Origin of the sequence: Pseudomonas sp. SIMBA_068 (genome assembly GCF_046534705.1) — a bacterium.
Classification (GTDB): domain Bacteria; phylum Pseudomonadota; class Gammaproteobacteria; order Pseudomonadales; family Pseudomonadaceae; genus Aquipseudomonas; species Aquipseudomonas putida.
In genome coordinates this window covers 167,626-225,296 of sequence record NZ_JAWRYI010000003.1, presented here as the reverse complement: position 1 = coordinate 225,296, position 57,671 = coordinate 167,626, and the positions used below count along the sequence as shown (strand labels likewise).

The 57,671-nt window shown below is 65.4% G+C and carries 29 protein-coding genes and 2 pseudogenes (1 of these 31 running past the window's edge); 20 read left to right on the top strand and 11 right to left on the bottom strand.

The window, feature by feature from the left end; genetic code table 11:
* Positions 1-8, bottom strand: the beginning of a protein-coding gene (gene hmpA, locus SB756_RS10080; protein WP_341797600.1) for an NO-inducible flavohemoprotein. The gene continues 1,171 nt to the left of window position 1, outside the view; only the first 8 of its 1,179 coding nucleotides appear in the window; the start codon lies at positions 6-8; its stop codon lies off the left edge, out of view.
* Positions 9-162: 154 nt separating this feature from the next.
* Between hmpA and norR the strand changes: the two genes are divergently transcribed.
* The 15 genes from norR to SB756_RS10005 all read left to right on the top strand — a co-directional run bounded on the left by norR (position 163) and on the right by SB756_RS10005 (position 40,529).
* Positions 163-1,719, top strand: a complete 1,557-nt coding sequence (norR, locus tag SB756_RS10075) for a nitric oxide reductase transcriptional regulator NorR (protein WP_410910773.1) — start codon at positions 163-165, stop codon at positions 1,717-1,719.
* 190 nt (positions 1,720-1,909) lie between these two features.
* Positions 1,910-23,167 carry a BapA/Bap/LapF family large adhesin gene (locus tag SB756_RS10070; RefSeq protein ID WP_410910772.1) on the top strand — a complete coding sequence of 7,086 codons (21,258 nt, stop codon included), beginning with the start codon at positions 1,910-1,912 and terminating at the stop codon, positions 23,165-23,167.
* A gap of 63 nt (positions 23,168-23,230) precedes the next feature.
* Positions 23,231-24,667 (top strand): TolC family outer membrane protein, encoded by a 1,437-nt coding sequence (locus tag SB756_RS10065; protein ID WP_341797597.1) that lies wholly within the window; start codon positions 23,231-23,233, stop codon positions 24,665-24,667.
* The gene (locus SB756_RS10060; RefSeq protein ID WP_016484934.1) at positions 24,664-26,832 is read left to right on the top strand and encodes a type I secretion system permease/ATPase; all 2,169 of its coding nucleotides are present in this window, start codon (positions 24,664-24,666) and stop codon (positions 26,830-26,832) included. Before SB756_RS10065 ends, SB756_RS10060 begins: the two co-directional genes overlap by 4 nt.
* Positions 26,829-28,013 carry an HlyD family type I secretion periplasmic adaptor subunit gene (locus tag SB756_RS10055; protein WP_410910771.1) on the top strand — a complete coding sequence of 395 codons (1,185 nt, stop codon included), beginning with the start codon at positions 26,829-26,831 and terminating at the stop codon, positions 28,011-28,013. The genes SB756_RS10060 and SB756_RS10055 overlap by 4 nt, the downstream gene beginning before the upstream one ends.
* Positions 28,014-28,219: 206 nt before the next feature.
* On the top strand, positions 28,220-29,119 hold the full coding sequence (locus SB756_RS10050) for a chemotaxis protein (RefSeq protein ID WP_016501438.1): 900 nt from the start codon (positions 28,220-28,222) through the stop codon (positions 29,117-29,119).
* 88 nt (positions 29,120-29,207) lie between these two features.
* Positions 29,208-29,519, top strand: a complete 312-nt coding sequence (locus SB756_RS10045) for a hypothetical protein (protein WP_016501439.1) — start codon at positions 29,208-29,210, stop codon at positions 29,517-29,519.
* Positions 29,516-30,250, top strand: coding sequence for a YkgJ family cysteine cluster protein (locus SB756_RS10040; RefSeq protein ID WP_410910770.1), 735 nt, complete (start codon positions 29,516-29,518; stop codon positions 30,248-30,250). The genes SB756_RS10045 and SB756_RS10040 overlap by 4 nt, the downstream gene beginning before the upstream one ends.
* Before the next feature lie 198 nt (positions 30,251-30,448).
* Positions 30,449-31,612: an efflux RND transporter periplasmic adaptor subunit gene (locus tag SB756_RS10035; RefSeq protein WP_410910769.1), complete on the top strand. Its 1,164-nt coding sequence runs from the start codon at positions 30,449-30,451 to the stop codon at positions 31,610-31,612.
* Complete coding sequence (locus tag SB756_RS10030) at positions 31,609-34,701, top strand: multidrug efflux RND transporter permease subunit (protein ID WP_410910768.1); 3,093 nt, start codon at positions 31,609-31,611, stop codon at positions 34,699-34,701. The genes SB756_RS10035 and SB756_RS10030 overlap by 4 nt, the downstream gene beginning before the upstream one ends.
* 9 nt (positions 34,702-34,710) lie before the next feature.
* Entirely contained in the window at positions 34,711-35,385 is a 675-nt protein-coding gene (locus SB756_RS10025; protein WP_012270545.1) for a heavy metal response regulator transcription factor, read from the top strand.
* Positions 35,360-36,763, top strand: a complete 1,404-nt coding sequence (locus tag SB756_RS10020) for a heavy metal sensor histidine kinase (RefSeq protein ID WP_410910767.1) — start codon at positions 35,360-35,362, stop codon at positions 36,761-36,763. Before SB756_RS10025 ends, SB756_RS10020 begins: the two co-directional genes overlap by 26 nt.
* Before the next feature lie 287 nt (positions 36,764-37,050).
* Positions 37,051-37,275, top strand: a complete 225-nt coding sequence (locus SB756_RS10015; protein WP_341797591.1) for a hypothetical protein — start codon at positions 37,051-37,053, stop codon at positions 37,273-37,275.
* 205 nt (positions 37,276-37,480) lie between these two features.
* On the top strand, positions 37,481-38,815 hold the full coding sequence (locus SB756_RS10010; protein ID WP_019470383.1) for an OprD family porin: 1,335 nt from the start codon (positions 37,481-37,483) through the stop codon (positions 38,813-38,815).
* 223 nt (positions 38,816-39,038) lie between these two features.
* The gene (locus SB756_RS10005; RefSeq protein WP_410910766.1) at positions 39,039-40,529 is read left to right on the top strand and encodes a sensor domain-containing diguanylate cyclase; all 1,491 of its coding nucleotides are present in this window, start codon (positions 39,039-39,041) and stop codon (positions 40,527-40,529) included.
* On the opposite strand, the gene SB756_RS10000 is transcribed toward SB756_RS10005, so the two are convergent.
* The gene (locus SB756_RS10000) at positions 40,526-41,002 is read right to left on the bottom strand and encodes a ferritin-like domain-containing protein (protein ID WP_138737424.1); all 477 of its coding nucleotides are present in this window, start codon (positions 41,000-41,002) and stop codon (positions 40,526-40,528) included. The two genes, SB756_RS10005 and SB756_RS10000, sit on opposite strands and share 4 nt — an antisense overlap.
* A gap of 200 nt (positions 41,003-41,202) precedes the next feature.
* Between SB756_RS10000 and SB756_RS09995 the strand changes: the two genes are divergently transcribed.
* Entirely contained in the window at positions 41,203-41,424 is a 222-nt protein-coding gene (locus SB756_RS09995; RefSeq protein WP_049277254.1) for a DUF3820 family protein, read from the top strand.
* 60 nt (positions 41,425-41,484) lie between these two features.
* Here the strand turns inward: SB756_RS09995 and SB756_RS09990 are convergent, their stop codons facing one another.
* Genes SB756_RS09990 through ptsP form a run of 3 tightly spaced genes read right to left on the bottom strand, consistent with a single transcriptional unit; the run spans position 41,485 to position 47,021 of the window.
* The gene (locus SB756_RS09990) at positions 41,485-43,224 is read right to left on the bottom strand and encodes a PTS fructose-like transporter subunit IIB (protein WP_410910765.1); all 1,740 of its coding nucleotides are present in this window, start codon (positions 43,222-43,224) and stop codon (positions 41,485-41,487) included.
* Complete coding sequence (gene pfkB / locus SB756_RS09985) at positions 43,221-44,168, bottom strand: 1-phosphofructokinase (RefSeq protein WP_174370510.1); 948 nt, start codon at positions 44,166-44,168, stop codon at positions 43,221-43,223. Before pfkB ends, SB756_RS09990 begins: the two co-directional genes overlap by 4 nt.
* Complete coding sequence (ptsP, locus tag SB756_RS09980; RefSeq protein WP_410910764.1) at positions 44,169-47,021, bottom strand: phosphoenolpyruvate--protein phosphotransferase; 2,853 nt, start codon at positions 47,019-47,021, stop codon at positions 44,169-44,171. It abuts the gene before it with no gap.
* 284 nt (positions 47,022-47,305) lie between these two features.
* Between ptsP and cra the strand changes: the two genes are divergently transcribed.
* Together cra and SB756_RS09970 are read left to right on the top strand one after the other, a co-directional pair.
* Positions 47,306-48,301, top strand: coding sequence for a catabolite repressor/activator (gene cra, locus SB756_RS09975; RefSeq protein WP_410910763.1), 996 nt, complete (start codon positions 47,306-47,308; stop codon positions 48,299-48,301).
* A gap of 2 nt (positions 48,302-48,303) precedes the next feature.
* Positions 48,304-49,092 carry a TatD family hydrolase gene (locus SB756_RS09970; protein WP_410910762.1) on the top strand — a complete coding sequence of 263 codons (789 nt, stop codon included), beginning with the start codon at positions 48,304-48,306 and terminating at the stop codon, positions 49,090-49,092.
* Between the two features lie 79 nt (positions 49,093-49,171).
* Here the strand turns inward: SB756_RS09970 and ampE are convergent, their stop codons facing one another.
* The 3 genes from ampE to SB756_RS09955 form a co-directional block, all read right to left on the bottom strand.
* Positions 49,172-50,002 (bottom strand): regulatory signaling modulator protein AmpE, encoded by an 831-nt coding sequence (ampE, locus tag SB756_RS09965; RefSeq protein WP_234227514.1) that lies wholly within the window; start codon positions 50,000-50,002, stop codon positions 49,172-49,174.
* A complete protein-coding gene (ampD, locus tag SB756_RS09960) occupies positions 49,999-50,571 on the bottom strand; it encodes a 1,6-anhydro-N-acetylmuramyl-L-alanine amidase AmpD (protein ID WP_341797584.1) in 573 nt (190 codons plus the stop codon). The genes ampE and ampD overlap by 4 nt, the downstream gene beginning before the upstream one ends.
* 88 nt (positions 50,572-50,659) lie before the next feature.
* The gene (locus SB756_RS09955) at positions 50,660-52,816 is read right to left on the bottom strand and encodes a DUF1631 domain-containing protein (protein ID WP_410910761.1); all 2,157 of its coding nucleotides are present in this window, start codon (positions 52,814-52,816) and stop codon (positions 50,660-50,662) included.
* Positions 52,817-53,058: 242 nt separating this feature from the next.
* Between SB756_RS09955 and nadC the strand changes: the two genes are divergently transcribed.
* Positions 53,059-53,907 (top strand): carboxylating nicotinate-nucleotide diphosphorylase, encoded by an 849-nt coding sequence (gene nadC, locus SB756_RS09950; protein WP_016501457.1) that lies wholly within the window; start codon positions 53,059-53,061, stop codon positions 53,905-53,907.
* Between the two features lie 59 nt (positions 53,908-53,966).
* On the opposite strand, the gene trxB is transcribed toward nadC, so the two are convergent.
* On the bottom strand, positions 53,967-54,929 hold the full coding sequence (gene trxB / locus SB756_RS09945) for a thioredoxin-disulfide reductase (protein ID WP_410910760.1): 963 nt from the start codon (positions 54,927-54,929) through the stop codon (positions 53,967-53,969).
* A gap of 330 nt (positions 54,930-55,259) precedes the next feature.
* Here trxB and cysZ point away from each other — a divergent pair, with 330 nt between their 5' ends.
* A complete protein-coding gene (gene cysZ, locus SB756_RS09940; protein WP_016501458.1) occupies positions 55,260-55,988 on the top strand; it encodes a sulfate transporter CysZ in 729 nt (242 codons plus the stop codon).
* Between the two features lie 190 nt (positions 55,989-56,178).
* Here cysZ and SB756_RS09935 read toward each other — a convergent pair.
* Positions 56,179-56,592 (bottom strand): annotated as a pseudogene (locus SB756_RS09935) (methyl-accepting chemotaxis protein); the annotation flags it as partial.
* 174 nt (positions 56,593-56,766) lie between these two features.
* Positions 56,767-57,366 (bottom strand): annotated as a pseudogene (locus SB756_RS09930) (PAS domain-containing protein); the annotation flags it as partial.
* Positions 57,367-57,671 lie beyond the last annotated feature (305 nt).

The following is a 57,671-nucleotide window of genomic DNA, read 5'->3' as shown; positions in this document are numbered from 1 at the left end:
TTGAGCATTGCGACAACTCCTGAGCCTGTGGCTTCAAATGACTGCTCTAGCCATTTCAGAAATCGTGCCAACTTTTATCGCCAGCAAAATCAGGGGTTTGACGCAGGTCATGTCAAAACGACCCACCCCGGCGTATAGTCATATCGACCCACTGGAGTCTTTATGACCACAAAGCCATTGCTCACCGCCTTGCTGCCCCTGGTCAGCGACCTGTCCCGCGATTTGCCCGATCAGGAGCGCTACCGGCGCCTACTGCAGGCCATGCGCGGCCTGCTGCCGTGCGATGCCGCCGCGCTGCTGCGCCTGGATGGTGAATGGCTGGTACCGCTGGCTGTGGATGGCCTGAGCCCCGACACCCTCGGCCGGCGCTTCCGGGTCAGCGAGCATCCACGGTTCCAGATCTTGCTCAGCCGCTCGGAACCCACCCGTTTTGCCAGCGACTCCGAACTGCCCGACCCCTACGATGGCCTGGTCAATGCCCCGGACGTCGACCTTGAAGTGCACGACTGCATGGGTTGCCCGTTGATGGTCGATGAACGCCCTTGGGGCCTGGTCACCCTCGACGCCCTCACCCCCGGGCAGTTCCAGAGCCTGGAACTGGATGCCCTGCAGGCCTTCGCCAGCCTGGCCGCCGCCACCGTTACCGTGGCCGAGCGCATCGAGCACCTGGCCCTGCGCGCCGAGGACGAACACCACCGCGCCGAGATCTACCGCCAGGCCAGCGGCCAGGATAAAGAACTGATTGGCCAGAGCCCGGCGCACAAGCGCCTGGTAGAGGAAATCCGCCTGGTCGGTGGCAGCGACCTGACCGTGCTGATCACCGGCGAAACCGGCGTCGGCAAGGAACTGGTGGCCCTTGCCCTGCACCAGGCCAGCAGCCGCGCAGACAAGCCGCTGGTCAGCCTGAACTGCGCCGCCCTGCCCGACACGCTGGTAGAAAGCGAACTGTTCGGCCATGTACGCGGTGCCTTTACCGGTGCGCACGGCGAGCGCCGCGGCAAGTTCGAACTGGCCAACGGCGGCACGCTGTTCCTCGACGAAGTAGGTGAATTGCCACTCACCGTACAGGCCAAGCTGCTGCGTGTGCTGCAAAGCGGCCAGTTGCAACGCCTGGGCTCGGACCGCGAGCACCGCGTGGACGTGCGCCTGATTGCCGCCACCAACCGTGACCTGGCAGCAGAAGTGCGCAACGGCAACTTCCGCGCCGACTTCTATCACCGCCTCAGCGTGTACCCGCTGCACGTGCCGCCCTTGCGCGAACGTGGTCGAGATGTACTGCTGTTGGCTGGCTACTTCCTCGAACAGAACCGTTCGCGCCTAGGCCTGAACAGCCTTCGACTGAGCCACGACGCCCAGGCCGCGCTGCTGGCCTACGACTGGCCAGGCAACGTGCGCGAACTGGAACACCTGATCGGCCGCTCGGCCCTCAAGGCACTGGGCCAACACCCCGATCGGCCACGCATCCTCACACTCGCAGCCATCGACCTGGACCTGCGCGTGTCTTCGGCAACACCGGGGCCCCTACTCTCCCCCACAACCCCGCTCCAGGTGGCAGCATTACCTGAAGGCGGCCTGCGCGAAGCGGTCGACCTCTACCAACGCCAGGTGATCGAAGCCTGCCTGCAACGCCACCAGGACAACTGGGCGGCAGCCGCGCGCGAGCTGGGCCTGGACCGCGCAAACTTGAGCCGATTGGCCCGCCGGCTGGGGCTCCGCTGAGGATCACCTACAAAAGGATTAACCCAGAAAGCCTCTGGTTGCTTCCTGCCCGACTGCTATATCTCCCTAACCACCCAAATCTCGACTGCCTGGTCGAGGCTGCGCGTAACACCCCGGCAAGGGCTCTGTTATGGCGGTTGTGGCCCGAACGTTTCGGGCCGGGGGATCCGGATACCAGCAGGGAGCATCCATGGACAACATCGTCATCGCCGACAAGCAATCCGAAGTCGCCACTCAGAGCGCCTGGGGCAATATCAATCTCAAAGCACCAGGCGTCGTGCAGATGCCGGTATCTCCCGACAAAGTAGCCACCGTTACCCAACGCGGGCAGGACCTGATCATCACCCTGAAGTCGGGTGAGAAAGTCACCGTCGGCAACTTCTTCGCGGTGGACCAGGCCGGGGTCGGCAGCGACATCGTCTTCGTCGGCGAAGACGGCACACTGTGGCACGCCCAGTACGACGCGGCAGCGTTCACCGGCTTTACCTTCGAAGACGTAGCCTCGCTGGACGAACTGGTCGCGGGTATCGGCACCGCCGGTAACGCCATGCCGACCTGGGCGATTGCCGGGCTCAGCCTGCTCGGTGTCGGTGGCGCAGCAGCTGCAGCCGACAGCGGCGGTGGCGGAAGCAGCGGTGGCGGCTCGGACCCCGATACCACTGCCCCGGCCACGCCCATCGACCTGCTGGTGTCGCCGGATGGCCTGCGCCTGACCGGCCGGGGTGAAGCGGGCAGCACGGTGAATATCCGTGATGCCGCCGGCAACCTGATCGGCAGCGGCACCGTGGGTGCCGACGGCAGCTTCAACGTGACGTTGAACCCACCACAGATCAACAGCGAGAACCTTGAAGTCACCTTGACCGATGGTGCCGGTAATGTCTCGGCACCAGGCACCGTCACCGCCCCGGATGCAACCGCGCCACTGGCACCGACCGACCTCGCCATCGATGAACAGGGCACCACCCTTACCGGGCGTGCCGAACCTGGCTCGACAGTTTCCGTACGCGGCGCTGGCGGCGTGTTGCTGGGCACTGCCGTAGCCGGTGCGGATGGCCAGTTCAGCATCACCCTGCAACCGCCACAAACCGACGGCCAGGCCCTGGAAGTCAGCGCCGCGGACGCAGCCGGCAATACTTCGCCAGCTGCGAGCATCACGGCACCGGACGTCGACAACCCTGACACCACCGCCCCAGACCAACCAACCGAGCTGGCCCTGGCGAACGGTGTAACCCTCACCGGTCGCGGCGAGCCCGGCGCCACCGTGCAGGTGCGCGATGCTGCCGGCAACCTCATCGGCAGCGGCCTGGTCAACGCTGACGGTACCTTCAGCCTCGCCCTCTCGCCTGCCCAGGCCAACGGCGAAGCCCTGGACATTCGCCAGGTCGATGCCGCGGGCAATAGCTCGATACCACTGGAATTCACCGCCCCGGACATCACCCCGCCTGATGCCGTCACCGACATTCTGGTCGGCCCGGGAGGCACGGCCCTGAGCGGGCGTGGCGAACCTGGCGCCACCGTAGAAGTGCGCGATGCCGACGGTAACGTGATCGGCTCTGGCGTGGTGAGTGCCAACGGTACCTTCCTGATCGACCTCAATCCAGCCGCGCAACCAGGCGAGCAACTGAGCTTGGTACAGACAGACCCAAGCGGCAACGCCTCGGTGGCCCTGGAGTACGACGTACCGCTGACCACTGCACCAGTCAGCCCGAGTAACCTGGCCATCGACGCCGACGGCACCACCCTCACCGGTTCCGCCCCGGCGGGTACTCGCGTGGAGGTGCATGACGCCAACGGCACCCTGATCGGCAGCGCCATCGCCAATGCCGACGGCACCTTCAGCATCGAACTGAACCCGGCCCAGGCCAACGGCGAACTGCTGGACGTGGTTGCCATCGATGACAGTGGCGTTTCTTCGTTGCCGGCGCAGGTCACCGCACCAGACATCACCGCGCCTGCCGCCCCGACCGAACTGGCTGTCAGCGCGGATGGCACCGTGCTCACTGGCCGTGCCGAACCGGGCAGCACCGTGCGCATCGTTGCTGCCGACGGCAGCGAACTGGGCACGGCCGTGGTCGGTCCGACCGGCGTGTTCAGCATCAACCTCAACCCACCGCAGCTGGACGGCGAAGTCCTCCAAGCCACTGCGACCGATGCCGCTGGCAATACGTCCGTGGCCAGCTCGGTCACTGCACCGGACATCGACGGTGGCGATACCACACCGCCTGAAGCCCCGACTGACCTGGTAATCGGCCTGGCCGGCAGCCAACTGAGCGGCCGCGGCGAAGCCGGCACCACCGTGCAAGTGCGTGACGCCGAAGGCAACATCCTCGCGACCGGTACCGTTGGCGCCGATGGCACCTTCGTCATTGCCCTGACTCCTGCCGTGAACGACGGCAGTACCCTGCAAGTCACCCTGACCGATGCTGCTGGCAATGTGTCGCAGCCGGGCTCGGTCACCTCTACCGACCTGCTGCCGCCTGCTCAACCGACTGACCTGGCCTTGGCCGACGGCGTGACCTTCACCGGTCGCGGCGAACCGGGTGCCACCGTGCAAGTGCGTGATGCCGCCGGCACCCTTATCGGCACTGGCATCGTTGGCGCCGATGGCCTGTTCAGCTTGACCCTGAACCCTGGGCAGGCCAACGGCGAAGCCCTGGATGTGCGCGTGGTGGATGCCGCCGGCAACAGCTCGGCGCCGCTGCAATTCGATGCACCGGACATCACCCCGCCTGGCGCAGTAAGCAATATCGTGGTCGGCGCTGATGGCCTGGCCCTGAGTGGCCGTGGCGAGCCGGGTGCAACGGTCGAAGTGCGCGATGCCAACGGCACCGTGATCGGCACTGGCATAGTCGGTGCCAACGGCACCTTCCTGATCGACATCGACCCGGCGGTGCAGCCGGGCGAACAGCTGACCCTGGTGCAGACCGACCCGAGCGGCAACGCTTCCGTGGCAGTCGAGTACGACGTACCGCTGACCACCGCGCCAGACAGCCCGAGCAACCTGGCGATCGATGCCGACGGCACCACCCTCACCGGTTCCGCGCCTGCCGGTAGCCGCGTAGAGGTACACGATGCCAACGGCACCCTGATCGGCAGCGCCATCGCCAATGCCGACGACACCTTCAGCATCGAACTGAACCCGGCCCAAGCCAACGGCGAACTGCTGGATGTGGTCGCCATCGATGACAGCGGCGTTTCTTCGCTGCCGACGCAGGTCACCGCGCCGGACATCACCGCGCCTGCCGCCCCGACTGATCTGGCTGTCAGCGCGGATGGTAGCGTCATCACCGGCCGTGCCGAGCCCGGCAGCACCGTGCGCATCGTTGCCGCCGACGGCAGCGAACTGGGCACCGCCGTGGTCGGCCCGACCGGTGTATTTAGCATCAGCCTTGCTCCGCCACAGGTAGACGGTGAAGTCCTGCAGGCCACCGCGACCGATGCCGCCGGCAACACATCGCCCACCAGCGAGGTTACCGCGCCGGACATCGACGGTGTCGATACCACGCCACCGGCAGCCCCGACTGACCTGGTAGTCGGCCTGGCCGGTAGCCAGCTGAGCGGGCGCGGCGAGCCTGGCACCACCGTGCAGGTACGCGATGCGGCAGGTACTGTGCTGGCCACCGGCACTGTTGGCGCCGATGGCAGCTTCGCAGTTACCTTGGCCCCTGCCGTTACCGACGGCAGCGCCCTGCAAGTGACCCTGACCGATGCCGCTGGCAACGTCTCGCCACCCGGTTCGGTCACCTCGCCGGACCTGCAGGCCCCTGCCCAGCCCACCGAGCTGGCTTTGGCTGACGGCGTGACCTTTACCGGTCGCGGCGAACCCGGTGCCACCGTGCAGGTACGTGATGCCGCCGGCACCCTTATTGGCACTGGCATCGTTGGCATCGACGGCCTGTTCAACGTTACCCTTGCACCCGCTCAAGCCAACGGCGAAGCCCTGGATGTGCGCCTGGTGGATGCCACCGGCAACACCTCTGCCCCACTGCAGTTCGATGCACCGGACATCACCCCGCCTGAGGCGGTCAGCAACATCGTGGTCGGCAACGGCGGCCTGGCCCTGAGTGGTCGCGGCGAAGCCGGCGCCACTGTCGAAGTGCGCGATGCCAACGGCACCGTGATCGGCACTGGCGTTGTCGGTGACAACGGCACCTTCCTGATCGACCTTAGTCCAGCTGCACAGCCGGGCGAACAGCTGAGCCTGGTGCAGACCGATCCGAGCGGCAACGCTTCCGTTGCCCTTGAATACGATGTACCGCTGACCACTGCACCAGTCAGCCCGAGCAACCTGGCCGTCGACGCCGACGGCACCACCCTCACCGGTTCTGCCCCGGCGGGTACTCGCGTGGAGGTGCATGACGCCAACGGCACGCTGATCGGCAGCGCCATCGCCAATGCCGACGGCACCTTCAGCATCGAGCTGAACCCAGCCCAAGCCAACGGCGAACTGCTGGATGTGGTCGCCATCGATGACAGCGGCGTTTCTTCGCTGCCGACGCAGGTCACCGCACCGGACATCACCGCGCCCGCCGCTCCGACTGACCTGGCTGTCAGCGCGGATGGTAGCGTCATCACCGGCCGTGCCGAGCCCGGCAGCACCGTGCGCATCGTTGCCGCCGACGGCAGCGAACTGGGCACTGCCGTGGTCGGCCCGACCGGCGTGTTCAGCATCAACCTTGCTCCGCCACAGGTAGACGGTGAAGTACTCCAAGCTACCGCCACCGATGCCGCTGGTAATACCTCCGTGGCCAGTTCGGTAACCGCGCCGGACATCGACGGCGTCGACACCACGCCGCCTGAAGCACCGACTGACCTGGTAATCGGCCTGGCCGGCAGCCAACTGAGCGGCCGTGGCGAAGCCGGCACCACCGTGCAGGTGCGTGACGCAGCAGGCAATATCATCGGTACGGGTGTAGTCGGCGCCGATGGCCTGTTCAGCCTGACCCTGAACCCTGCGCAGGCCAACGGCGAAGCACTGGATGTACGCCTGGTGGACGCGGCCGGCAACAGTTCGATACCACTGGAATTCACCGCCCCGGACATCACCCCGCCCGATGCGGTCAGCAACATCGTGGTTGGCAACGGCGGTCTGGCCCTGAGTGGTCGCGGTGAAGCCGGTGCCACTGTCGAAGTGCGCGATGCCAACGGCACCGTGATCGGCACTGGCGTAGTCGCTGCCAACGGCACCTTCCTGATCGACCTCAGTCCAGCTGCACAGCCGGGCGAACAGCTGAGCCTGGTGCAGACTGACCCAAGCGGCAACGCTTCCGTTGCCCTTGAATACGATGTACCACTGACCACTGCACCGGTCAGCCCGAGCAACCTGGCCGTCGATGCCGACGGCACCACCCTCAGCGGTTCCGCGCCTGCCGGTACTCGCGTGGAGGTGCATGACGCCAATGGCACACTGATCGGCAGCGCCATCGCCAATGCCGATGGCACCTTCAGCCTCGAGCTCAATCCTGCCCAAGCCAACGGCGAACTGCTGGATGTGGTCGCCATCGATGACAGCGGCGTGTCCTCGCTGCCGGCGCAAATCACCGCGCCAGACATCACCGCCCCGGCCAGCCCGACCGAACTGGCCGTCAGCGCTGACGGCACCGTCCTCACTGGCCGTGCCGAACCGGGCAGCACCGTGCGCATCGTTGCCGCCGACGGCAGCGAACTGGGCACTGCCGTGGTCGGCCCGACCGGCGTGTTCAGCATCAACCTCAACCCGCCACAAGTCGATGGTGAAGTGCTGCAAGCCACGGCAACAGATGCCGCCGGCAACACATCGCCCACCAGCGCGGTTACCGCGCCGGACATCGACGGTGTCGATACCACGCCACCGGCAGCCCCGACTGACCTGGTAGTCGGCCTGGCCGGCAGCCAGCTGAGCGGGCGTGGCGAGCCTGGCTCCACCGTACAGGTACGCGATGCGGCAGGTACCGTGCTGGCCACCGGCACCGTCGGCGCCGATGGCAGCTTCGCAGTTACCCTGACCCCTGCCGTTACCGATGGCAGCGCCTTGCAAGTAATCCTGACCGATGCTGCTGGCAACGTCTCGCAACCCGGCTCGGTCACCTCGCCGGACCTGCAGGCCCCTGCCCAGCCCACCGAGCTGGCCCTGGCTGACGGCGTGACCTTCACCGGTCGCGGCGAACCCGGTACCACCGTGCAAGTACGTGATGCCGCCGGCACCCTTATTGGCACTGGCATCGTTGGCACCGACGGCCTGTTCAACGTTACCCTTACACCCGCTCAAGCCAACGGCGAAGCCCTGGATGTGCGCCTGGTGGATGCCACCGGCAACACCTCTGCCCCACTGCAGTTCGATGCACCGGACATCACCCCGCCTGAGGCGGTCAGCAACATCGTGGTCGGCAACGGCGGCCTGGCCCTGAGTGGTCGCGGCGAAGCCGGCGCCACTGTCGAAGTGCGCGATGCCAACGGCACCGTGATCGGCACCGGTGTGGTCGCCGACAACGGCACCTTCCTGATCAACCTCGACCCAGCGGTGCAGCCGGGCGAGCAACTGAGCCTGGTGCAGACCGACCCAAGCGGCAACGCCTCCGAAGCGCTGCCGTTCGAAGTGCCGGTAGCCACCGCCCCGGAAAGCCCCAGCGAGCTGGTGTTCGCCGAAGACGGCAGCAGCATCAGCGGCACGGCACCTGCCGGCACCCGCGTGGAAGTGCATGATGCCAACGGCACGCTGATTGGCAGTGTCGTGGCGGGCCCGGATGGCAGCTTCACCGTGGTCCTCGACCCGGCCCAGGCCAATGGCGAACTGCTGGACGTGGTGGCCATCGACGATGCTGGCGTAGCGTCCCTGCCAACACAGATCACCGCACCGGACATCACCGCACCTGCCGCCCCGAGCGAACTGGCCGTCAACGCTGACGGTACAGTAGTCACCGGCCGTGCCGAACCCGGCAGCACCGTGCGTGTGCTGGCCGCCGATGGCACCACCGTGCTGGGTAGCGTGGTAGTGGGCGCCACGGGCAGCTTCAGCATCACCCTGGACCCGGCACAGGTCGACGGCGAAGTGCTGCAAGTCACCGCCACCGATGCGGCAGGCAACACCTCGACCGCTGGCTCGGTCACCGCGCCAGACATCGACGGGGGCGATACCACACCACCTGACGCACCCACCAACCTGGTGATCGGCCTCGCCGGCAGCCAGTTGAGCGGGCGTGGCGAAGCCGGCACCACCGTACAGGTACGCGATGCAGCAGGTACTGTGCTGGCCACCGGCACTGTCGCTGCCGATGGCAGCTTCGCAATTACCCTGACCCCTGCCGTTACCGACGGCAGCGCGCTGCAAGTCACCCTGACCGACGCCGCTGGCAACGTCTCGCAACCCGGCTCGGTCACCTCGCCAGACCTGCAAGCCCCGACACAGCCCACCGAGCTGGCCCTGGCTGACGGCGTGACCTTCACCGGTCGCGGCGAACCCGGTGCCACCGTGCAAGTCCGTAATGCCGCCGGCACCGTCGTCGGCACCGGCATCGTCGGTGCCGATGGCCTGTTCAGCATTACCCTTGCGCCCGCCCAGGCCAATGGCGAAGCCCTGGATGTGCGCCTGGTGGATGCCACCGGCAACACCTCTGCCCCACTGCAGTTCGATGCACCGGACATCACCCCGCCTGAGGCGGTCAGCAACATCGTGGTCGGCAACGGCGGCCTGGCCCTGAGTGGTCGCGGCGAAGCCGGCGCCACTGTCGAAGTGCGCGATGCCAACGGCACCGTGATCGGCACCGGTGTGGTCGGCGACAACGGCACCTTCCTGGTCAACCTCGACCCAGCGGTGCAGCCGGGCGAGCAACTGAGCCTGGTACAGACCGACCCAAGCGGCAACGCCTCCGAAGCGCTGCCGTTCGAAGTGCCGGTAGCCACCGCCCCGGAAAGCCCCAGCGAGCTGGTGTTTGCCGAAGACGGCAGCAGTATCAGCGGTACGGCACCCGCCGGCACCCGCGTGGAAGTGCACGATGCCAACGGCACACTGATTGGCAGTGTCGTGGCAGGCCCGGATGGTAGCTTCACCGTGGTCCTCGACCCGGCCCAGGCCAATGGCGAACTGCTGGATGTGGTGGCCATCGACGATGCTGGCGTAGCGTCCCTGCCAACGCAGGTCTCCGCACCGGACATCACGGCACCTGTCGCCCCGAGCGAACTGGCCGTCAACGCTGACGGTACAGTAGTCACCGGCCGTGCCGAACCCGGCAGCACCGTGCGTGTGCTGGCCGCCGATGGCACCACCGTGCTGGGTAGCGTGGTGGTTGGCGCCACCGGCAGCTTCAGCATCACCCTCGACCCGGCACAGGTCGACGGCGAAGTGCTGCAAGTCACCGCCACCGATGCAGCAGGCAACGCCTCGACCGCTGGCTCGGTCACCGCGCCAGACATCGACGGTGGCGATACAACGCCACCCGATGTACCGGCCAACCTGGTGATCGGCCTCGCCGGCAGCCAGTTGAGCGGGCGTGGGGAGGCCGGCACCACCGTACAGGTGCGTGACGCTGCGGGCACTGTTCTGGCAACCGGCACTGTCGGCCCGGATGGCACCTTCGCTGTAACCTTGTCCCCCGCCGTGAACGACGGCAGCACGTTGCAAGTCACCCTCACCGATGCTGCTGGCAACGTCTCGCAACCGGGCTCGGTCGCCTCGCCAGACCTGCAAGCCCCGACACAGCCGAGCGAACTGGCCCTGGCCGATGGCGTCACCTTTACCGGGCGCGGCGAACCTGGCGCCACGGTGCAGGTGCGCAATAGCGCCGGCACCGTGATTGGTACCGGCCTGGTCAACGCAGACGGCACCTTCAGCGTCACCCTGTTCCCCGCCCAGGCCAATGGCGAAGCCCTGGATGTGCGCCTGGTGGATACCGCCGGCAACAGCTCTGCACCGCTGCAGTTCGATGCACCGGACATCACCCCGCCTGCTGCTGTCAGCAATGTCGTGGTCGGTACCGGTGGCCTGGTGCTCAGCGGTCGCGGCGAAGCCGGTGCCACCGTGGAAGTGCGTGATGCCCTCGGCACTGTCATCGGCACTGCCACGGTAGGCGCCAACGGCACCTTCGTGGTCAATCTCGACCCGGCGGCCCAACCGGGTGCCGCACTGAGCCTGGTACAGACCGACCCGAGCGGCAATGCCTCCGAAGCCTTGCAGTTCGAGGTGCCCCTGACCCCTGCCCCGGCCAGCCCAAGCGACCTGGTAGTGGCCGCGAATGGCACCAGCATCACGGGTGCTGCACCGGCCGGCAGCCGCGTGGAAGTCCACGATGCCAACGGCACGCTGGTAGGCAGTGTGGTGGTGGGCGCCGAAGGTACCTTCACCGTCATCCTCAACCCGGCCCAGGCCAATGGTGAGCTGCTGGAGGTGGTAGCCATCGATGGCACGGGAGAATCGTCCCTGCCGGTGCAGATCAGTGCGCCGGATATCACCGCCCCGGCCGCCCCGAGCGAACTCGCGATAAATGCCAACGGTACCGTCGTCACCGGCCGTGCCGAATCGGGCAGCACCGTGCGTGTGCTGGCAGCCGATGGCACTACCGTGCTGGGTACGGCGGTAGTGGGCGCCACGGGCAGCTTCAGCATCACCCTCAGCCCCGCACAGGTGGACGGTGAAGTGCTGCAAGTCACCGCCACCGACGCCGCCGGCAATGCCTCCAGCGCCGGTAGTGTCACGGCCCCAGACATCGACGGTGTCGATACCACCCCACCCCAGGCCCCGACCAACCTGGTCGTCGGCCTTGCCGGTGGCCAGCTGAGCGGCCGTGGCGAAGCGGGCGCCAGCGTGCAAGTGCGCGATGCCCAGGGCAACGTGCTGGCTAACGGTACGGTCAACCCGGATGGCACCTTCCAGGTCACCCTGGCCCCGCCGGTCGCCGATGGCAGTACCCTGCAAGTGGTGCTGACCGATGCCGCCGGCAATGCCTCCACCCCTGGCACGGTGGCCACCCCAGACCTGCAAGCCCCCGCACAACCGACCGGCCTGGACCTGGCCGACGGCGTCACCTTGACCGGTAGTGGTGAGCCTGGCGCTACCGTGCAGGTACGCGACGCCTCGGGCAACGTGATTGGCACCGGCGTGGTCAACCCCAGCGGCAGCTTCAGCGTTACCCTGTCCCCTGCACAAGCCAATGGCGAGGTCCTCGACATCCGCCTGGTGGACGCCGCTGGTAATGTCTCGACCCCGTTGCAGTTCGATGCGCCGGATACCACGCCCCCTGCCGTAGTCGACAACATCGTGGTCGGTGCAGACGGTTTGACCCTGAGCGGTCGCGGCGAAGCCGGGGCGACCGTCGAAGTGCGCGACGTCAATGGCACCGTGATCGGCACTGGCACGGTGACCGCCAACGGCACCTTCCTGCTCGACCTGGACCCGGCCGCGCTGCCGGGCGAGCGCCTGAGCCTGGTGCAGACCGACGCCAGCGGCAATGCCTCCGAGGCCTTGACCTTCGACGTACCAATGGTGCCCACACCGGCCAGCCCGAGCGACCTGGTCGTCGCTGCGGATGGCACCAGCGTCAGCGGGTCCGCGCCGGTCGGCAGCCGCGTGGAAGTGCATGATGCCAACGGCGCCGTGGTCGGCAGCATCGTGGTTGGCGCCGACGGCACCTTCACCGTGGTGCTCAACCCGGCCCAGGCCAACGGCGAATTGCTGGACGTGGTCGCCATCGACAACAACGGCGCTTCGTCACTGCCGGTACAAGTGACCGCGCCCGACATCACCGCACCCGCCGCACCAAGCGAACTTGCAGTCAATGCCGATGGCAGCGTGGTGAGCGGGCGTGCCGAAGCCGGTAGCACCGTGCGCGTGCTGGCAGCCGACGGCACTACCGTACTGGGCAGCGTCGTAGTGGGTGCCAACGGTACATTCAGCATCGGCCTCACCCCGCCACAAGTGGCGGGCGAGCAGTTGCAGTTGACCGCCACCGATACCGCAGGCAACGCCTCCACTGCCGGCAACGTCACTGCACCGATCATTGATAACGGCGGTGATACCACCCCTCCAGCGCCAGCCACCCAACTGGCCATCAGCGATGATGGCCGCACGGTCTCCGGCCGTGGTGAAGCAGGCACCACCGTGGAAGTGCGCAACGATCAGGGCCAGGTGCTGGCAAGCGGCACCGTGCAACCGGATGGCAGCTTCAATGTGCAACTGCCAACCCCGGTGGTGGATGGCTCGTCACTGCAAGTGACCCTCACCGATGCCGCCGGCAACGTCTCTACACCTAGCCCACTGACGGCGCCGGACCAGGTAGCACCGCTGCAACCAGCCGACCTGGTGCTGAGCAATGGCGACAGCTTGGTCGGCACGGCAGAAGGGGGCGCCCGGGTGGAGGTGAAAGATGCCTCGGGCAACCTGATCGGCAGCGCCATTGCCGGGCCGGATGGCAGCTTCAGCCTGACCCTCGACCCGCCACAGGCCAATGGCGAAACCCTGTCCATCACTGTGACCGATGCGGCAGGCAACACTTCGGTGCCGCTGAGCTATGTGACGCCGGACATCACCGCACCGACAATCGTCACCGACGTGGTGGCAGGCGATGGCAGCCTGGCCGTGTCTGGCCGTGGTGAGCCCGGTGCCACGGTGGAAGTGCGTGATACCCAAGGTGCTGTGCTCGGTTCTGGCATCGTGGCGCCAAATGGCACCTTCGTGGTTGACCTGGACGCACCGCTGGCCGCAGGTGAGGAAATTGTGCTGGTGCAGACCGATGCCGCCGGCAATACCTCGGCAGGGGTCAGTGTGACGGTTGCCGATACACCGCTGCCCGAAAGCCCGAGCGGCGTGGTGGTGGCCAGTGACGGCTCCAGCGTTTCCGGTACTGCACCGGCAGGTACGCAGGTGCAAGTGCGTGACGCACAGGGCAATGTGCTGGGCAGCGTTGAGGCCGGCCAGGACGGCAGCTTCACCATCGGCCTGAGCCCGGCCCAGGCCAACGGCGAGACACTGGATGTGGTGGCAGTTGACGGCGCTGGCAACAGCTCGCTGCCTACCCAGATCACCGCCCCCGATATCACCCCGCCCAATGAAGCCAGCGAACTGCAACTGAGTGCCGATGGCGGCCTGCTCACCGGCCGCGGCGAAGCGGGCACCACCGTGCAGGTGATCAGTGCCGACGGCACTGTGCTGGGCAACGCCCAGGTTGGTGTCGACGGTGTGATCAGCGTGGTATTGAACCCACCGCAAACTGACGGCCAGGAACTGGACGTAGTGCTGCGCGACCCCGCGGGCAATACCTCGACCGCCACCATCGTGGCACCGGACACCGATGGCCCGCTGCAACCCTCGGGGCTCGCTATCGATACCGCGGGCATTCACCTTACCGGCCAAGGTCAGAGCGGCTCCATCGTCACCGTGCGTGACGCTGACGGCAACGTGCTGGGCACCGCGACCGTGGGCGGCGACGGCCGCTTCGACATCACCCTCGGCGCACCGCAGCGCAATGGCGAAAGCCTGACCGTCGAAGCCACCGACAGCCTGGGCAACAGCGCAGGGCCGGTGAACTTCACGGCGCCAGACTCTACCCCACCGCAAGTGGTCACCAGCCCGGCCATCGATGGCAACGGCACCACGGTCACCGGTAACGGCGAACCGGGCGCCACCGTCACCGTGCGCGGGCCGGACGGCAGCGTGCTCGGCAGCACCGTGGTCGGCACTGGCGGCGCATTCGAAATCACCCTCGACACGCCGCAGACCAACGGCCAGGCACTGACCGTGGAACAACGCGACCCGGCCGGCAACCTGTCAGCGGCGGTCGACTTGTCGGCGCCGGATACCCAGGCACCGGATATACCCACCGGCCTGGTCCTGGCTGGTGACGGCAGCAGCGTGAGCGGTAGCGGCGAGCCAGGTGCGCAGGTGACCGTGACCGGCACCGGCGGCGCCGTACTGGGCACCGCAACGGTCCAGCCGGACGGTACCTTCCAGGTGACAATCGACCCGCCACAGCTCAATGGCCAGACGCTGTCTGTCACTCAGGCCGACAATACTGGCAACGACTCGCTCGCTGGCACCGTCACTGCACCTGACCTCGAGGCACCGCTGCCGGCACAAGGCCTGGACCTTGACCCTACCGGAACAGTGCTCAGCGGGCAGGGTGAGGCTGGCAGCACCGTAGAGGTACGCAATGCTGCGGGCGACCTCCTAGGCACCATTGTGGTGGATACAGACGGCACGTTCGAAGTGACACTTGTCCCCGCCCAGACCAACGGTGAAGTATTGTCGGTGGTGCTGATCGATGGCGGCGGCAATGCCTCGCCGTCGGCCACCTTCACCGCTGACGACAGTACTGCGCCAACTGCGCCGGCCGACCTCACCATCACCCCAGGCGGCAACGCCATTCAGGGCTCCGGCGAGGCAGGCAGCACCGTTGAAGTACGCAACGCTGGCGGTGACCTGCTTGGCACCGTGGTAGTACCGGCAGGTGGCAACTTCACCGTGCCGCTGGCACCTGCACAGCTGGACGGCCAGCCCCTGCAGGTAACCCTGACCGATGCCGCGGGCAACGTTTCCGACAACACACCGATCAATGCACCGGACATCACCCCACCGGCCCTGCCGACCGGGGTTGAGGTCAGCGAGGATGGCACTACCGTCAGCGGCAACGCGCCGGGTGCAGAAACCGTGACCGTGCGTGACGGCGCTGGCGTAGAAACCACGGTTCCGGTGAATGCCGACGGCAGCTTCAGCGTGACGCTACCGACCACGCAGAACAACGGCGAAACCGTGACCGTGATCGTCACCGACCCGGCTGGCAACAGCTCGGCGCCGATTACCGTCACCGCACCAGACAACACCGATCCGGAACCCGCCACCGGCGTGACCGTGAGCCCGGATGGCAGTACCGTTGGCGGTACCGCCGAGCCGGGTAGCACCGTGGTCATCCGCGACCCGGTCACCGGCGACGACCTCGGCACCACAACTGCGGGCCCGGATGGCACCTTCGTGATACCGGTCAACCCGCCGTTGACCTCGGACGATCAAGTCAGCGTGGTGGTCATCGACCCTGCCGGCAATGAATCCGATGGCGTTACCCTGACCGGCCCGACCGGCACCGAGGTAGCAACGCCAGCAGGCTTGGCCATCAGTGCCGACGGCTTCGTGCTGACGGGTACCGGCACGGTCGGCTCGCTGATTACCGTGACTTCCGGCGGCACCACCTTGGGCACCGCGACAGTGGGCAGCGATGGCTCCTTCCGGGTGTTCTTCGGCAACGCCCAGCTCAACGCGCAAACCTTGCAGGTCAGCGCACGTATCGGCGCCGATGGCCAGCCATCGGTTCCGGCCACCGTAGTCGCCAACGACACCACCGCGCCCAACGCACCTACCGCAGACATCGACCGCACCGGCAGCACGCTGACCGGCCAGGGTGAAGTGGGCGCAACCGTGCGGGTCACCGACGCCCAGGGCACCCTGCTGGGCAGCGCCGTGGTTGGCAACAATGGCTTGTACAGCGTCAACCTCTCTCCGGCTGCGGCAAACGGCCAGAACCTGATCGTCACCCAGGCCGACGCCGCCGGTAACGTATCGTTGGCAGCCAGCGTGCAGGCACCCGACCTGCAAGCACCGCTGGCGGCCAGCAACCTCAGCCTGAACAGCGCGGCTACCGTGCTCAGCGGCCAGGGCGAAGCCGGCGCCACAGTGACCATTCGCGATGCCAGTGGCGCCATCCTGGCCACCGGCACCGTCAACCAGAGCGGCCAGTTCCAGGTCACCCTGCCCAGCGCGCAAACCACCGGCAGCCCGCTGCAGGTGACTCTCAGCGATGCTGCCGGCAACGTCTCCGGGCCGGCCAACCTCGCCACGCCAGACCGCACGCCACCCGCCGCCATCACCAACCCGGCCTTGAGCCAGGACGGCCGGCAGCTCTCCGGCAGCGGTGAGGTGGGCGCCACGGTACAGGTACGCAACGCTGCCGGTGCGGTGCTCGGCACCGCCACGGTGGGCGCCGACGGTCGCTTCACGGTGACCTTCGACACCCCGCAAGCCAACGGCCAGGCTATCGGCGTCACGCAAGTGGATGCCGCCGGCAACACGTCGCCAGCAGTCAATGTGACGACCCCGGACCTGACTCCACCCGCGCCGCTGACCAACGTGGCGTTGAACAACAACGGCCTGACCCTGACCGGCCTGGGCGAAGCCGGCGCCACAGTCACCGTACGCGGCCCGGATGGCACCATCATCGGCACCGGCCTGGTGGCGGCCAATGGCAGCTTTACCCTCACACTCAACAGTGCCCAGCTCAACGCCCAGCACCTGAGCGTTACGCAGACCGACGCGGGCAACAACACCTCCACCGCCGTGGCGGTCACCGCGCCGGACTTCACCCCGCCTGCGGTACCCACCGCACTCGCCCTGTCCGGTACCGGGCTGCAACTGACCGGTAACGCCGAAGCCGGCAGCACCGTGACCGTACGCGATGCTAGCGGCAACGTGCTGGGCACGGCGGTAGCCGGCAGCAACGGCACCTTCCAGGTCGCCCTGAACAGTGCCCAGACCAATGGCCAGACCCTGCAGGTGACCGCCACCGACGCAGCCGGCAACGTGTCGCCGACCGCGCCTTACACCGCAGCCGACACCACGCCGCCAGCCGCCGTGACCAACCTGGCGGTTTCCGCCAGTGGCGCCACCCTGACAGGTAATGGCGAAGCAGGCGCAACCGTGAGCGTGCGGGCACCTGACGGTACCGTGCTGGGCACCGCCACAGTGGCAGCCGACGGCCACTTCAGCGTGCCCCTGTCGCCGGCGGCGATCACGGGTGAAAGCCTGAACGTGGTCCAGGCCGATGCCGCGCAGAACGTCTCCCCTGGGCAAAGCGTCACTGCGCCGGGTGCTCTGGCACCGGCAACACCGGACAACCTGGTACTGGCCGGCGACGGCCTGTCGGTGACCGGCACGGCCGACGCGGGCAGCACAGTCAAGGTGTATGGCCCCAACGGCGTTTTGCTGGGCAGCGGCCCGGTCGCCAACGACGGTACCTTCACTGTCAACCTGGGCAGTGCACAGGCCAATGGTGAAGTGCTGCAGGTCAGCGCAACAGGCACCGATGGCACCGTATCGCTGCCTGCCACCTTGCAGGCACCGGACACCACGGCACCGCAACCACTGACCAACCTGGTGCTGTCCAACGACGGCCTGGTCCTCAGTGGCCGCGGCGAGGCAGGTGCCACCGTTACCGTGCTTGGCGAAGGCGGTATCGAGCTGGGTAGTGCCGTGGTCGATGCCAGCGGCAACTTCAGCGTCAACCTGGGCGCCGCACAGATCAACGGCGAACAGCTCAGCGCCAGCCAGTCCGATGTGGCCGGCAACGAGTCCAACAGCGTCAGCCTGATCGCCCCTGACCGCGTCGCCCCGGAGGCTGCCGGCAACCTGGCCTTCGCCGGGGGTGGCAGCCTGCTCGACGGTACCGGCGAAGCAGGTGCCGCCGTGCGGGTGCTCTCCGCCGATGGTTCGGTGCTGGGCAGTGCAACGGTGCGCGCCGACGGCACCTTCCAGGTCAACCTCGCATCGCCTCAGGCCAACGGCCAGCAAGTGCAAGTGGTACTGACCGACGCGGCTGGCAACCAGTCTGCCGCCAGCGCCATTACTGCACCCGACACCACGCCGCCAACGGCACCTGCCGAACTGGCCGTTTCCGGGGATGGCGTCACCCTCACCGGTCGCGGCGAAGCAGGCGCGCTGGTGACCGTGACCAACCCGGCCGGCGACGAAATCGGCAGCGCCACCGTCGATGCCAGCGGCCATTTCACCATCACCCTGAACCCGGCACTGGGTAACGCCGAGCTGCTCAGCTTCACCCAGGCCGATGCGGCCGGCAACGTGTCGGCAGTGGCAACCCTGCAAACCCCGGACTTCACCCCGCCAGCACCGCTCACCCAGGTGGTGATCAACGCCGACGGCAGTGTGGTCAGCGGCCAAGGCGAAGCCGGCGCGACGGTAATCGTGAGCAACGCCGCCGGTACCGTACTGGGCACAGGTACCGTGCTTGCCGACGGCAGCTTCCGCGTCGACCTGTCACCCGCACAAATAAACAACCAGCTGCTGTCGGTGCTGCAGGCCGACCCACCCGGCAATGTCAGCCTACCGGTCAGCGTACTGGCGCCGGACCTCACGCCACCTGCGGCGGCAACCGAGCTGCGGCTCAATGCGGCAGGCGACGAGCTGGGCGGGCTCGGCGAAGTGGGCGCCACCGTGCGCGTCTTCGTCGGTGCCACGCAGGTGGGTACCGGCACAGTGGGCGCCGACGGCACCTTCATCGTCGAGCTTGATGGTGCGCAGCTCAACGGCCAGGTGCTGCAGGTAACCCTGACCGATGCAGCCGGCAACATCTCGCCAATCAGTTCGGTCACGGCGGTGGACACCACGCCGCCGGCCACGGTGATCGCCACCATCAACGACAGCGGTACCCAGGTGATCGGTACTGCCGAAGCCGGCACGCGTGTCACCGTGATCAACAACAACGGCGACCTACTGGGCCAGGTGACGGTCGACCCGGATGGCACCTTTGTCCTCAACCTGAACAACCCGCAGATCAACGGCGAAGTCCTCACCGTCATCGCCCAGGACACCACCGGCAACCCGTCGGCGCCCCTGCAGGTGAACGCGCCAGACCTCACGGCGCCAGTGCAACCCGATAACCTGTTGCTCAACCCGGCAGGCACGTCGATGACCGGTACGGCAGAGGCCGGCACCACCATCACGGTGCGTGACCCGAACAACAACGTCGTAGGCACCGTAGAAGTGGGTGCAAACGGCCAGTTCACCGTGCCGATCAACCCGCCGCAGAACAACGGCCAGTTGCTCACAGTGGTGTCCACGGACGATGCGGGCAACGCCTCGGTGATTGTGCCCTATCAGACCAACGACACTTCACCTCCTGGGGTGGTCACCGACATGGCCATCAACAATACGTTCGATGTGCTGACCGGCAAGGGCGAGCCTGATGCCACCGTCACCATCAGCCGCGGCGGATCGGTGATCGGCACTGGCACGGTAGATGCCGCGGGTAACTTCCAGATAACGCTGGTGCCGGCGGCGGGCTCGCTGGCAACCTTGGCAGTGACGCAATCCGACGGCATCAATACCTCTGCGGTCGCGACGTACATCACACCACTGATCGCACCGCCAGTGCCCCCCACCAACGTGACCCTGGGCAGCGACGGCCTGACCTTGGCCGGTAATGCGCCGAGTGGCGTGGGCATTCGCGTCTACGATGCCGCAGGCAACCTGATCGGCACAGGCGGCGCTACCCTGAACGGCACCTTTACCCTGACGCTGAACACAGCCCAGCTCAACGGCGAGCATATTTCGGTGACTGCTGTGGCACTGGTGGGCGGCGAATCGCAGCCGACCTTCCTGCAAGCCGCCGACGTCACGCCACCGGCCAACCCGCTGGTGACCAGCCTGTCACTCAACGGCCTGGTGCTGACCGGCACCGGTGAAGCCGGTGCCACGGTAACCGTGCGCGACGCCAGCAACAACGTGCTCGGCACGGCGGTGGTAAATGGCGGTGGTGTGTTCACCGTCAACCTGAACGCCGCGCAGCTCAATGGCCAGGTGCTGGGCGTGAGCCAAGCCGATGCTGCGGGCAATGTGTCCGGCAGTACCAGCTACACCGCCACAGACGTGCAACCACCTGCAACACCGACCAACGTCACCATCAACGGCGCGGGCACGGTGCTCACAGGTAACGGTGAAGCGGGCGCCACCGTTACGGTCCAAGGCCCGAACGGCCAGGTCGGTACCGGAGTGGTGCAAGCCGACGGCACCTTCACCATCAACCTGACCGCACCACAGAACGACGGGCAACTGCTGGTGGTGCGCCAGGCCGATGCTGCCGGTAACCTGTCCGGTAGCACCAGCCTGACCGCGCCAGACACCACCCCGCCAGCCGCACCGCTGGCCACCATCAACGCCAACGGCACCTCGGTCAGCGGTTCTGGCCAGATCGGCAGCACGGTCACCGTCCGCAACAGCGCCGGCACCGTGCTTGGGACCGCGACGGTGGGCAGCAACGGCCTGTTCGTGGTCAGCCTGACTGCGGCGCAGATCGACAACCAGGCGCTCAGCGTCACCCTCACCGACAGCGCCGGCAACGTCTCCACTGGCACTGGGCTGACCGCACCAGACCTGACCCCGCCTGCGGCTGCTGGCAACCTGCTGATCAGTGCCGACGGCGGTACCCTGACCGGTACTGGCGAAGTGGGCGCCACCGTGACCGTACGCAGCGCCAGCGGTACCGTGCTGCAAACCACGACGGTGCAGCCGAACGGCACCTTCACCGTGACCCTGAGCCCGCCTCAGGACAACGGCCAGATCCTCTCGGTGACCCTCAGTGACCCGCGCGGCAACGTGTCGGGCAACGTCAACGTCACCGCACCGGATGTGGATGCCAACGCGCCGCTCATCGCGAGCGACAACCTGGCCACGGCCACGGTCAACCTGGCAGCGGTCAGTGCCACCAAGACCTACACCGACAGCTTCACCACGCTGCTGTCGGGCTTCTCCAAGACCTACACCTGGACGGTGGCGCCAGGCACCACGGCCGACCCGACCCTTACACTGACCACCAACAGCGTGCTGGCGCTGCTCAACAACACCAGCTTCACCCTGCAGGTAAAAGACGCCAGCGGCGCCTGGGTGACCATCGCCACCGGCAACACGCAGGGCCTGCTCGATCTGATCGTGCTGCCGATCGGCTTGCAGGTGGACATCGGCGTGCTGCAAGCCGGTGACTACCGGCTGACCGTGGGCAGTGGCGGCATCGGCCTGGTGACCAACGTGAGCACCACGCTGGACATCACCTCCACCAGCCTGACCCAGTTCACCGGCACCGGCACGGCCACCTCGGGCAACGTCATCACCGACGTGGGCACCGATGGCGCGGTGGATGCCCGTGGCCCGGACAGCGCCGCCGTGCTGCAAGTGCTGAAAAACGGCAGCTATGTCTCGGCCGGTACCTCGACCACGGTCCAGGGCCAGTACGGCACCCTGGTGATCAGTGCCGATGGCAGTTACACCTACACGCCTAACGGCAGCCCGAACAGTGTCGGCAAGGTGGACGTGTTCAGCTACCAGCTGGTGCACCCGAACGGCCTGTCCGATACCGCCAACCTGTACGTGCGCATCGACAGCCCGCAAGCCACGGAGGTCTGGAGCAACACCAACTACGCTGCACCGGCCACGGTGGTCGACGCAGTCAACGATGTCGGTACCAGCCACGTCACCCTGGCCAACCGCGTGGACACCAGCAGCAGTACGCTGGGCTCGCTGAGCCTGCCGGTGATCGGCACCCGCCAGGCCACCTACACCACCACGGTTGCCGCCGATACCACGGCCAACCTGCAGGTGGTGGTCAACTCCGCCAACCTGTTGAGCCTGCTCAACGGCACCACCATCGAGCTGCTCAAGCTCAACCCGGCCACCGGCCAGTATGTGCTGGTGCAGTCGGTACCGGGGGGTTCGCTGATCAGCCTGCTGGGTGGCGGCGCGGGGTATACCTTCCAGAACCAGGGGGCTGGCACCTACCACGTGCGTGTCACCGCCGGCGGCATCGGCCTGCTCAGTTCCATCACCACCAGCCTCAACGCCACCACCACGCACCTGACCGAGTTCGTGGTCAGCGGCGCGACGGCAGCCACCGGCAACCTGCTGAGTGACGACAACGTCGGTTCGGCACTGACCGTGCTGAGCGTGCTGACAGCGGCCAACACCTACACCATCCCGGGCTACAACGGGGTGAGCGTGGCCGGCACCTACGGCACGTTGCTGGTGCATGCCGACGGCAGCTACACCTACACCCTCAACCCGGGGCTTACCTCGGCGGTGGTCGGCCAGCACGACACCTTCACCTACGAGCTGACCCACCCGAACGGCACCACCGACACCGCCACGCTGACCGTCAACCTGGACAATGCTGCCGGCCTCACCACGACCACATCGCTGCTGACCGACACCGGCGACGAGGCAGTGGCGCTGGCCAGCCTGGCAGCCGCCACCGATGTGATCGCCGGCACCGACGGCAACGACCACCTTGATGGCAGCCAGGGTGGCCACATCACCCTGCAGGGTGGTGCGGGTGACGACACGCTGGTGGTGGTCGACCAGAACTTCGCCAGCGTCGAGGGCGGCACAGGTACCGACACCCTGCTGTGGGGCGGCGGCGATGCCAGCATCGACCTGGGCAACCTGGCCGGGCGCGTGCACGACATCGAAGTCATCGACCTCAACGACACCAGTTCGGTGGCGCTTACCCTCAACCTGGCAGACGTGGTGGCAATCACCGAAACCGGCACCGACACACTCATCATCAAAGGGGACGACAAAGACACGGTTCACATGACGGACAACTGGAACCTGGTCGGGAACCAAACTGCCGACGGCATCGACTATAACCAATACACGGCCCAGGAGGATCCAAGCCATCACTTGTGGGTACAGAACGGTATCCATGTGGTGTGAGGCCGCTGCAATCCCGCCGGGCAAATGCCCGGCGGCAAGGACGACCAGCAGTAAGGGAACTATGTGAAGCGAAGCAGTCCGCTGTCACCGCTGTTGCTGGGAGCCTTCGGGCTTCTGGCCCTGAACTTCCACCCGGTTGCCCAGGCAGCCGATGACATAGACCCTCAACTGCGCCAGGTCGGGCCATCGCTGTTACGCGATGCGCCCGATGCAGTGCCTGCCCGCCCCCCCACCGGCATGGCCCCGGTCGCCAGTGGCGAGCGGCTGCAGCTGACCGATGCGGTGCTGCAGGCAGCGCAATGGCACCCCAGCATCGCCGAGGCCATCGGCAACCTGTACAAGCAGGGCGAAGGCATCAACGTCGCCCGCGCGGGGTATTACCCGCAGATTTCCGGCGGTATCCGCACCGGTTATGACACCGGTTATGGCGGCGACCGCAACAGCCAGGCCCTGAACCTGTCGCTCAAGCAGATGCTCTACGACTTCGGCAAGGTCGACAGCGCCGTCAGCGCGGCCGAGGCGGCCGCCGCGCGCGCCCAGGCCAATATCCTGCTGGTGGTCGACGACCTGGCCCGCGACACCGCTTATGCCTGGATCGAAACCCGCCGCTACGAGCAACTGATGACCATTGCCCGCGACCAGATTCGCGGGGTCGGTGACATTGCCGGCATGGCCCGCCAGCGCAGCGACATGGGCGCCAGCACCCGCTCCGACGTGGTGCAGGCCGAGTCCCGGGTGGAAAGCGCCCGCGCCACGCTTGAGGAATACCAGTCGCAGTACGAGCGCTGGCGTTCGACCCTGGCGGCACTGATGGGGCGCATCACCCCACCGGCGCTGGCCGAGGATTCGCCAGCAGCGCTGAACCAAGCCTGCAAGCGGCCCTCGCAAGGCGATGACCGCCTGCCTGCTGTGCTCATGGCCCTGGCCCAGCGCGCCCAGGGCCAGGCCGAGCTGGCCCAGGCCAAGGCCGAGGCGTACCCGACCCTGTCGTTGCAACCGCAGGTCAACCACTACCTGGACAACGACTACAACCGCGACAACTCACGCATGGACCGCACCCAGGCAGGCATCTACCTGAACGTCGAGGTGCCTATCTATCAAGGGGGTGCCATCAGCGCCCGCAGCCGCGCAGCCGGCCACGCCCTGACCGCCGCCGACTCCGCCGAAGACGCGGCCCGCCTGCAAGCCCGTCGTGGCCTGGCCGAGGCCATGGCACAAACCTCCGGGCTAGGCCGCAGGCTGACTTCGCTGGAAGCGCGCCAGGTCAGCATCCAGGAAGCGCGCATGCTCTACGGCCGCCAGTACCTGGACCTGGGCACGCGGCCCCTGCTCGACCTGCTCAACGCCGAGCAGGAGATCTACCAGTCACGCTTCGAACTCGCAGGCACCCGCTCCGACCTGCTGCGCCTGGATGTCGACTGCCTGTACAACACCGGCGCCCTGCGCACGGCCTTTGGCCTTGAGGGGCGCAACCTGCAAGGGGTGGAGATCCAGCCATGACCGATTCGATCAATGTGACCCTGCCTGAACAGCCCACGGCCCCCGCGGCCGAAGCGCCTCATCGACCGGACCTTGGGCCTTGGCTGGAAGTGATGCTGCAGGTGGCGCACCACTACCGCCTGGACGTGTCGCCCCAGCGTATTCGCCTGGCCGCCGTCGAGGATGCCCGCCCGCTGGATGAAATCCTTCGCCACATGGCGCGCCAGGCCGGCCTGGCCCTGCGCTTCGTGCGCTTCGACGCCAAGGGCTTGAGACAGTGGCGTACACCGCTGGTACTGGAACTGGACGATGGCCAGCTGGCGGTGGTGGAGTCGGTCACCGAAGAGGACGACCTGGCGGTGGTGTTTGCCGGTGACCAGGGCCTGACCTCTCGCCTGCCCCGCGACAGCCTCAAGGGCCGCATCAACCGCGTTGCGCTGCTGCGCCCGGCACGGCCGCTGCGCGATGTGCGCACCGATGACTACACCGCACCCTACGACCGCCACTGGTTTGCCCGCATCGTGCTGCGCGACCTGCGCCCCTATGGGCAGGTGATGGTCGCCTCGCTGGTAGCCAACGTATTGGCCCTCGCGGGGGTTCTGTTCTCGATGCAGGTGTACGACCGGGTGATCCCGGCCGAGTCGCTGCCAACCCTGTACGTGCTGTTCGGGGGTGTAGTGCTGGCGCTGGTGTTCGACTTCAGCATGCGCCTGCTGCGGCTGAAGGTGACCGACCTGCTCGGCAAACGCGCCGACCTGCGGGTGAGCGACCTGGTCTACGGGCATGCCTTGCGCCTGCGCAACTCGGTGCGGCCGAAGTCCACCGGTTCGTTCATCTCGCAACTTCGCGAGCTGGAATCGATCCGCGACCTGATCACTTCCAGCACCGCCACGGCGCTGGCCGACCTGCCGTTCTTCCTGCTGTTCCTGTTCGTGTTCTGGCTGATCGGCGGCGTGCTGGTGTTCATCCCGCTGGTCGCTTTGCTGGCGATGGTGGTGCCTGGGGTGCTGGCGCAACGGCGCCTGGCGCGGCTGGCCAATGCCTCCATGCGCGAGTCGGCGCTGCGCAACGCGATGCTGGTAGAAAGCATCCAGGGCCTGGACGAGATCAAGGCACTGCAGGCCGAAGCACGCTTCGAGCGGCAGTGGAACCAGTACAACGCCGCCTGCGCCCACACCAACCTGCGCCTGCGCACCCTCACCAACGGCCTGGTGACCTGGACCCAGAACGTGCAGGGCGCGGTGTTTGCCGTGGTCATCGTGGTCGGCGCGCCGATGGTCATCGCCGGCGACCTTACTACCGGTAGCCTGGTGGCGGCGTCGATGCTGTCGTCACGGATGATGGCGCCACTGGCGCAACTGACCCATGTACTGACCCGCTGGCAGCAGGCCAAGGTGGCCCTGCAAGGGCTGGACAAGCTGATGCAGTCACCGGTCGACCACCCCGAAGGCGAAGCCCGCGTGCACTTGCCGGCGATTCGTGGCGAGTACCGCCTCCGCCAGGCCAACTTCCGCTACAGCGAGGAGTCCCCGCCAGTGCTGAACATCGGCCAGCTGGATATCCAGCCGGGCGAGCGCATTGCCGTTCTCGGGCGCAACGGCGCCGGCAAGTCGACCCTGCTGCAAGCCCTGGGAGGGGCCATGGACCTGGTGCAAGGCGAGGTCAGCCTGGACGGCATCGCCATGGGCCACCTCGACCCTGCCGACCTGCGCCGTGACGTGGGCCTGCTGCCACAGTACGCGCGTTTGTTCCACGGAACCCTGCGGGAAAACCTCACCCTCGGCGCCGGCCAGGCCAGTGACCAGGAGCTGGTGGCCGCGCTGGCTGCCACGGGCGCGCTGGACTTCGTCCGCCGCCTGCCCAAGGGCATGGACCACCTGATCCTGGAAGGCGGCCTGGGCTTGTCCGGCGGCCAGCGCCAGGCCCTGGTGCTGTCGCGCCTGCTGGTGCGCCAGCCGCAAGTGTTGCTGCTGGACGAGCCGACTGCGTCGCTGGACGACATGACCGAGCGCAAACTGCTGGATAACCTCGAACGCTTCTGCCAGGGCCGCACCCTGGTGATCGCCACCCACCGCCTGAGCGTGCTGCAACGGGTCGACCGCATCCTGGTGCTGGACGGCGGGCGCATCGTCATCGATGACACCCGCGATGCCGCGCTGGCCAAACTGCAAGGAGCCCAGGCATGAGCAACCATGAACTCCCGGCCTCCTACCTGGATGGGCAGGACGACCAGGCGGTGTTCCGCGCCGGCCGCATCATCACCATCTGTGCCTTGATGCTGGCCGCATTCCTGGCCTGGGCCGCCTGGTTCGAGGTGACCGAAGTGTCCACCGGCACCGGCAAGGTGATCCCCAGTTCGCGGGAGCAGGTGATCCAGTCGTTCGAGGGCGGCATCGTCGCGCAGATGAGCGTGGCCGAAGGCGACCTGGTCGAGCGCGGCCAGGTGCTGGCCCAGCTCGACCCGACCAAGACCGCCTCCAGTGTCGGCGAGAGCGAAGCCAAGTACCGCGCTGCCAAGGCCAGCCAGGCCCGCCTGCAGGCAGAGGTGACGGGCAAGCCGCTGACCTTCCCCGAAAGCCTGCGCGACTCGCCCGACCTGATCGACGCAGAAACCGCGCTGTACCAGACCCGCCGCCGCGGGCTGGAGCAGACCCTGGCGGGCATCCAGGACTCGCTGCAACTGGTGCGTAGCGAGCTGAAGATTACCGAGAACCTTGCAAAGATGGGCGCCTCAAGCCGGGTCGAAGTGATTCGCCTGAACCGCCAGCGTTCGGAACTGGAGCTCAAGGCCAACGAAGCCCGCTCCGACTACCTGGTACGTGCCCGGGAAGAGCTGGCCAAAGCCAGCGCCGAGGCCGACAGCCTGTCGGAAGTGGTCCGCGGGCGCAGTGACTCGCTTACCCGCCTGACCTTGCGCTCACCGGTGCGTGGCATCGTCAAGGACATCGAGGTCAACACCCTGGGCGGCGTGGTGCAGCCCGGTGGCCAGGTGATGAAGATCGTGCCGATGGACGAACGCCTGCTGATCGAAACCCGCATCGCGCCGCGCGATATCGCCTTCATTCACCCGGACCAGGCGGCCAAGGTCAAGATCAGTGCCTATGACTATTCGGTGTATGGCGGGCTGGAAGGCAAGGTGGTAGGTATTTCGCCGGACACCCTGCAGGATGAGGTGAAACCGGAAATCTACTACTACCGGGTGTTCATCCGCACCGAGCAGGACAGCTTGCAGAACAAGGCCGGCAAGCATTTTGCGATCGTGCCGGGGATGATTGCCACGGTGGATATCCGCACCGGTGAGAAGACCATCCTCGATTACCTGATCAAGCCGCTGAACCGGGCCAAGGAGGCACTGCGCGAACGGTAGTGGCTGTAGGAGCAGCCTTGTGCTGCGAAGAGGCCATCGCTGCCCAAGATGATCTTTTGCCTTGCCGGCCTCTTCGCAGCACAAGGCTGCTCCTACAGGGAAATGAGCGAGCCTGAGCGATTGGGCCATTGCCGGCAAAGCAAAGCTAAAGCCCGACCAAAACAGGCCGATAACCGGTTATCCCCTGTTCCCCACCGAAGGTCACCATGGCCACGCAAAATGCCCGCGCGGACTCGTTGTCCCTGCTGCTGTTCACCCTGCGCAGCGGCAAGTTGATGGCAATCAACCTGCTCAAGGTCAGCGAGATCATCCCCTGCCCGCCGCTGACCAAACTGCCGGAATCGCACCCCAACGTGAAAGGTGTGGCGACCCTGCGTGGCCATTCGCTGTCGGTTATCGACCTGTCGCGCGCCATTGGCGAACGGCCCCTGGAAGACCCGCAAGGCGGCTGCCTGATCGTCACTGAAATCAGCCGCTCACGCCAAGGCCTGCATGTGCAGGCGGTCAGCCGCATCGTGCATTGCCTGAGCACCGACATCAAACCGCCGCCCTTTGCTTCGGGCAACCGCTCGTACATCACCGGCGTGACGCGGGTCGACAACACCCTGGTGCAGGTGCTGGACATCGAAAAAGTCATCCACTCCATCGCCCCACCGCAGGCCGAACCAGCTCACGGCACCTTGAGCGAAGAAGACGCCAGCCTGCTGGCCGCCGCCAACATCCTGGTGGTGGACGACAGCCAGGTGGCCCTGCAGCAGTCTGTGCACACCCTGCGCAACCTGGGCATCGAATGCCACACCGCGCGCAGCGCCAAGGACGCCATCAACGTGTTGCTGGAGCTGCAAGGCACCGCGCAGGAGATCAACATCATCGTCTCCGACATCGAAATGAGCGAAATGGACGGCTATGCCTTCACCCGCACCCTGCGCGAAACCCCTGACTTCCAGCACCTGTACGTGCTGCTGCACACCTCGCTGGACAGCGCAATGAGCAGCGAGAAGGCAACCCAGGCCGGGGCCAACGCCATCCTCACCAAGTTCTCCTCGCCAGAGCTGACCGATTGTCTGGTGGTGGCCGCGCGTACCGTGGTGTTTGCCGAGCACTGATATATTAAGCGACAAACTCCCCGGCTTGCCGCCGGGGGTGAGTCGGGCATAATTCGCGCCCCTCGCAAGCAAATTGCCGGAATCGCGTATGAAGTTTTTCAGCTCTATCCTGATCACCTGCGCCCTCTTCAGCGGTATCGCCCAGGCCTCCAGCAGCCAGGCCTGGAACGAGCAGCGCCAACAGATGCTCAAGGCCTGCCTGGCCGCCAGCCAGTTCAAGGATGCCCACGCCCGCGGCAAGCCCGCCGAGTTCGATGACCAGGTTGGCATGAGCGCCCTGCTCGTCGAAGGCGTCTATCCGCAGAAGCACATGCAGCAACGCACCGGCACCGAGCTGTGCCTGTACGACCGCCAGCACCAGCGTGCCTTCATCAGCGAGTGGAGCCCGGAAGCCAAGTGACCGACAGCTTGCGATTCGGTTGTACCGGCTGCGGCAAGTGCTGCACCGGTCACCACGTGCCCCTGACGCTGGCCGAGGCCCGCCGGTGGGCAGATGATGCCGGTCAGGTGATAGTGCTGATCGAGGCCTTCGTGACTGATGGCCCCGGTATGCCGCCTGAGCAGCGCGAACATGTGCTGCGCCGCTCGTATCCCGTGGCTTGCGGCAACGGCGAGGCACGCGTGTCGGTGACCTTCGCCGCGTTCAACCCCGGCCGATGCCGCAACCTCGGCGACAACGACCTGTGCACCATCTACGACCAGCGACCGTTGGTCTGTCGCATCTACCCGGTGGAAATCAACCCGCACATTCCGCTGCGCCCGGCCAGCAAGGACTGCCCGCCGGAGGCCTGGCAGCAAGGGCCGGAACTGATTCACGGCACGCGACTGGTCGATGCGGAACTGGAAGCGCTGGTGCAAGCGTCACGGCAGGCCGACCGCGATGACATTGCCGCCAAGGTGGCGGTGTGCCAGGCGCTGGGCATGACCACCAGTGCGCTCAAGGGCAATGGCTTTACCGCCTACCTGCCGGACATGGGCGCGTTTGCCACGGCGCTGGCGCGCGAGCAGTGGGATGACGATGGGCAGTGGACCTTGCATGTGCAGGATGAAACGCTGGTCGCGAGCTTGCAGGGGCTTGGTTTGCGCACTACCAGTGAAACTCCGGTGTACTACGCCTTCATCGGCTTCTAGCCTGAGCGACTGCAGAAACTCATGCACGGTAACTGTGGGAGCGGGCGTGCCCGCTCCCACACTGGTCCCCGGTCGCATACCACCAGGTGAAACTGACAGCGCTGTCAGCCAGCCGTCACGCTGCCGACCCGGTTCGGGGGCTATAAGATTGAGTACAGACAACCGTTTCCCTCCCTTCTGGCCAAGGTGCCCGCACCGATGCGACGTCCGTCCCGCTCTGCCTTCCTCGCCGCCCTGGCGCTCCTGGCCCTGGTGGGAGCAGGCATCTGGTTCAGCCAGCGCCAACCCGCACCGGCTAATCGTGCGCAAACCGCCGTGCCGGTACGCGTGGTCAGCGTCGCCCAGCAGGACGTGCCGCGCTATGCCAGCGCCATCGGCTCGGTGCTGTCGCTGCACAGCGTCGAGGTCCGGCCACAAGTGGAGGGCATACTCACTCAAGTGCTGGTCAAGGAAGGCCAATGGGTCAAGCAAGGCGACCTGCTCGCCACCCTGGACGACCGCAGCATCCGCGCCAGCCTCGACCAGGCCCGTGCACAACTCGGCCAGAGCCAGGCACAGATCCAGGTGGCCGGCGTCGACCTCAAGCGCTACCGCCTGCTCAGCAGCGATGACGGCGTGTCCAAGCAAACCCTCGACCAGCAACAGGCGTTGGTCAACCAGCTGCAAGCCACGGTCAAGGGCAACCAGGCGGCCATCGCCAATGCCGAGGTGCAACTCTCCTACACCCAGATACGTTCACCGGTAACCGGGCGCGTCGGCATCCGCAACATCGACCCCGGCAACCTGGTCCGCACCAGCGACACCCAAGGGCTGTTCAGCGTGACCCAGATCGACCCGATCGCCGTGGAGTTCTCGCTGCCGCAACAGATGCTGCCGACCCTGCAAGGCCTGCTCAAGGCGCAAGCCCCTGCGCTGGTCGAGGCCTACATGGATGCCGATGGCGAGCGCAACCTGCTGGGCGCAGGCCACCTTGCGCTGATCGACAACCAGGTTTCGGCCAACACCGGCACGGTGCGGGTCAAGGCCGAGTTCGACAACAAGGACGGCCTGCTGTGGCCGGGGCAACTGGTCACCGTACGATTGCGCACGGCAATGGACGAAGACGCCCTGGTGGTACCGCCCCCCGTGGTGCAACGCAGCATCGATGGCCACTTCGTCTACCGCGTCGACGGCGACAAGGTCACCAGCGTGCCGGTCAAGGTGCTGTACCAGGACAGCACGCTGAACATCGTCGCCGGGGTCAAGGCCGGGGACCAGCTGGTGCTCGACGGCCAGTCGCGCCTCAAACCCGGCTCCAGGGTCGAGATCACCCCTGATGCCCCGGCGCCTGCCGAGTTGGCCGACCGCAGGAGCCAGCCATGAACACCCGCAATGGCGTCTCGGCCTGGTGCATCGACCACCCCATCGCCACCCTGCTGCTGACCTTCGCCCTGGTGCTGCTGGGCGCCATCGCCTTCCCGCGGTTGCCCGTGGCGCCGCTGCCCGAGGCCGATTTCCCGACCATCCAGGTCACCGCCCAGCTGCCCGGTGCCAGCCCGGAAACCATGGCCTCGTCGGTGGCCACGCCGCTGGAGGTGCAGTTCAGCGCCATCCCCGGCATGACCCAGATGACCAGCAGCAGCGCGCTGGGCTCGACTACGCTGATTCTGCAGTTCACCCTCGACAAGAACATCGACACCGCCGCCCAGGAAGTGCAGGCGGCGATCAACACCGCCACCGCCCGCCTGCCCCAGGACCTGCCCAGCCCGCCTACCTGGCGCAAGGTCAACCCGGCCGACAGCCCGGTGGTAATCCTCACCGTCAGCTCTGCACAGATGCCCGGCAACGAGCTCAGCGACTACGCCGAAACCCTCCTGGCCCGCCAGCTCAGCCAGATCGACGGGGTCGGCCTGATCAACATCACCGGCCAACTGCGCCCGGCCATCCGGGTGCAGGCACAACCCGAGAAACTCGCGGCCATCGGCCTGACCCTGGCCGACGTGCGCCAGGCCATCCAGCAGACCAGCCTGAACCTGGCCAAAGGCGCGCTGTACGGCGAGCACAGCGTGTCGACCATTGCCGCCAACGACCAGCTGTTTCACCCCGAAGACTATGCCCAGCTGATCGTCAGCTACCGCAACGGCGCCCCGGTGCACCTGAAGGACGTGGCCAAGGTGATCAACGGTGCCGAGAACGCGTATGTAAGGGCCTGGTCGGGCAATCAGCCGGGGCTTAACCTGGTGATCTTCCGCCAGCCCGGCGCCAATATCGTCGACACCGTGGACCGGGTGCTCGACGCCTTGCCGCGCTTGCAGGAAATGCTGCCGGCCTCGGTTGAAGTGTCGGTGCTGCAGGACCGCACCCAGACCATCCGCAGCTCGCTGCACGAGGTCGAGCTGACCCTGATGATCGCGGTGGCGCTGGTGATCGGGGTAATGGCGCTGTTCCTGCGTCAGTGGTCGGCCACCTTCATTGTCTCCAGCGTGCTCGGCGTCTCGCTGATCGCCACGTGCGCACTGATGTACGTGTTCGGTTTCAGCCTCAACAACCTGACGCTGGTGGCCATCGTCATTGCCGTCGGCTTCGTGGTCGATGACGCGATCGTCGTGGTGGAAAACATCCATCGCCACCTGGAAGCCGGCGACGATAGCCGCACCGCGGCGCTCAAAGGCGCCGGCGAGATCGGTTTCACCGTGGTGTCGATCAGTTTCTCGCTGATCGCCGCGTTCATTCCGCTGCTGTTCATGGGCGGTGTGGTGGGCCGGCTGTTCAAGGAGTTCGCCCTGACTGCCACGGCGACCATCATGATTTCGGTGGTGGTATCGCTGACCTTGGCCCCCACCCTTTCGGCGCTGTTCATGCGCCGACCACCCGGGGACCACCAGGGCGGTTTCGGCCAGCGCCTGCTGGGTTGGTACGAAAAAGGCCTGGATCGCGCGTTGGCCCACCGGCGGACCACACTCGGGGTATTCGGCATTACCCTGGCGCTGGCCGTGGCCGGCTACGTGGGCATCCCCAAAGGCTTCTTCCCGCTGCAGGACACCGGCTTCATTCTTGGCACCACCGAGGCAGCGGCGGATGTGTCCTACCCGTCGATGATCCTGAAGCACCTGGCGCTGGCGAAGATCATCGGTGACGACCCGGCAGTGCGCGCCTATTCGCACTCGGTGGGGGTGACCGGCAGCAACCAGACCATCGCCAACGGCCGTTTCTGGATCTCGCTCAAGCCCCGTGGCGAGCGCGACGTCTCGGCCAGCGAATGGATCGACCGGATTCGCCCGAAACTCGCCCAGGTGCCGGGCATCGTCCTGTACATGCGCGCCGGCCAGGACATCAACCTCAGCTCCGGCCCGTCACGCACCCAGTACCAGTACGTGCTCAAGAGCAACGACGGGGTCGCCCTCAACCTGTGGACCCAGCGCCTGACCGACCGCCTGCGGGAAAACCCGGCGCTGCGCGACCTGTCCAACGACCTGCAACTGGGCGCCAGCGTCACCCGCATCGATATCGACCGCCAGGCCGCGGCGCGTTTCGGCCTGACCACCACCGACGTCGACCAGGCCTTGTACGATGCCTTCGGCCAGCGCCAGATCAGCGAATTCCAGACCGAGACCAACCAGTACAAGGTCATCCTCGAACTGGACGCGCAACAGCGTGGCAAGGCTGAAAGCCTCAATTTCTTCTACCTGCGCTCGCCCCTGACCAACGAGATGGTGCCGCTGTCGGCCCTGGCGCATGTCGCCGCGCCAAGCACCGGGCCGCTGTCGATCAGCCACGACGGCCTGTTCCCGGCCGCCAACCTGTCGTTCAACCTGGCCCCCGGCGTGGCCTTGGGCGATGCGGTGCAGATCCTGGAGCGTGCGCAGCGCGAGCTGGGCATGCCCGACTCGATCACCGGCAATTTCCAGGGCGCCGCCCAGGCGTTCCAGAGCTCGCTGTCGAGCCAGCCCTACCTGATCCTTGCCGCGCTGGTGGCGGTGTACATCATCCTCGGCGTGCTCTACGAGAGCTTCGTCCACCCGCTGACCATCATCTCCACCCTGCCCTCCGCCGGCCTGGGCGCGATCATCCTGCTGTGGGCCAGCGGGCAGGACTTCAGCATCATGGGGCTGATCGGCGTGGTACTGCTGATCGGCATCGTCAAGAAGAACGGCATCCTGCTCATCGACTTCGCGCTCGAAGCCCAGCGCCATCACGGCATGACGCCCGAGCAGGCGATACGCCAGGCCTGCCTGGTGCGCTTCCGCCCGATCATCATGACTACCCTGGCCGCGCTGCTGGGCGCAGTGCCGCTGATGTTCGGCTTTGGCACCGGCGCCGAGCTGCGCCAGCCACTGGGCATCGCGGTGGTGGGTGGCCTGCTGGTGAGCCAGGCCCTGACGCTGTTCACCACCCCGGTCATATACTTGGCCCTGGAGCGCCTGTTCCACCGCCGCCAGGCCGCCCCTGCGGCAGCGCCAAGTGCCAGCTAGGACAAGACCATGCGTGTGCTGATCATCGAAGACGAAGAAAAAACCGCCGACTACCTGCATCGCGGCCTGAGCGAACAGGGCTTTACCGTGGACCTGGCACGGGACGGCATCGATGGCCTGCACCTGGCCCTGGAGGGCGACTACGCAGTGATCGTGCTGGATGTGATGCTGCCTGGCCTGGACGGCTATGGTGTGTTGCGCGCCTTGCGCGCGCGCAAACAGACGCCGGTGATCATGCTGACCGCCCGTGAGCGGGTCGAAGACCGCATTCATGGCCTGCGTGAAGGCGCCGACGACTACCTGGGCAAGCCGTTCTCGTTCCTCGAACTGGTCGCCCGCCTGCAAGCCCTGACCCGCCGCAGCAGCAGCCATGAACCGTTGCAGGTGCAAGTGGCAGACTTGTGGATCGACCTGATGGCACGCAAGGCCACACGCGCCGGCCAGCGTCTGGACCTGACTGCCAAGGAGTTCTCGCTGCTCAGCGTGCTGGCCCGGCGGCAGGGTGAAATCCTGTCGAAGACGGCGATTGCCGAGCTGGTCTGGGACATCAACTTCGACAGCGACGCCAACGTCGTGGAAGTGGCGATCAAACGCCTGCGCGCCAAGCTCGACGGGCCCTTCGACAACAAGCTGCTGCACACCATCCGAGGCATGGGCTATGTTCTGGAAAACCGTGCGGGGTAATTCCATCGCCCTGCGCCTGTCGGCGCTGTTCATTCTGGTGGCGCTGGGTGTATTCCTGCTGATCGGCTGGGCGCTGTATCGCCAGGTCGACCGCAGCCTCGACCTGCTGCCGCAAGCGGAGCTGGACGCGCGCTTCAGCGTGCTCGAATCCACCCTAAACCGCTTCGGCACGCCAGATCACTGGGCCAAGATCAACAACAAGCTTAACCTGCTCAGCGAAGAGGACAAGCGCATCCGCTTCTGGGTGGTCAGCAGCAACCCGGCCTACGACTACGGTCACCCCAGCGAGCTGGTGCGCGCCTTCGCCGAGGGGCCACAGGGCATGCGCGACCTGCACCTGCCTGACCGACCCTACCCGTACAAGGTGCTGGTCAGTGAACTACCGGCGCTGGGCGAACGACCGGCACTGCGCTTTCTGATCGGCATCGACACCGAAACCTTCTGGCAGGCCCAGCACAGCTTGCTGGTGGCGATTGTCGGGCTGGCAGTACTCGGCGTGCTGCTGGCTTCAGTACTGGGTTACTGGGTGGCGCGCATTGGCTTGCGCCCCCTACTGGCGTTGTCCAACGAGGCCCAGGCCCTGGCACCTCCACGCCTGGACGGGCGTTTGCAAACCCATGCCCTGGCGCCGGAGCTGGCACAGTTCGCGGGGGCCTTCAACGCCGCGCTCGACCGGGTCAGCCAGGCCTACTCACGGCTGGAAGCCTTCAACGCCGACGTCGCCCACGAGCTGCGCTCGCCGCTGACCAACCTGATCGGCCAGACCCAGGTCGCGCTGACCCGCGGCCGCAGTGCCGAGCATTACTTCGAAGTGCTGCAATCGAACCTGGAAGAGCTGGAGCGCCTGCGCGGCATCATCAATGACATGCTGTTCCTGGCCAGCGCCGACCAAGGCAGCAAGGCCACCGCCCTGATCCAGGCCTCCCTGGCCGAGGAAGTGGCAACCACCCTCGACTACCTGGACTTCATCCTCGAAGACGCCCAGGTCAGCGTGAGCGTGATCGGCGATGCCCGGGCGCCCATCGAAAAGGCCCATTTCCGCCGGGCGCTGATCAATCTGCTGAACAACGCCGTGCAGCACACCGCGCCGCATCAGGTGATCCAGGTGCAGATCGATGCCGGGCCCAAGCAGGTCAGCATCGCCGTGAGCAACCCGGGGCCGGCGATTGACGATGAGCACCTGCCGTTGCTGTTCGAGCGCTTCTACCGCGTGGATGCGGCGCGCAGCAACAGCGGTGGGGGTAACCATGGGTTGGGGTTGGCGATCGTCAAGGCGATTGCACTGATGCATGGGGGGGAGGTGTTTGTGCGCAGTGGGGCCGGGCTCAATACCTTCGGTATCCAATTGCCGACCTTGAGGCCTGCGCGCTCTGTGTAGGAGCGGCCTTGTGCCGCGAAAGAGTCGCGAAGCGGCCCCAGACTCTTTGGCAGGGCCAAGATTGCCGGGGCTGCTGCGCAGCCCATTCGCGGCGCAAGGCCGCTCCTACAAAGACCGCGCAGGCTCTCTAGTGCGGGGCTTTGCGGCGAAAGTACTATTGCTTTTCTTTGGATCGTTACCTTTTGCGCAACAGTGCTTATCGCACTTCGCTCTGTTTCAAGTGTACTGAAAGGACTAACTTTACCCCTGTCCTCATTAGCACTTGCCCCGCAAGAAGGTAGTTTCAAATGTCCAACAGTATGGGTATTGCCAGCGTCTTCGTCCTGTCTTCCCTGTTGTTGTCGCCCCTGGCCATGGCCGAAGAATCCAGCGCTTTCGTCACCCGTAATGCAGAGCTCGCCGCCGTCCATCAAGATGCCCGCGACGCGGTAGCTGCAAACCAGGCTGACGCCGCCAAAGACGCAAAACAGACAGCTTCCAAAGTTTCTGTCGATGCCAACGCCGACAGCTGATCAAGCGCTGTCACTGCTCCCGATTTCCCTTGGCTACGCATTGGGCACCACCGGTGCCGATATGTTAGCCTTTTAAAGCCGCTGCCGATCAGCGGCTTTTTTTATGTGCTTTAACTCTCAGCCACGCTGTAACGTCTACCTATAAAAAAGACGCACATTCAAAAATAAAAACTGCCCCACCGTCAGACCAAAGGAGCTAGTACCGGTGCCTTCCGCGTTTCGTTTTACCCCGCTATTCATTGCGTTGACTGCAACGATCCCTTTCGCCGCCCAGGCAGATGAAGACAAGGCTGATGGCTTCATCGAAGGCTCGTCCTTCAACCTGCATTTCCGTAATGCCTACTTCAACCGCGACAACCACAACGCTGGCGTGCGTGACACCCGCGAGTGGGGCCAGGGCGCGGTTGCGCGCTTCGAGTCGGGCTACACCCCTGGCGTGATCGGCTTTGGCCTGGATGCACATGCCATGCTGGGCCTCAAGCTGGACGGCGGTGGCGGCCATGCCGGCACCAGCATCCTGCCCGAGCACATCAAGGACGACGGTGAGCTGGGCGCTGCCCCGCATTCGTTCTCCACTGCCGGTGCTGCGATCAAGCTCAAGGCGTTCGACACCGAGCTGAAAGCCGGTGATCTGTTCCTCACCAACCCGGTAATCGCTGGCGGCGAAACCCGCATGCTGCCGCAGACCTTCCGTGGTGTGAGCCTGACCAACACCAGCATCGACGGCCTGCTGCTCGAAGGCGGCCAGGTGAGCTTCACCCACCCGTACAACCAGAGCGGCCACCGCCGCATCGACACCTACTATGGGTCGCTGGACGAGCACGACAAGAGCAAGCACCTTAACTGGGCCGGCGCGTCGTGGAGCGGTACCGAGAACATCACCACCAACCTTTACGCCGCCGAGCTGAAGGACATCTGGAACCAGTACTACGCTGACTTCGACTACACCTACGTGGTCAACGACCTGGTGAGCCTGAACCCGGGCGTGCACTTCTACCACACCCAGGACACCGGCCAGGCCCTGCTGGGCAAGATCGATAACAACACCTACAGCGTTCACTTCACCGTCAACGCAGGCTTCCACAGCGTCACCGCCGCCTACCAGCGGGTCAATGGCAACACGCCATTCGACTACATCAACCTGGGCGACAGCGTGTACCTGGACAACTCGCGCATGTACTCGGACTTCAACGCGCCAAACGAGCGCTCGTGGAAGCTGCAGTACGACTATGACTTCGCCGGTGTCGGCGTGCCTGGCCTGACCACCTCGCTGTCATACTCGCGCGGTGAGGCCGACCTGACCAAGGCCACCCAGGACACCAGTCACTACGACTACTACCGTGAAGATGGCAAGAACGCCACGCACTGGGAACGTGACCTGGACGTGAAGTACGTGTTCCAGGAGGGTGACCTGAAGGACCTGTCGGTACTGGTGCGCTACGCCACCCACCGTGGCAGCCAGGGTTATGCGTCGATCGACAGCAACAGCGACAACGACGAAGTGCGCGTGATCGTCGACTACCCGCTGAACGTGTTCTGATCCAGGACCGCTAGCGAGGGCTCCGCCCTCGATCGCCGGCAAGCCAGCTCCGACAGGTATTGCATAACCGCTAAGCCTGATGCTGTACCTGTGGGAGCTGGCTTGCCGGCGAAGGGCTGCGCAGCAGCCCCAGACGTGATTCCGTCGGACAAATCTTGTCCGACAATCACTGCTTCCCTAGAATGTCGCCGCCGCGAATGGCCCTGCCCACGCAGTAGCGAGCATGCCCACCCGATTACCGCGCTTCTTATTTCACAGGTCGCACCCCGAGCTGACCCTCAACCTGGGCAGTTGCCTTGCCGTGCTCGCCATCGTGGCCATCGTCAGCTTCCTGCTGGCGCGTGAACGTGACAGCGTCGAGCTGTCGGCGATTCGCTCGTCCAACAACATAGTCCAGCTGATCGAAAGCGACATCCTGCGCAACGCCGAACTCTACGACCAGTCACTGCAGGGCCTGATCTGGGCCGTGGGGCGCAAGGAGCTGCCAGACATACCCGGCCCGCTGCGCCAGCGCCTGCTGTTCAATGAAGCCTTCGTCGACCGCAAACGCGGTGACGTGCTATGGCTGGACAAGCAAGGCAATGTGGTGGGCGATTCCACCAGCAGTGTGCCGCGCAAGGCCAACTTTAGCGAAACCGGTGTGTTCAAGGCACACCAGGCCAACGCCAATCTGGGCTTGCTGGTAGGCCCGCCATTCAAGGCCAAGCTCGGCGACCTGGACTGGTGCATCAGCTTCAGCCGGCGCATCCCCGGCCCCGATGGCGAGTTTGCCGGGCTGGCAGCAGGCGCATTGCGCCTGTCGTACTTCAGTGAGCTGTTCCAGCGCCTGGACATCGGTGACGACAGCAGCATCAACCTGTTCAATACCGACGGGCAGCTCCTCGCCCGCCAGCCCTCACGCCCGCAAGACCCGCTGATCGGCACCAACTATGCCGAGCGGCCCAACTTCAAGCGCATCCTCAGCGAACAGAGCGGTAACTTCACAGCCCGGTCTGGCAGCGACGGCAACCCGCGCATGTACACCTTCGCCCGGGTCGCGCAGTTGCCGCTGATCGTGCTGGTGGTGCACTCGGCCGACGAGGTGTTCCAGTCCTGGCGCCGCACCGCGATTCTGGTGAGCGTCGCCACAGGTGTGCTGTGCGTGGGCATTCTCTGGTTGACCCTGCTGCTGGGCCGCGAACTGCGCCGCCGCCAGGAGGCCGAACAGGGCCTGGCGACGTTAGCCGCCACCGACAGCCTGACCGGCTTGGCCAACCGCCGTCGTCTGGACCAGGTGCTGCGCCAGGAATGGGCGCGTGCGCAGCGCAATCGCAAGCCATTGGCCGTGCTGATGGTGGATGTGGACCACTTCAAGGCATTCAACCAACGACACGGCCATGCCGGTGGTGACCACGCGTTGCGGGAGGTGGCCAAAACCATCGAGGCGAGCATCCGCCGTCCTGCAGATCTGGCCGCTCGTTATGGGGGGGAGGAGTTTCAGGTAATACTGCCGGAAACCGACCTTGCCGGTGCGCGGCTGCTGGCCGAGCGCATTCGGACCAGTGTGGAAGCGCTGGCACCTTTTGCCGATGACGCCCACTCGGTGACGGTGAGCATCGGCATAGGCCTGTCCGGCCCCCAGCACGACCTGAGCAGTGTGCTGGGGGCTGCGGACGAAGCGCTCTACCGGGCCAAGGCCAAGGGCCGCAACCGGGTAGAGGGGCCCGACGCTTAGGAGCGGGCGCGGGCGGCGTTGCGCAGGGCCTTGACCTGGTCATGGTTGCGCTGCACGCCTTGCAGCTGTTTTTCCACCAGGTTGTAGGTCATGTCGCTGGCACTGCGGCCCAGTTTTACCAGCTTCTCGCGCGCTTCCTTGTAGGCCTTGAGGGCGTGGTCCTCACCGCGCTCGACCTCGTTCAGCACCGCTTCTTCGTCCTTGCCGGTGACCATCGACTTCAGGTTTACCCAGCCGCGATGCAAGTCGCCGCTGATGCTGGTGGAGGTTTCCGGGTCGCCACCCAGACGGCGCACTTCGCTTTGCAGTTCGCCAGCGGCATTGGCGCATTCACCGGCACGCTGCACGAAGAACGCTTTCAGCTCTGGATTCTTCACGTCATCGGCCGAGGCTTTGAACCCTTTCTCGCCATCCTTGCTGTATTCGATCAGATCGTTGAGTACGTCAATCACGTCTTTGTTGGGGTTGCTCATGGTCGAACTCCTTGGCAGGTGATAGTCATCTACAGAGTTGCAGCGTTCGTGCCATGCTCTCTAAAAAAATAAATTCTTTAGTTTTCAATTACTTGTCGAAACAAAAAGAATGGCTGATACCGGCGTTCTGCATGATCGCCGCTTGGGCCTTCGTGCAGATTGCAGTATGGTCGGCGCTTTCCACTGAAGGTGCGCCGATGATGAAGCCGGAAATGCTCGAATTGCTGGTGACCCGCAGCATGCCGTTCGGCAAATACCAGGGGCGCATCATTGCCGACCTGCCGGGGGACTACCTGGCGTGGTTTGCGCGCAAGGGCTTCCCCACGGGGGAACTGGGCGGGTTGCTGGCGTTGATGCATGAAATCGACCACAACGGGCTGGGGGATCTGCTGGTGCCGTTGCGCAAGAAGCATGGGCGTTGACCTGCTCCGGCCTCTTCGCGGGCATGCCCGCGAAGAGGCCAGTAAAGGCTACAAAAGTCGCTAGCCTTTCACGGGCGCCACGGCCAACTCTACCCGCTCGCTCTTCTTGATCACCGCATACACCACCGCCGTCAGCAGGCTACCCGCCACGATCGCCAGCAAATACAGCAAGGCATGGTTGATCGCATTGGGGATCAGCAGCACGAACAAGCCGCCGTGCGGTGCCATCAGCTTGCAACCGAAGTACATCGACAACGCCCCCGTCAGCGCACCACCGGCGATACTGGCCGGAATCACCCGCAGCGGGTCCTTGGCAGCGAACGGGATCGCCCCTTCGGAAATGAAGCACAGCCCCAGCGCCAACGCGGCCTTGCCCGCCTCACGCTCGCTCTGGGCGAACTTGCGCCGGGCCAGGAATGTGGCGATGCCCAGGCCGATCGGCGGCACCATGCCGGCGGCCATGGTCGCCGCCATCGGTGCGTAGCTCGACGACGCCAGCAACCCCACCGAGAAGGCATAAGCGGCCTTGTTGATCGGCCCACCCAGATCGACACACATCATGCCGCCCAGCAACAGCCCCAGCAGAATGGCATTGGTGGTACCCATGCTGTCGAGGAAGTGCGTGAGGCCCTCGAGCATGGCCGCCACCGGCTGGCCGACCACGTAGATCATCACCAGGCCGGTGACCAGGCTGGCCAGCAGCGGAATGATCAAGATCGGCTTGAGCGCTTCCAGGCTACTGGGCAAGCGCGCCCAGCGGGCAATGGCCTTGGCGCTGTAACCGGCAATGAAGCCGGCGACGATGCCACCGATGAAGCCGGCACCCAAGGTGCTGGCCAGCAGGCCACCGATCATTCCCGGCGCAAGCCCCGGGCGGTCGGCGATGGACCAGGCGATATAGCCCGCCAGCAGCGGCACCATCAGCTTGAACGCGGCCTCCCCGCCGATTTGCATCAACGCAGCCGGCAAGGTGCCCGGCTGTTTGTAGGCCTCGATGCCGAACACGAACGAGAGCGCAATCAACAGGCCGCCCGCCACCACCATGGGCAGCATGAACGACACGCCGGTGAGCAGGTGCTTGTACACACCCGTCTTCTCACCCTTCGCCGTCGTGGCAGCCGCTGCGGCATCGGCGCTGGTTTCCACCTTGGCTTCGGCCAGCGCCTTGTCCAGGGTGGCGCGTGCCTGCTTGAGCGCAATGCCGGTGCCGCACCGGTAGATACGCTTGCCGGAAAACCGCGTGGTAGGCACTTCGATGTCAGCAGCCAGCAGTACGACATCCGCTCCAGCGATGGCCTCGGCAGACAAGGGGTTACGCGCACCGACCGAACCCTGGGTTTCGACTGTGAGCTGATAGCCCATTTGTTGCGCGGCTTGCTGCAAAGCCTCCGCCGCCATGAACGTGTGCGCGACGCCCGTCGGGCAGGCCGTGACTGCGACGATGCGTGTGCCAGCGCTGGCAACCTCGGCCGGCGCGTCTGCTGCAGCTAGCAATAGTTGGGCGTTGGCCGCCGCTTCATCAAGAAAGCCCTCGCGGTCGGCCAGGGCCTGGGATGGCGTGCTCTGGTACACACGCTTGCCGACGAAGCGGGCCAGGTCCACCGGGCCGGTGCTGATCACCAGCACCCAGTCGGCCTCGGCAATCTGCACGGTGCTCAGTTGCCGCTCGGGGTGCCCGGCATCCTGCACTTCCACACTGGTGCTCCAGCCGCGCCGCTGGGCAGCGGCAGACAGCAAGCGCGCGCTCAGCACACTCGACACCTGGCCGTTGGGGCAGGCGGTGACAATGGCAATGTTCATCGGCAACCCTCTTGTTGTTCTGTCAGTTGCACTGCGGCTTCCAGTCGCGCCAGCTGCTCACGGTCACGGATGCCGAAGCCAACCTGGGTGACGGCCTGGGCGGCAATCGCCGTGGCGCGGGCCAGCGTCTGCGCAGGGGCCTCGCCCTGCAGCAGGCCATGGACCATGCCGGCCACCAGCGAATCCCCCGCCCCTACCGTGCTGGCAACCCTTACCTTGGGCGGGCAGGCATGCAGGGCCAGGTCGCGGGCGAACCAGCTGACGCCCTGCTCGCCGGCAGACACCACCACATGTTCGACGCCGCGGCCCAGCAACTGCTCGGCGGCAGCACGTTGCTGCGCTGGGTTATCCACAGCCTGGCCAAGCACTTCGCCGAGCTCTTCAGTATTGGGTTTGACCAACCAGGGCGCGCTTTGCAGGCCGGCGCGCAAGGCCTCGCCGCTGCTGTCCAGCGCCACCTTGAGGCCTAGGGCCTTCAACCGGTCCAGTAACTGGCGGAACCAGTCGGCGCTGATCCCTCGCGGCAGGCTGCCCGCCACCACCACGGCATCGTGCCCCGGGGCGACCTGCTGCAGGCGGTGCAGCAAGGCACTGCATGCCGCCTCGTCGACCTCCGGGCCTTGGCCATTGATGTCCGTGACGCGGCCATCGGCCTCAACCAGCTTGATGTTGCTGCGGGTTTCGCCCGGCACGCGAACAAAGCAGTCGGTAAAGCCGCGCCAGTCGATCAGCGCCTCGAACGGCTGCAGGTTATCGCGCCCGAGGAAACCGCCAACGGTCACGCTGTGCCCCAGGTCGGCCAGTACCTGGGCAACGTTCAGCCCTTTACCCGCCGCGTGGCTCTGTTGGGCCTGGCTGCGGTTGACCTGCCCCGGGCGCAGGGTATCGAGGCCGATGGTGATATCCAGCGCCGGGTTCAGGGTGAGGGTGAGGATCTTGGCCATTCAGTAACGCTCCACCAGCGCGCGAACCGCTGCGGCGCTGTCTTGTTGCAGGGCCTCGCGCGCCAAGGCGCGGGCCGTCTGATGATCGGCCTGGCGAACCAGGGCCTTGACTTCGGCGATGCTGCGCGCGGACACGCTGAGTTCGTCCACGTCCAGCCCCAGCAGCACAGGCACCGCCTGGGGGTCAGCCGCCAGCTCGCCGCACACGCCCACCCATTTGCCGTGGGCATGGGCGGCGCGCACGGTCATGTCGATCAGGCTCAATACCGCCGGGTGCAGGCCGTCGGCCTGGGCCGAAAGGCTGGGGTGGCCACGGTCGATGGCCAGGGTGTACTGGGTCAGGTCGTTGGTGCCGATACTGAAGAAATCCACTTCGCGGGCCAGTTGCGCGGCCAGCAGGGCCGCCGAAGGCACCTCCACCATGATGCCCAGTTGCAGGTCGGCCACCGGGATTTCTGCACGCAGGCGCTCGACCATGGCCCGCGCCTCGCGCCACTCATGCACCTGGCCCACCATCGGGAACATGATGCGCAGCGGGCGCTGGTCGGCAGCCCTGAGCAAGGCGCGCAGCTGGTCTTCCATCACTTGCGGGCGTTGCAAGGTCAGGCGTACGCCACGTACGCCGAGGAAGGGGTTTTCCTCGGCGGTGATCGGCCAGTACGGCAGCGGCTTGTCGCCGCCTACATCGAGGGTGCGCACCACCAGCGGCCTGCCGTCCAGGCCATCGAGCACACGACGGTACTCGGCCTCCTGGGTGGCAACGTCGGGGGCCTGGGTGTGGGCCATGAAAATCAGTTCGGTGCGCAGCAAGCCCACACCTTCGGCGCCCTGCTCCACCACCTTGGCGATGCCGCTGCTCTCACCGATGTTGGCGAACACTTCCACGGCGTGGCCATCGCGGGTGACAGCGGGTTCAAAACGGTTGGCCCAGGCGGCTTGCAAACGCTGTTCGCGCGCATCACGCTCGGCCAGCGCACGTTGCAACTCATCCTCCGGCGGTGCCACGCTGACCACGCCGCGCTGGCCATCCAGCAGCAATGGTGTGCCAGCTTCCAGCAACAGGATCGCCGCCCCCGCGCCGACCACCGCCGGGATGCCCAAGGCACGGGCCACAATGGCGCTGTGGGCGGTGGCACCACCCTGTGCAGTGACAATACCGGCGACCCGGTTTGGGTCCAGCCGGGCGACGTCGGAAGGGCCAACTTCGGTCATCACCAGTACGTACGGTTGCTCGGGCTCAGCCTGGGCGTGCACACCGCACAACTGCGCCAGCACGCGGCGGCCGATGTCGCGCAAATCGGCGGCGCGCTCGGCCAGCAGGGCATCGTGCAACGCCTCCTGCTGGCGGGCTGCGGCTTCGATCACTGCCATCCACGCCGCCGCAGCGCTTTCCCCCTGGGCAAGGCGCTGCTCGACATCATCGGTCAAGGCCGGGTCGGCGAGCATTTCCTGGTGAGTGACGAAAATCTCGCCAATGGCCTTGTCGCTGCGCTGGACCAAGGCCTGCAGCTCACTGTGCACCGTTGCCAGGGCCTGGCGCAGCTTTTGCCGTTCCTGGGCACAGGACTCCCCGCGCAGGGGGTAGTCGAACTCACGCTCGACACACACATGGGCAGGGCCACTGGCAATGCCGGGGGCAGCGCCCACGCCCTGAACCCGGCTACCGGCCGCGGGGGCTTGCAGCACCTGGGCGGCAACACTGGCAGCGGGCTCCGCACTTTGCGGCAGCGGCTCCACCTCTTCACCCAGGCCTTGTTCGATAGCAGCCAGCAGCACCGGCAAGGCATCGGCGGCGATACCCGGCTCGGCCACCAGTTCCAGGGCCTGGCCACGACGGGCACCGAGGCTGAGCAGCTTGCTCAGGCTCTTCACCGACACCGCCGGCTGCGCGCTGTCGACCAGACGTATACGGATTTCCCCTTCAAAACCTTTCGCCAGTTGCGCCAGCACCTTGGCCGGGCGGGCATGCAAGCCATGCGGGTTGGCCAGCACAATGCGCGCGCTGGGCCAGTCTGCTGGCGCCTCGCCGCCCAGCACTTCCAGCACTGCACGGCTGCTGGTGGCCTGATAGAGCATCTGCCCGCGGCCTTCGATCAGCACTTCACACAGCCGCTCAAGCAGGGCCTGATGAGCCGCACCAAGGCTGGCCAGGCAGAACAGTCCATTGAGCGGCTGGTCGCGGTAACGCAGTGGCTGCTGTGGGGTAATAAAAGCCAGGCCCGGCTGGCGCACCTGGCGCTCGCTGTGCAGCCACCACAGGCCCTCGCCCAGTGGCAGCGGCTCGGCCTGCTGCAGCACAGCGGCAAAACCGCTGTCGACGCAGTCGGCGCGCTGCAACAGGCGGGCACCGCGCCAGGCCAGTTCGTCGAAGTCTTCAGCCGGCAGGTTCAGGCCGACCAGTTGCGCATCCAGCGCCAGCTCTTGTGGCGCGCCTTGCAGCAGCTTGAGCAGTGCTTCGGCGGAACTGGCCCGGCGCAGCGCTTCGGCCAGGTCGGTTTCGCCCAGGGCGCGGGTCAGCAGTTGCAGCAAGCGCAGGTGTTCGTCGGAACGGGCGGCGATACCGATGGCCAGATAGACCATTTGCCCATCGCCCCAGTCCACGCCTTCGGGAAACTGCAACAGACGCACGCCGGTGGCATACACCAGATCACGGGTTTGCGGGGTGCCATGGGGGATGGCGATGCCCTGGCCAAGGAAGGTGGAGCCTTGCGCCTCGCGATCCTGCAACCCCTGCAGGTACCCCTGCGCGACAAGGCCGTCGGCAACCAGCCGGTCCGCCAGCAGGCGCAACGCCGCGGCCTTGTCGGCGGCCGTCTGGCCCATGGCTATCTGCTCCTTGGCGAGTTCGAGCATGACCTTCTCCTTTTGCAGTTCCCGGTCGGGTACTGGAGTATTGTTGTGAAATTCACATGAAGGGCCAGTTCAACAGCCTTGCACAGATGGCAGCCGAGGCAGAAAATTCGGCAGCTGAAACGTTTAATCTGACCAGGCGGCCACGTTACTCGATAATCTGCCCGGTAAAAAGCCCCATCCTGTCGGACAATTGCGACAATGGTCGTCTGCGCATGGCGCCAGCGCCGGGTCAAAATACCCGGTCCGGCCTCAGAGCCAGCCCCGGAAATAACAAGGAAAATTCGGTGAAACTCAGCGATATCGCCCGTCTGGCCGGTGTGTCCGTGACCACGGCCAGCTACGTCATCAACGGCAAGGCTGAACAGCAGCGCATCAGCAACGCCACTGTCGAACGGGTGCGCGCGGTGGTCGAAGCCCACGGCTTCACACCCAACCCGCAGGCCGCCGGCCTGCGCAGCCGACACACCCGCACCCTGGGCTTCATTCTCCCGGATCTGGAGAACCCCAGCTACGCCCGCATCGCCAAGCAGCTGGAGCAAGGCGCCCGCGCCCGTGGCTACCAGTTGCTGATCGCCAGCAGCGACGACCAGCCCGACAGCGAGCGCCAGTTGCAGCAACTGTTCCGCGCGCGCCGTTGCGATGCCCTGTTCGTCGCCAGCTGCCTGCCGCCGGAAGACGACAGCTACCGCGATATGCAGGACAAAGGCCTGCCGGTGATCGCCATCGACCGCCGGCTGGACCCTACGCACTTCTGCTCGGTCATCAGCGATGATCGCGATGCCAGCCGGCAATTGGCTACCAGCCTGCTCAGCGTCGCCCCACGCAGCATTGCCCTGATAGGCGCACGCCCCGAGCTGTCAGTCAGCCAGGCGCGTGCCGGCGGGTTCGACGAAGCCCTGCAAGGCTATACCGGTGATGTCCGTCGCTACCAGGGCGAGGCGTTCAGCCGTGAGTGCGGCCAGCGCCTTATGCAACAGCTTATCCATGACCTGGGCGGCCTGCCGGATGCCCTGGTGACCACCTCGTACGTGTTGCTGCAAGGGGTGTTCGACACCCTTCAGGCACGCCCTGCCGACTCGCGCCAGTTGCAGCTGGGCACCTTTGGTGACAACCAGTTGCTCGACTTCCTGCCACTGCCGGTCAATGCCATGGCCCAGCAGCATGGCCTGATTGCCGCCACCGCGCTGGAACTGGCGCTGGCCGCAATCGAGGAAAAACGCTACGAACCTGGCGTGCATGCCGTGGGCCGCACCTTCAAGCAGCGCATCACGGCGGCCTGAACATGCGCCTGATCGACACCCACACCCACCTGGACTTCCCCGACTTCGACGCCGACCGCCCGCGCCTGCTGGCCAACGCGGCGGCACGCGGGGTGGAACGGATGGTGGTACTGGGGGTGTACCAGGCGAATTTCCAGCGGGTGTGGGACCTCGCCTGCACCGATCAGCGCCTGTTCGCAGCTCTCGGCCTGCACCCGGTGTACCTCGACCAGCATCGCCCGGAGCACCTGACGCAACTGCGCGAATGGCTGGAACGCCTGCATGGCGACCCACGGCTGTGCGCCGTGGGTGAGTTTGGCCTGGACTACTACCTCGAAGACCTGGACAAAATACGCCAACAGGACCTGTTCGAAGCGCAACTGCAAATGGCCTGCGACTTCGAACTGCCCGCGCTGTTGCACGTACGCCGCAGCCATGCCCAGGCAATCGCCACGCTCAAGCGCTACAAGCCGGCGCGGGCGGGCGTGATTCATGCGTTTGCCGGCAGTTACGAAGAGGCGCGCGAATACATCAAGCTAGGCTTTCGGCTTGGGCTTGGCGGTGCCGGCACCTGGCCACAGGCGCTGCGGCTGCGCAAGACGCTGGCGCGCCTGCCACTGGAGAGTGTGGTGCTGGAGACCGATGCGCCGGATATGGCGCCGGTGATGTACCCGGGGCAACGGAACAGCCCGGAGCATCTGCCGGACATTGCCGGGGCGCTGGCCCAGGTGATGGGAGTGGATGTAGAGGCGCTGGCGCAAGCCAGTAGCCGCAATGCTTGCGAGTTGTTTGGCTGGTGCTCGCCTTTGTAGTTGCTGCGCCTGGCAGATCGAGCGCCGCCCGCGCGGCGCTCGATCTGCCAGGCGACGCAAATAGCAAGGCGACCCTATGTCAAACCAGCACGGTCCACAGCGCGAACCCGGCGTACCACAACACCGCACAGCGCAGCAGCAGCTCCCACAGGCTGTCCAGCCGCCCCAGCCCACGCTGGCTGTCTTCTTCATCGGGAATGTCATCGGCAATACGCCCCACCCGCGCCACCAGGTGCGCAGCACTGATGTGCCAGTTGAGCACCTCGTGCAGCATCACCCGGGTCACTGCAAGGAAGTTGCCCACCAGCGCAAAGCTCAACGCCATCAAGCGAACCGGCAGCCAGTCCATGATGTGCCGCAGTTGTTCGGCCCGCGCCTTCAACGCAGGCTGCTGGCTGTGCTCGCCGCACAGCGCCAGCAGGCGATAAGCCAGCGCCGCACCAGGGCCCAGCACGAAATACCAGAAGATCACCGCGAAAAAGCCTTGGTACACCTGCCACAGCAGGTTGCCCTGCACACGCACCAACAGGCTATGCGGCTCGTCCGCCACCACGCCCAGGTCGCGCTCTGCAACATGCAGCGCCGCTTGATCATCACCGCGTCGCCAGGCATCACGGAACGGTCCCAGCGACGCCTTGGCATCGCCACGGCCCAGGCTGTAGACCAACACCAGCAGATGCACCGGCAGCGCCAACAGCCCATAGGCCACCGGCTCCAGCACATGCAGCAGCAACACCAGCAGCGCTACCGGTGCCAACACCAGGATGGCCAGCGTCCACCAGGGGTGCACCTTGCCGCTGCGCTCCAGGCGTACCAGTTCGCCAAGAAAGAACCCATCACGCTGCACTTGATGGCGCAGGGCCGAAAACTTCTCGACCCACAGTGCCAGCAGCAACACCAGAAAACTCATGCCTTGTCCTCGTTGTGCAGCAACGCTTCACGGTAGCGCGGCCAATCGAACGACGGGCCGGGGTCAGTCTTGCGTTGCGGGGCAATGTCGCTGTGGCCCTGAATGCGGCCCAGGTCGATGGCCGGCCAGGCCCTGCGAATGTGCCGGGTTAGCTGCTCCAGCACGCCGTACTGGGCATCGGTGTAGGGCAGGTCGTCGGTGCCTTCCAGCTCGATGCCGATGGAAAAATCGTTACAGCCTTCGCGCCCGTCGAAGCACGACACACCCGCGTGCCAGGCGCGCTCCAGCAATGACACGAACTGCGTCACCGCCCCGTCACGTTCGACGAACAGGTGCGCCGACACGGTCAGCTGGCTGATGCTGGCGAAATAAGGGTGTTCGTTCGGGTCCAGGCAATTCTGGAAGAACTGCTGCACCTTGCCGGTACCAAAGCAGGCCGGCGGCAGGCTGATGTTGTGTATCACCAGCAGGGAAATCACTTCGCCTTCGGGGCGGGCATTGAAGTTCGGCGAGGGGCAGTGGGTGATTCCGATTCCGTGGAACCAGCCAGTGGCACGGTCCAATTGCATGGGGCAAATCCTGAAAGCGCCTTGAACAGAACCACAGTATGCCCTGCCGCCAACGCCGTTGGCATGTGAATGATTGTAATGTTGCCGGTTACCGCACCTGCGGTTGCCGCAGCCCGTCGAGCACCGCCTCCAGCGCCCGCTCGAACAACAATCCGTCATCCAGCACCCGCACGTCCCCCCGCTGTAGCGCCTGCGCCAGGCCCGCGCCGCTCCACTCTCGCACCTTCATGCCGGTGCGGTTGGCAAACACCAGCCTGTCGCTGCTGTCGATGTGTGCCACCAGCTTGCAGCGCAGCGGTTCGTCGTCATCAAGTACTTCAACCCAGGTCCCGATACGCAAGCGCTGCACCTGCCGCAACGCTGCAGCCTGGCCATCGGCAATGTGCAAAGGCGCGCAGGACGGTTCTTCGGCAATCGCCAGCACGATATCTTCGTCCACCAGCACTTCGGCCAAGGGTTGGCCATGGCCAACCGTTAGCTCAGCGCCTGCGCAGGCACGCAGGTGCAATTGCTCCAGTTGCAGGAAGAACTCACGGGTTGCCGCCGAATTCAGGGCCACGCTAGCCAAGCCATCGCGCAGCGCCTTGAGCAGGCCCGGCACCTGCTGCAACAGGGTTTGCGGCTCATGCCCGGGGGTGATAGTAGCCAATAGCGTGTCCACCGTCTGCAAGCTATCTCGCCAGGCCTGGGAGGCTTCACCCTGCTTGAGCCAAGCCAGCAGCAGCACCTGGCTCCAGGCCTGTACCAGCATTTGCACCACCACCAAGGGCAAGACCCGGCCACGCAGGCGCTGGTTGAGCACCCGCTGCACCTGCTGCCGCGCCTGCAGGGCACGGGCACGCCCTTCTTCGGCGTCGCGCGTGCGTTGCTCAAGCAATTCGTTGCGCCGCCGTTCCTCCTGGTTGAACGCAAGGAACTCGTCGAGCAGTTCGGCAAACAGGCCGGTATCTTCGGCAAAATCATTAATCAAGCGCTGGACTATGCGCTCTACTCGCAAGTGCAGGCTGTCGCGCAGGCCTTCGCCACCGCACTCCCAGCCAATGGCTGCGCCTGCGATTTCGTTGAGCAGCCGGCGTGCAGGGTGACTGGCCCGGCTGAACAGCCCCTTGTCCAGCAGGGCGACCTTGAGCAGCGGGATATGCAGGCGCGCGATCAGCGCACGCAGGCTGGCCGGCAGGTTGTCGTCGCCTTGAATACAGGCGAACAGCAGGCCGACCAGGTTGATCATGTCCTCGTCGGCTACGGCGATGCGCCGGCGCGTGCCACTGCGCACGCTGACCCGCAGCAGCAGTTGTTCGAGTTGTTGGCCGAGCTCGAAATCATCAGGCTCGCCGGTAGCCGGCAAGTAGTGCTGCAAATGCGAAAGCAGGCGGACCAGGTCGGCGGTGCTGATCGACTGGGCCGCAGCCACCGCCTGCAATCGCGGTGCGAACTGCCCGCGCGCCGGGGCCAGCAAGGTTTGCAACGAGGCAAAGAAGGCCTGGCCTGCCGCATCCGCCCCCACTTCCTGGCCTTGGCTTGCCGGCCCTCGTCCTGCCCTCATGCGCCGGTCTTCGGCACGCCGGCGCGGGGCCGGTTGCAACTCGGGCAGCACACCGGCGACGGCCAGCAACTGGTTGGCTTCGGCATAGATGACGTCGACATCGCGCAAGACATAACGCTCGAAAAGCTTGAGCAGGACCAGTTTGACCCGTAAGCCCACCCCCAGGTTACGGCCAGCTTCAAGGAAGTACCCGCACAATGCAGCAGGGCCGAGCGGGTTGCGCTGCTCATGCACGGGGCGGTCGAGCAAGGCCTGCAAGCGCAGGCCCAGTTGCTGCAGGGCAATGCCATCGCGCGACAGCACCCGCGCGACCATGCCTTCGATGGCCGCAGCCCGTTCCAGTTGCACCTTGCTACGCAGATTGCCGGGTTCTACCAGATGCGCCAGCAGGTCGACCTGGCCGATGCGGGCGTAGGCGTCATAGAAGGTATCAAGGAAGCCGCGTTCGATACTTTTGCGCTTCAGGCGCAGATCCCGCATGGCCTCGAAGTACAGGTTCTGGTCGCAGCGATCAACGGCCTTGTCGGCCATCTCGAACAGGGTGTCGTCAGCATTGTCGAACAGCGCCTGCAAGCCCTGGCGCAATTGCAGCGCAGCCTTGTCGCGCACTTGCAGGAGCAACACCGGAAGGCAAGGCAGAGGCGTGCGCCCCCCTCGGTCGATGGCTGCCGCCAGGGGCACCACCTTGCCTTCTTTTTGCATCCTGGACTCCTTGCAGGGTGTCATGCCCGAAGGGGCTGTAAATCGTCAAAGCTATGACGCCAAATACTGGTCGCCATTATCAGTAAAAAATCGCACAGCTGCCAGCGCCGATTCATGGACGGGTTAATGACCCTCGTTTGCAGGCATTGCTCACGAAGACCGACCAAAGGTCATGGCCGGGGCGGCTGTACACATCGGCCCCCTGCCCTATAATCGCCGGCATCTAGCTTGTGGAGCCGACCATGCCGAACCTACGCCTTGCCGACCTGACCGCTGAAATCGAAGCCAACGTGCGCCGCGCACTGTTGGAGGACATCGGCAGTGGCGATATCACCGCGCAGCTGATCCCGGCCGAGCGCCTGGCCAAGGCCACCATCATCACCCGCGAAGACTGCGTGATTGCAGGCACTGCCTGGGTCGACGCCGTGTTTCGCCAGCTCGACCCGCGTGTGGCCGTGCACTGGCAGGTGGCCGACGGTGATCGCGCCACGGCCAACCAGCCGCTGTTCCACCTGGAAGGCCCGGCCCGCTCGCTGCTGAGCGGCGAGCGCAGCGCGCTGAACTTCCTGCAGATGCTGTCGGGGGTCGCCACCCGTGCGCGTTTCCTGGCCGACTTGGTGGAAGGCACCCAGGTGCGCCTGCTGGACACCCGCAAAACCCTGCCCGGCCTGCGCCTGGCACAGAAGTACGCGGTTACCTGCGGCGGCTGCGACAACCACCGCATCGGCCTGTACGACGCCTTCCTGATCAAGGAAAACCACATCGCCGCCAGCGGTGGTGTTGCCGAGGCCGTAACGGCGGCGCACCGAATTGCGCCGGGCAAGCCGGTAGAGATCGAAGTGGAAAGCCTGGATGAACTGCGCGAGGCGCTGGCAGCGGGCGCGGACATCATCATGCTCGACGAGCTGAACCTGGACGAAATGCGCGAAGCGGTGCGTATTAACGCGGGCAAGGCCAAGCTGGAGGCCAGCGGCGGGGTGAACGAGACGACCTTGCGGGTAATTGCCGAGACTGGCGTGGACTACATCTCGATTGGTGCCATGACCAAGGATGTGAAAGCAGTGGACCTGTCCATGCGGTTGAGCCTGTGAGCTGACCGCAGGCAATAAAAAACCGGCCTTTCAGCCGGTTTTTTTGGGGCGCTATCTGATCAGAACGAGGCGTTGGCCAGGCCGTCCAGGTAACGCTCTACGTCCAGGGCCGCCATGGAGCCAGCGCCGGCCGAGGTAATGGCCTGACGGTAAACGTGGTCAGCCACGTCACCTGCAGCGAACACACCTTCAACGTTGGTGGCGGTAGCGTTGCCTTCACGGCCGCCGTTGACCACCAAGTAGCCGTCCTTGAGGGTCAGCTGGCCTTCGAACAGCGAGGTGTTCGGGGTGTGGCCAATGGCGATGAATACGCCGTCGACCTTGATTTCGTCGCTGCTGCCGTCGTTGTTCTTCAGGCGCGCACCGGTTACGCCCATGTTGTCACCCAACACTTCGTCCAGGGTGGCGTTGAGCTTGAGCTCGATCTTGCCTTCGGCCACACGGGCGTTGAGCTTGTCGACCAGGATCTTTTCGGCGCGGAAGGTTTCGCGACGGTGCACCAAGGTAACCTTGCTGGCGATGTTGGCCAGGTAAAGCGCTTCTTCCACGGCAGTGTTGCCGCCGCCAACCACGGCGACTGGCTTGTTGCGGTAGAAGAAACCGTCGCAGGTGGCGCAGGCCGAAACGCCCTTGCCCATGAAGGTTTCTTCCGACGGCAGGCCCAGGTAGCGGGCGCTGGCACCGGTGGCGATGATCAGTGCGTCGCAGGTGTATTTGCCGCTGTCACCCTGCAGGGTGAACGGTTTGTTGGCCAGGTCGACAGCATTGATGTGGTCGAAGACGATTTCGGTTTCGAAACGCTCGGCGTGTTCCTGCATGCGCTGCATCAGGGCCGGGCCGGTCAGGCCGTGGGGGTCGCCCGGCCAGTTGTCAACTTCGGTGGTGGTGGTCAGCTGGCCGCCCGCCTGCATGCCGGTGATCAGCAGCGGCTTGAGGTTGGCGCGGGCAGCGTAGACTGCAGCACTGTAACCGGCAGGGCCGGAACCGAGAATGATGACGCGCGAATGACGTACTTCAGACATGTCGAACTCCTGTCGAGCCGGCGGCACGGGCCGGCATCGGTGTACCGGCTGCGCCAGCTGGAAAATTAAAACGGACCCACGCAGCACTTGGGGAAGGCTACAACGCGCAGGCCCGAAAAGCGGAAAGTTGAGCGCACTGTAGCGAGGTCGCAAAGATTAAGGAAATATCCTTAGACAATCCACCTCATAGGCACGGTCTATTCATTGATTTCATTCATAGGCCAGCCCTGGGGCTTTTGTTACAGCCCGTGTCCCGCTTGCCAGCCACCTTTCGTCGGCGCGGCAAACTCGGTAAGGTCAGCGCGTTTTCCTTCTCTGCGGAGTCTCCCGATGCAAGCCCCTGTCCTCTCCGGCCCCCAATACCTGCGCGAAGGCCTGAAACTGGTGCTGAGCCCCAACCTGCGGTTGTTCGTGCTGCTGCCGCTGGCGGTCAACCTGCTGCTGTTCGGTGGCATGGTCTACTTCGCCGGCCACCAGTTCGGCCTGTGGCTCGATGCCCTGATGCCAACGCTGCCAGACTGGCTGAGCTTTCTCAGCTACATACTCTGGCCGCTGTTCGTTGCCCTGCTGGTGCTGATGGTGTTCTTCACCTTCACCCTGGTGGCCAACATCATTGCCGCGCCGTTCAATGGCTTCCTGGCGGAAAAGGTCGAAGTGGTGGTGCGTGGCGAAGACACCTTCCCGGCGTTCAGCTGGGGCGAGCTGGTGGCCATGGTGCCACGCACCTTCAGCCGCGAAATGCGCAAGTTGGGCTACTTCCTGCCACGGGCCATCGGCCTGTTCATCCTGTCGCTGATCCCAGTGGTCAACGTAATCGCCGCGCCGCTGTGGCTGATGTTCGGGGTATGGATGATGGCCATTCAGTACATCGACTACCCGGCGGACAACAACAAGATGAGCTGGCAGGACATGCTCGCCTGGCTGCGCAGCAAGCGCTGGCAGTCGCTGGGCTTTGGCGGCATCACCTACCTGGCACTGATGATCCCAGGGGTGAACGTGCTGATGATGCCGGCGGCGGTGGCCGGGGCTACATTGTTCTGGGTGCGGGAGCGTAACTGACTGCCGATGTGTACCCGCCCCCCTGTAGGAGCAGCCTTGTGCTGCGAAGAGGCCATTGCAGCCGAAGATAATCTTCAGCCTTACCGGCCTCTTCGCAGCACAAGGCTGCTCCTACAAGATGAGGCGGCAGCCTGAGTGATGGTGAAAGACATTGGGTCCACCAAAAGGCAGACCAAATCTGCTTGGGGCTCTACTGCCCCAACCGGCTGGAAAACTGCCCCACCACATCCACCACCCGCTTAGCCCCGTCCTGGATCTCGACAATCACGTTGCCCGTCTCATCGGCCAGCGCCAGTCCCTGCTCGGCCTGGCGCTTGCTGGTGTCGATGATCTCCACCGCCGCCTGCGCCAGTTGCTCGTTCTGCTTTACTACCCGGGCAATTTCCTCGGTAGCGGTGCTGGTGCGCGAAGCCAGCTGGCGCACTTCGTCGGCAACCACGGCAAAACCTCGCCCTTGCTCGCCCGCGCGGGCCGCTTCAATGGCCGCGTTAAGGGCCAGCAGGTTGGTCTGCCCGGCAATGTCGCTGATGGTCTTGATGATCGACCCGATCACCCGTGACTGGGTGTCCAGCGCCTGGATGCCCTCCGCCGCCTCTTGCATCGAGGCCTCAAGGCCGCGCATCACACTGACGGTCTGGGTGACCACCTCGGTGGCCTTGCGCGCGCTGACATCGGTACCCAGCGAAGTGCTATAGGCGACATCTGCCGCCTGGGCCACGGCCTGCTCCTGGTTGACCTGGTCGGTGATCACAGTGGCGAACTTGACCACCTTGTACAGCACATCGTGGGCATCGAAGATCGGGTTGTACGAAGCCTCCAGCCAGATTACCCGGCCATGGGCATCGATACGCTTGAAACGTTCGGCAACGTATTCACCCCGGCGCAGCTTGTCCCAGAACGCCTGATAGCCGGCCGAGTGAACCTCCTCCGGCTCGCAGAACATACGGTGGTGCTTGCCGCGAATCTGCTCAAGGCGATAACCGACTGTGGCCAGGAAACGCTCGTTGGCAGTGAGGATGGTGCCGTCGAGGTCGAACTCGATCACTGCAGTAGAGCGCATCAGCGCCTTGATCAGGCTTTCGTGCTCGCGAGACGTCTCAATGGTGCGGGTCAGGTCGCTGGAGTGCAGCGTGAAGTACTTGATGCGCCCCTCGCTGTTCTTCACCGGCTGCAGGATCGACCGCAGCCAGGCTTCCTGGCCGTTGCCACGCAGCAGACGGAAGGCGCCGTTCAAATGCTCGCCACGGCTGATCGCGCTCTTCATGCGTTGGTAGAAATCCAGCGACTTCACATGGGCTGGGACGATGTCCTCGATGTTGCGTCCAAGCAATTGATCGGAACGGTAGAGCATTTCGCTCTCGAAGTTGCCGTTGACCATCTCGATCCGTCCCTGTGGGTCGAGTTGAAGTACCAGCATCTCGCTGTCGAGACTACTCTTGACCTGTTCCACGGACATCAGATCTTCGCGCAGCTGCCGGATTTCTTGCTTGAGCTTGCTGTTGAACATCACCGCACTCCTGGAGCGCATCACCTAGTCGAATGCATCTTCATCGGCTGCCGGTTGCACCTTCTTGAGCACCGCGCAACGAAATATTCATAAAGGCGAAAGCGTCAGCGGTCAGGCGTCATCTGTACGTCACATTGCAGTCACATTGGCGCAACCCGGCAGGCGGAAACTTTTTG

What these genes read in the sequence shown, in the direction of transcription:
- norR (WP_410910773.1), top strand. Translation starts at nt 163, where the DNA reads ATGACCACAAAGCCATTGCTCACCGCCTTGCTGCCCCTGGTCAGCGAC.
- SB756_RS10070 (WP_410910772.1), top strand. Translation starts at nt 1,910, where the DNA reads ATGGACAACATCGTCATCGCCGACAAGCAATCCGAAGTCGCCACTCAG.
- SB756_RS10060 (WP_016484934.1), top strand. Translation starts at nt 24,664, where the DNA reads ATGACCGATTCGATCAATGTGACCCTGCCTGAACAGCCCACGGCCCCC.
- SB756_RS10055 (WP_410910771.1), top strand. Translation starts at nt 26,829, where the DNA reads ATGAGCAACCATGAACTCCCGGCCTCCTACCTGGATGGGCAGGACGAC.
- SB756_RS10050 (WP_016501438.1), top strand. Translation starts at nt 28,220, where the DNA reads ATGGCCACGCAAAATGCCCGCGCGGACTCGTTGTCCCTGCTGCTGTTC.
- SB756_RS10045 (WP_016501439.1), top strand. Translation starts at nt 29,208, where the DNA reads ATGAAGTTTTTCAGCTCTATCCTGATCACCTGCGCCCTCTTCAGCGGT.
- SB756_RS10035 (WP_410910769.1), top strand. Translation starts at nt 30,449, where the DNA reads ATGCGACGTCCGTCCCGCTCTGCCTTCCTCGCCGCCCTGGCGCTCCTG.
- SB756_RS10030 (WP_410910768.1), top strand. Translation starts at nt 31,609, where the DNA reads ATGAACACCCGCAATGGCGTCTCGGCCTGGTGCATCGACCACCCCATC.
- SB756_RS10025 (WP_012270545.1), top strand. Translation starts at nt 34,711, where the DNA reads ATGCGTGTGCTGATCATCGAAGACGAAGAAAAAACCGCCGACTACCTG.
- SB756_RS10020 (WP_410910767.1), top strand. Translation starts at nt 35,360, where the DNA reads ATGTTCTGGAAAACCGTGCGGGGTAATTCCATCGCCCTGCGCCTGTCG.
- SB756_RS10015 (WP_341797591.1), top strand. Translation starts at nt 37,051, where the DNA reads ATGTCCAACAGTATGGGTATTGCCAGCGTCTTCGTCCTGTCTTCCCTG.
- SB756_RS10005 (WP_410910766.1), top strand. Translation starts at nt 39,039, where the DNA reads ATGCCCACCCGATTACCGCGCTTCTTATTTCACAGGTCGCACCCCGAG.
- SB756_RS10000 (WP_138737424.1), bottom strand. Translation starts at nt 41,002, where the DNA reads ATGAGCAACCCCAACAAAGACGTGATTGACGTACTCAACGATCTGATC.
- SB756_RS09995 (WP_049277254.1), top strand. Translation starts at nt 41,203, where the DNA reads ATGAAGCCGGAAATGCTCGAATTGCTGGTGACCCGCAGCATGCCGTTC.
- SB756_RS09990 (WP_410910765.1), bottom strand. Translation starts at nt 43,224, where the DNA reads ATGAACATTGCCATTGTCACCGCCTGCCCCAACGGCCAGGTGTCGAGT.
- pfkB (WP_174370510.1), bottom strand. Translation starts at nt 44,168, where the DNA reads ATGGCCAAGATCCTCACCCTCACCCTGAACCCGGCGCTGGATATCACC.
- ptsP (WP_410910764.1), bottom strand. Translation starts at nt 47,021, where the DNA reads ATGCTCGAACTCGCCAAGGAGCAGATAGCCATGGGCCAGACGGCCGCC.
- SB756_RS09970 (WP_410910762.1), top strand. Translation starts at nt 48,304, where the DNA reads ATGCGCCTGATCGACACCCACACCCACCTGGACTTCCCCGACTTCGAC.
- ampE (WP_234227514.1), bottom strand. Translation starts at nt 50,002, where the DNA reads ATGAGTTTTCTGGTGTTGCTGCTGGCACTGTGGGTCGAGAAGTTTTCG.
- ampD (WP_341797584.1), bottom strand. Translation starts at nt 50,571, where the DNA reads ATGCAATTGGACCGTGCCACTGGCTGGTTCCACGGAATCGGAATCACC.
- SB756_RS09955 (WP_410910761.1), bottom strand. Translation starts at nt 52,816, where the DNA reads ATGCAAAAAGAAGGCAAGGTGGTGCCCCTGGCGGCAGCCATCGACCGA.
- nadC (WP_016501457.1), top strand. Translation starts at nt 53,059, where the DNA reads ATGCCGAACCTACGCCTTGCCGACCTGACCGCTGAAATCGAAGCCAAC.
- trxB (WP_410910760.1), bottom strand. Translation starts at nt 54,929, where the DNA reads ATGTCTGAAGTACGTCATTCGCGCGTCATCATTCTCGGTTCCGGCCCT.
- cysZ (WP_016501458.1), top strand. Translation starts at nt 55,260, where the DNA reads ATGCAAGCCCCTGTCCTCTCCGGCCCCCAATACCTGCGCGAAGGCCTG.